Consider the following 57,671-nt stretch of genomic DNA (forward strand, 5'->3'; position numbering starts at 1 on the left):
GGTTGGTCTTATTCAAACACAGGATACGTATTACTGGGGATCCTTATTGAAAAAGTAACTGGCAACAGTTATGCCGAAGAGGTTGAAAATCGGATTATTAAACCGCTTGATTTGTCAAATACATTCCTACCTGGCAATTCAAGCGTGATTCCAGGGACTAAGCATGCCCGTGGCTATTTGCAACTAGACGGAGCGAGTGAGCTAAAAGACGTTACTTATATTAACCCAGGTAGCTCGGATGGAGATATGATTTCTACTGCTGACGACTTAAGCAAATTCTTCTCTTACTTACTAGGTGGCAAATTACTGAAGGAACAGCAGTTAAAACAAATGCTTACTACAGTTCCTACAAATAGAGAGGGAACCGGATATGGTCTTGGAATCCTTGAAATTAAGCTTCCGAACGGTGTCTCGGTATGGGGACACAGGGGGGCCGTTCCAGGCTTTTCCACTTTTGTTGGTGGAACACTTGGAGGTAAACATATACTCGCTATCAATTCGAACAGTTTAAACATTAATAACCCGGAATTTTTTAAAAACATTTTACTTGCTGAATTTAGCAAGTAGGAAAAACGGATAAATTTTGTCATTTGTAATTTCCATCGGAATGGATTACCGCTTGAAATGAGTATAGAGGGATTAAGTATCTAGAAACAATCAAGCCAATCATGAAGGATGGCTAAGTAAAAGGATTTGTTTATACATTGGCCAATTAAAAGAGCAACACATATAATGAGTGATTATGTATATAGTATTGCATTTGTGTTGGTATCGTCACGGATTGTAAATTTGTATAAGGTGCGAAGTCTAATTTAAGACTTCGCACTTTTGCTGTTTAACAGCTTTTATTACGAAGCTATTAACAATAGAAAAAGGAGAATGTAACTAGTTATGTGGATACTACTGTATGATTGGTGCAACAAATTGTGACTCTAACGTATTTGAAAGGTTTGATAAATTCACCGTTTATCGTCCTGACATTGATATTAAAAAGGCATTTAGTGGTACTGCAAGACATCTTGCTTTTGGATCAAGTATCTATAATTGTGTAGGAGCAGCATTTGCAAAATTAGAAATTGAAATAGATTCAACGATCAAAGATAATATTAGCGGAAAAAAATTGAGGGACATTAAAGATTTTGTGAAGAGGACTTCAAAAATGAAATAACATTGTAATAAGTTATATTTCTATTATTAATTGAAAGTTATTACCCTATAAATTCAGTCATTTATTATATAACTGAGTGCATAAAAAATGAACCGAACTCTATTAAATAACGTAAAAGCTAAAAGGTTTTCGCTTTGGGAACATCTCAAAATATTAAATTGATGGTAACTTTGTTGTAGCTCTTTAAACATACCTATATTAAAACCCAAATTTCTCAATTTAATGCTGAGAAATTTGGGTTTTTCTAAAGGAATCAATTTTTTAAAAAATTTTTAGAAATTTAAAGATAAAGTATTGTATACATGTAAGTATGATTAAAAATGAAAAGTTGTAAATGCTAAATTTAATTAAATATGCCTTACTCTCTTTAACATTGGCCTGAATGAATAGTTTATAGGAGATTACACTGGCTAAAGATGCGATAATTGTTCCAAGCCCTCCAATATTTACTCCTAGTAATAAAGCTTTCCAATCAGAAGTAAAGTTTGATAGAAGAATTGAAGTAGGAAAATTGCTAATCAATTGACTCAAAAATATGGAACTAAAGAAGACTGAAGTATCTCCTCTTAAATTAGCGCGAGCAAATGTCCCCAGTGCATCGGAATGGGAAATGTTTCCGATAAAAATAAAAAAACAGACAAAGGTTATTAGAAGAAAGTAATCGATCTTAAATAGTAAGTTTCTATCTAACGTAAATGCTGCTATCAGTGTGACTATTAGCGCGATGTAATAATTAATAACACCAAAAATAGATGCAATGATAGTAATAAGTATCAAAATCCAGACGGTAGCTTTTTTTCGATTTTTCACGGTAATAACAGGTAGTTCTATTTTCAAATCTGTTTTTTGAAGTTTTTGAGTAAATATAAATAATAAACTAATTCCAAGTACAGCTAAAAGCAGAATTGAACCTAAAAATGGGATGAGCTTAATTCCATAGTAAGAATATAGGTATAAATTTTGTGGGTTTCCCATAGGCATCAAGCTACTACCGATGTTTGCTGCAATTGTCTGCAGGATGATTGTCTCCATCATGTTCATTTGTGTTTTTTTACTAATGACAAGTGTTATTGGTACAAAAGTGAGGAGAGCAACATCATTTGTTACAAACATGGAGCAAATAAAGCATAACAAAATTAGAATAATAGATATTGACCTGCTGTTATTGCATTTATTTAAAATCGCAACGGCAAGTTTGTCTAATATCTTTAGCTGTTCCAAGGCCTTAATGGCTACCATCAGATTAAATAAGCTAATTAACACTTCAAAGTTAATATATTCGATCTTTGGCGAATGTATTAAGCAGCTTACAATTGCTAGTATCAGTGAAATGGTAAGCACTAAATCCTTTTTTAAAAATTCGAATTTCATAAGGAGTCTTTTTTTATTTTGAACGAATACTATTTCTTTCACAATACACCACCTGTAATCTATGTTAGTAAATATACGTTTTTTGGGATAACTCGATATTGCTAGAAAAGAGGATGTCATAAGGTCCTAAATAAGAGTTTTGTAATGTTTCATCCCTTCAACAAAATCTTTTTTTCTTAGTGTCTTTCCTGTTGTAAATATGTGCAATATAGACGAATCCAACTAGGGGGATTAATTGAGAAAACAAATGTTTTTTGTATGATAACATAAATAAATTAAATGTTTTATTTTTTTAATATTCTTATAATATTCCATTGATTCTTGATTTCAAATACTTTATATGAACTTCTAAAAGAGAAAAAATATGCATGTTTTTATGAAGAAAATAGAGGCTTGTCAGAGGTAAGGTAGAACAGCATCCGCGACGTTTGGATACTGTATAAAATTCACAAAATCTCACTGTTTTTTTAGATGAAAAATCTTAAAATATTTTTTTGTTTTTATAAAAATCTGTACTTTTTCGTAACATTCTGTACTTTTAATTATAAATTAAAGACAAGCTTCTCTTAGTTGAAGATTGAAAGCGCTTCATAGTTTTTCTATAAATTTTTTATCTAGCCTATTTTTGAGATTAGTAGTGAGAAAGGAGATATTTCCATGTTCTTGAGAAAATTAACAAATAACCAGTTAATCACTATTGATTTTATGATTTAAATCACCGGTAAACGAAACAAACATAATAGTACAACAATGTTAGTGGATAAAAATATTAGTTTGCAGAAAGGGGTAGAGCATCCGTTTGTATAAGCGTTAAGTACTTCAAAATTTCAGTTTTACGGTTACATGTTGTGCTGTTTGCTTAAACAGGCCAATCCGATTAATATAGAAAATTTTTATCCTTGTTGTATTTGAATATGAAAGAGGTATTTATACCAGGAAATATAGGTGATTTTATATAAATTATAATATATAAACTTTGGCATGGAGTGATGATATGGAAAGGTTTTTTGTAGAGTTAGTCGGATCAACAAATGATTTTTTATGGTCTAAATTGTTAATTATTATGCTTGTTATTTGCGGAATTTATTTTACATTTAAATTGAATTTTGTACAGTTTCGAATGTTAAAAGAGATGGTCCGTGTATTAATGGAGGGGAAAAGTGGTTCTAAAGATCAAATCTCTCCTTTTCAAGCGTTTTGTATTGGTATGGCAGCCCGCGTTGGGACAGGGAATATTACAGGAATTGCGATTGCAATTGCATTAGGTGGTCCTGGAGCTGTATTTTGGATGTGGATTATTTCTATTATTAGCTCGGCATCTAGTTTTGTCGAAAGCACATTAGCACAGATATATAAAGTAAAAGATAAAACTGGTTTCCGCGGTGGTCCATCCTATTATATGGAAAAAGGGTTGAATAAACGTTGGATGGGAGTATTATTCTCTATTTTAATCACAATTACTTTTGGACTTGTATTCAATTCAGTACAATCAAATACAGTTACAATTGCTTTTCAAAACTCATTTGGTACAGATCGTCTAACAGTTGGGATAATCATGGCCATTGCTTTCGCTGCGATTATTTTTGGTGGTGTACAACGTATTGCAAAAATGGCTGAATACAAGGTGGTATTTTTAGCGGTATTATACATTGGAGTTGCATTATTTGTTGTAGTTACCAACATATCAAAAATGCCGGAAGTTCTTTCTCTTATTGTTCAAAACGCATTTGGTTTTAAACAAATAGCAGGCGGTTCAATTGGTGCAGCACTTATGAATGGAGTTAAACGCGGTTTATTCTCAAATGAAGCTGGTATGGGAAGTGCACCAAACGTTGCTGCAACAGCAACAACAAGTCATCCGGTGAAACAAGGACTGATTCAAGCATTTGGTGTATTAACGGATACACTAATCATTTGTACTAGCACCGCCTTTATTATTTTGCTGTCTGATGCATATAAACAACCGGGGTTAAATGGTATTGCACTTACACAAGCAGCATTAAGTGAACACATAGGCCCTTGGGCATCGGGTTGTCTTGCTATCTTTGTTTTTTTATTTGGATTTGGTGCGTTAATTGGCAACTATTATTATGGTGAAACAAACATTCGCTTCTTACATACAAGTAAAGTGTGGTTAATGATATACAGAATAAGTGTGTTGGCTATGATTGTATTTGGTTCTGTTGCAAAGATTCAAATTGTATGGGATTTAGCGGACTTATTTATGGGCTTTATGGTTATTATTAATTTAATTGCTATTACCTTACTTTCAAAAGTAGCATTTGCGGCGTTACAAGATTATATAAACCAGAAAAAAGCTGGTAAAGATCCTATTTTTTATAAAGAAAACATTAAAGGACTTGAAAATATTGAATGTTGGGATAGTTATGAGAAAACTTCAAAAAAGAAAAGTGTGTAATAAGAAGGATATTCAGACTGCAATATGTCTGAATATTTTTCTTGGTTCTAGTGCAAATATTATTGATTATAGTAAAGAAAAAATCATTCTATATAAAGTTAATAGTACGGGGGAATATTATTAAATGATAAAGGATTCTAGCGTTCAAGTTGAGGGGCAAGAAAAAGTTTGCTTAGATCAATGGGTAGCTCATTATCGAGCGTATGCAGCTAAGGGACGAAGCGCCAGTTATATTCCCGCTCTGGGGGAAATAAATGTATCGCAGTTAGGTATTTGTATAGTAAAGCCAGATGGAACAATGATAAAATCAGGAGATTGGGAGATACCTTTCACATTACAAAGTATATCAAAAGTAATCGGTTTTATAGCCGCTTGTTTAAGTCGCGGTATTTCTTATGTATTAGAACGAGTTGACGTAGAGCCAACTGGAGATGCCTTTAATTCAATTATTCGTTTAGAGATACATAAACCAGGAAAACCTTTTAATCCTATGATCAATGCTGGAGCGATTACGATAGCTTCACTTTTGCCAGGGACATCGGTGCAAGAAAAATTAGAATCTCTATGCGTATTAATTGAAAAAATGATAGAGAAGCGTCCCGCTATTAATGAAATAGTATTTCAATCAGAATGGGAAACGGCTCATCGTAATAGAGCATTAGCATACTATTTAAAGGAGAATGGTTTTCTAGAATCAGATGTGGAGGAGACACTAGAGGTTTACTTAAAACAATGTTCGATTGAAATAAATACAGAAGATATTGCCTTAATAGGGCTTATACTAGCACATGATGGATATCATCCTATTCGCAAAGAACAAGTGCTCCCTAAAGAAGTAGCTAGGTTAACAAAAGCTTTAATGCTTACTTGTGGAATGTACAACGCTTCTGGAAAATTTGCTGCTTTCATTGGATTACCAGCTAAGAGTGGGGTATCCGGCGGAATTATGACACTTGTTCCCTCAAAATCTAGGAAGGATTTATCGTTTCAAGATGGATGTGGTATTGGTATTTACGGACCAGCCATTGATGAGTATGGGAATAGTTTACCAGGAATTATGTTGTTAGAACATATTGCAAAAGAATGGGATTTAAGTATATTTTAAAAAGGAGCACAGATATTTTGGTGTTAGAGCGAGTCCAAAAGTGTTCAGACCTTATATTGTGTCTGAACATTTTTGAGTTATAAAGTATCTTTCTTAAGTAGAAGAGTGTAATGAATACTCACAATCTATAATGCTTTCGTTTATAACTTATTTATCAGTTTTTGAAAAAAATAGAGTAAGTATTGTATTAATGCAAATAGGTTTGTATACTGACTGTTAGGCGAAAGTGAGAAGTGATTATTTTGAATCTTAGTAATTTAGTAAAAAAAGACATCTATATTCTCGTTTTAATGATACTTACAGTACCCTTAGTAGGTGAAATAAAGTCATTTCCTTTAAATGAAACATTTAGAATGAGCTTTGGTGCACCAACATTTTTCTTTTTTTTATTATTGTTTCGACGATTTCCAGCATTTTTACCGGGTTTTTTAACAGCGATAGTCGTGGTAGTATTTCGTATCTCAATGGATGTCATTATAAAGGAAAATATGGATTGGCTAGCCGCTTTTCATACTCACTATCCTAGTTTTTTCTTTTATTTTACTTATTCGTATCTCTTTCATTTAGCAAAAATCAAACGTTTTTATCATCAACCACTAATGATTGGTTTTATTGGTTGCATGATTGAAATACTGTCAGACTGTGTGGAATTAATGATTCAATATTTCGTATTAAAAACATCGATCACATCCGAGGCAATAAATGAGATCATTGTTATCGCATGTTCCCATAGTTTTATAGTTCTAAGCTTTTTCAATATGATGAAATTGTATGAAGCACAATCAAGGGAGCGACATATAAAGAAACAAAATGAACAGTAACTACTCAGCTTCCTCACGGAGGCTTTTTTCATTTACTAGTCTGATATGTACTTTTTGTGTGAATACTAGATATATCAGACAAGGAGGTGGTATTTATGTTGAAAAAACAAGAAATTCTAGCTGTCTATCAAAAGGGACCTCAAGCTATTTACGATTTTGTTCATCAATTAGAAAGTCAAATACAGAATTTAAAAGAGCGTATAGAAGAATTAGAAAATCGTTCAAAAAAAAACTCTACAAATAGTCATAAACCACCCTCTACAGATGGTTTTCGTAAGCCTATTACAAAAAGTTTGCGAAAATCATCCCAGCGTCAAACCGGTGGCCAGTTGGGCCACAAAGGACATACACTTCATTTGACAACGACTCCTGACAATATGATTACCTATTCTCCTACGCATTGTATTTGTTGTCACACGTCCTTAAAACATGAACCTGTAAAAGGATACCGCATTCGCCAAGTGTATGATTTACCACCTATCCTGATAGAAGTCACAGAACATAAAGTGGAACAAAAAGAGTGCCCACATTGCCATTCTATCCAAGAATCCCAGTTTCCCTCTACTGTCTCTCGTCCTGTTCAATATGGTCCAAATATAAAAACACTGATTCCTTATTTAACACATTATCAATGCCTTTCTTTGAAACGAACAAAAGAATTCTTTCAAGATTGTTTTGGACATTCGATAAGCGAAGGGACGTTAGTCAATCATACCCATGCTTTTTCTGCTCAATTGCGGCCGTTTCTCGAAGAAGTAAAAGAACAGATTCTGCAGTCTTCTGTTGTCCATTTTGATGAAACCGGTATGCGAGTAGAAAATAAAACACAATGGTTACATACTGCGAGTACACCGGAGGTGACATTTCAACATATTCATGAAAAACGCGGAAAAGAAGCGATGGATGCAGGTGAAATCTTGCCTTCTTTTTCTGGAATTGCTATGCATGATGGGTGGAAACCGTATGATGTGTATACAGATTGTCGTCATGTTTTATGTAATGCCCATCTCTTGCGAGATTTGCAAGGGATTATAGATAGTACCGGAGAAACATGGGCACAACAAATGAAAGAATTCCTTACACAAGCTTTGACAATAAAAAAGCAATACAAGGGAAATATTCCAGAAATAGAGAAAAAGAATCTGTTTGCCGCATACCAGGCCATATTGAAAGGCAAACAGGTGCCTTCTGCAGAACAAAAAAAGAAAAGAAAACAGACGCCTTCTCAAAATTTATGGAATCGCTTTGCTAAGTATGCGGACAGAATTCTAGCGTTCTTAGAAAGTCCAGATATTCCATTTGATAACAATCAAGCGGAGCGAGATATTCGGATGACGAAAGTCAAACAAAAAGTGTCTGGGACGTTTCGAAGTAAGGAAGGTGCAGAATCATTTTGCCACATACGTAGTTTTATGAGCACCATGAAAAAACAAAATCAATCAGTATTACAAGCGATAAGTCAGGTGTTAAAAACCGGAACGGTTCCTTGGAATACCACTCTTTCGTAAGAGAATGTTTCTATTTCATATAGATTCTTTCTCTTATCGGAGTGTGTTCTTTTTCATGTTTTCGAACAGGAAACATGTATTTGGCATGCTTTTTTGTTTAACTAAGCTGAGTAGTTACAATGAACATATGCTCATGCTCATCTCTAATTTATATGAAGATGCTGTTCATTTAAAAAAAACATTACAAGATGCTGAGAATATAACAAAAAAATCCTATGATTTATATAAAACTTTAGACTCTTTTGAGCATAAACAGATGGATTTTCAGTTTGAGGATTTAAGGCAACAGGCATTACAAATTGCTGGTGAGGTCCATGACGTTAAAAAGGATAACCAACGTATTTTTGCGGGACTTTCAAAACTAATTTCTGATGAAAGTTTTACAGATTATATGTCTGTACATGAACTAGTAAATATCATTATACGGGCAAATACGAAATATGCACAGTTGTTAGAGAAAGATATCCAATTTGTGTATAAAATTGATGGTGTGCATCCTCATTATCATATTTATACAATCTTATCTATTATAAATAATATCGTTACAAACGCTGTAGAAGCTATCCAAGGTATGGGAACCATCACAATTGACATTAATAAAGACCACCATTTTGTTGAATTTCAAATAGGCGATAATGGTCCTGGTATTTCTTCAAAATATAAAGATTCAATTTTTGAGCCTGGGTTTACTTCTAAATATGATGATTTAGGCAATCCATCGACAGGTATCGGATTATCGTATGTTAAAGAAATGGTCGCACAACTTGAAGGTGATGTTACGCTTGGGGACAGAACCGAAGGAAAAGGATCAATTTTTATAATTAGATTAGGGATTGATCATATAATTTCGAAAGGGTGATTCTATGTATTTTTATATAGTAGATGATGAAAAAGCGGTTCGCTCAATGTTGGCTCAAATTATCGAGGATGAAGATCTTGGGGAGGTTATAGGAGAAGCTGAGGATGGTTTATCTTTAGAGCAACAAATGGTAATCCTTAAAAATATAGACATTTTATTTATCGATTTGTTAATGCCGAATCAAGATGGAATAAAAACAATTCGTCAAATAAAGCCTTCGTTTAAAGGGAAAATCATCATGGTCTCTCAAGTAGAATCAAAAGAATTAATTGCTGAAGCTTATTCGCTTGGTGTTGAATACTATATTATTAAGCCAATTAACCGGATTGAAGTATTAACAGTTGTTCGGAAAGTCATTGAACGAATTCGTTTGGAAAAATCAATAAAAAACATTCAAGAATCGCTTAATATGGTACTAAAATTGGATAGTAATTCAAGTGTGCAAGAAAAATACCGTAATGAAAAACATTTAAATACTTTCAATCATTTTCAAAATTTCATTCATTTTCTTTTGTCTGAATTAGGAATAGCCAGTGAAAGTGGAAGTAAAGATTTAATGGATATGCTAGATTATTTATATAAATATGAACAAGATAACACGTTGGAACAAGGCTTTCCCTCACTAAAAGAGATTTTTATGAATTTGGCTCAAAAAAAACTTGGGGATTCAGCTGAAGATGCCGAATTAAAAAGGTTCATAGAAGCTTCCAAACAACGGATTCGGAGAGCTATTTATCAATCATTAAACCATTTAGCATCCCTTGGACTTACTGATTTTTTAAACCCGAAGTTCGAAAATTATGCTTCTAGATTTTTTGATTTTACTACCGTAAGGAGAAAGATGACAGAATTGAATAATGAACCAACATTACCTGCTCGTATTGATACGAAAAAATTTATTCAAGTTCTTTATTTTGAAGCAAAACGAATACACCTGGAGTTAAGATGATAAACTCTTGCTAATTATTATTTTCAATTGCTAGATTGATAATTGTTTTCATGTTATTTGTTTTATATAGTTTTTCTAAGAGAGTATTTTCCTTTATTTCATATTGATTTTAAAATCAGAAAATTCCGTATCGATTTGGTAGAAGTGTATGAACTTAGAACAAAAGAATATGTATTTTTTATTTTTTTAAACATTAATATTCATTAAAAAAAACGAGTATTTTCACAATAAAATATAAATACATAGTAAGTTGAATTTAAAAAAAGATGCTATCTTCTAGCATCTTTTTTTCTTTAAGAGGAAATATCATTGATCCTTATATTATTTGAAATTCAAATGCGGGCATATAAATAACGGAAAAGGAGATAATATTTAACAAATTATAATTGGAAATGGTATTTTAGGTCAGAAATGTTTTTATACTAATTAGGTTATTGGTACTAAATAAGCATAAAGTATCGCTTTTCTGCTCTTTAATCTTATCGTTATTTTTTATTAAGCACATATCGTTTTTTAGAAATCTCAATCCTAGCAGAGTATATAAATTGGGTGATAAAAATGTGGAACATAATTACTTCTTATCTTCCAGATTGGAAAGTCTTTGTACAAGCTTTTATCTTGTTTTTAATTCCGTATACTATCTCAAGAGTTTTTCATTGGGTTCGTATGTCAGAGAAAGAGTGGGAAGAATGAGTTGGTGGAAGTCAAGAGACAAACAAGTGAAAAAAAATAATATTCAAAGTAAAACGAAACAAGAGCATAAACCTTCTCAAAATGCAATCGTTCATTTCACAAATGATTTTGCCTCTAACTTAGAACTTATAAAGCAACAAATCGGACATAATTCTGATGTTCGCTTTCGGAAGTTTAATATTGGACGCACAGATATTCAGGCTGGGATCGTTTTTGTTGATGGCCTATCAGATAAAGAGATAATTGACAAACATATTATGAAATTACTAATGGATGATTTTTCTGATGAATATAAAAATGAAACTTCTTATGTGGAGGGGACTGTTTCAAAAGAATATATTAAAAATAAAGTTCTTACAATTAGTGAAGTAGCAGAAGTCCATTACATAAAAGATTTAATACCCAAAGTATTGATAGGTTCAACAGCTCTTTTAATTGATGGTTTAGCAGATGTGTTTATTCTTGGTACAACAAAAGCAAATAAACGAAACATTGAAGAACCAGTATCGGAGGCATTAGTCAGAGGGCCACGGGTCGGTTTTACTGAAGTATTAAGTGATAATACCTCACTTTTGCGACGACATTGTGCGGATGAGAGCTTATCATTAGTAAAGCTACCAGTAGGAGAACGTGCAAAGAAAGAGTTAGTTGTCGCATTTATTAGAGATCTTGCTAGTACAGAATTGGTGGATGAAGTAAAAAACAGAATTCAGAAAATTGACATAGACAGTGTACTCGAATCTGGTTATATAGAGCAACTCATTGAAGATAATTATCTAAGTCCTTTTCCACAGATTCAAAATACAGAACGACCTGATCGTGTTATTAGTGCTTTAATGGAAGGTCGAGTAGCTATTTTGTTAGATGGAACACCATTTGTTTTAATTGCTCCAGTTACATTTAGTATGCTGCTGCAATCACCAGAAGATTATTATGAAAGGTGGCTTCCTGGTACGCTTCTCCGCTTATTACGCTTCATGACAGCTTTTGTTTCATTATTTGCTCCAGCACTGTATATTTCTTTTATTTCATTTCATCCAGGATTAATTCCCACTAAGCTCGCTATTTCTATTATCGGATCGCGAGAAGGAGTTCCTTTTCCCGCTTTAATAGAAGCGTTAATTATGGAAGTAGCTATCGAAGTTTTGCGAGAAGCAGGTTTACGTCTGCCTAAACCGATTGGACCTGCAATGGGAATTGTGGGCGGTTTAATAATTGGTCAAGCTGCCGTAGAAGCAGGAATTGTTAGTCCAATAATGGTTATCGTTGTTGCGGTAACAGCTATTTCTTCTTTTACTATTCCACAATATAGTGTAGGAATTACGTTACGCATTCTTCGTTTTGTAGCTATGTTTTGTGCTGCGATATTTGGTTTGTATGGAGTTATTCTCTTCTTTCTTTTACTTTGCAGTCATTTAGTGAAACTGAAAAGTTTTGGCGTTCCTTATACCAGTCCTGCTGTTCCATATCGATTCAGTGACTGGAAAGATTTTATGGTTCGCATGCCATTAAAAATAATGAGACGTCGACCAAAAATAATGCATACCCAAAAAAATATCCGCAAAAGGTAGCTGATGACGAAAGGAAGTGGCCTTCAGTGATTACTAAACTTAAAGACCGAATAACAACTTCACAGGCAGTTGTTATTATTGTAAATTACATACTTGGGACAGGAATTCTCACTCTGCCTAGAGCATCTGTGGAAAAAGTGAAAACACCAGATGTATGGATAAGTGTGATATTAGGTGGAATACTGGCAATGGTTTCAGGAGTAATTATGGTCAAATTAAGTCAGCAGTTTCCAGAAAAAACATTTTACCAATACAGTCAAGATATTGTAGGGAAATGGATAGGCAGGTTGCTTAGTTTTCTTATTATAGGGTATTTTCTTACAACTTCAGCATTTCAAATTCGTTCAATGGCAGAAGTAATAAGCTTTTTTTTGCTCGAAGGAACCCCCACATGGGCTATTGTTATGCCTTTTATGTGGATAGGTCTCTATTTGATTATGAGTGGTATTAATTCAATTGCACGGATGTTTGAAATAATATTTCCTATTACTGTTTTTATTTTTTTAATCATTTCCTTTATGAGCATCGGAATATTCGAGATAGATAATCTCCGTCCCGTATTAGGTTTGGGAATTAAACCAGTATTAGATGGGATAAAAACAACGTCTCTCGCATATACAGGTCCTGAAATTATGTTAATTCTTTTGGTATTTATGGAACAACGAAATAAAGCAGTAAAAGCTATTTTAGTTGGAATTTCTATTCCGTTAATCTTTTATGTAATAACTGTTGTAATGGTCATTGGTGCATTATCAATTGATGGGGTTGTAACAAGAACATGGCCGACAATTGACCTTATGCGCAGTTTTGAAATTTCTGGATTGATATTTGAACGTTTTGAATCTTTACTGCTTGTAATATGGATTATGCAAATATTTGCTACCTATACGATTAGTTATTATGCAGCTGCATTAGGATTAGCGCAACTCTTTAAAAAGAGTATTCATCCGTTTATTTTTGCTTTGATTCCAATCATTTACATCATTGCTATGACTTCGAAAAATATAAATGACTTGCTTAAATTGGGGGATATGCTCGGTAATGCTGCTTTATTTTTATTTGGTTTACTGCCACTGCTTCTTCTTATTATTACGCGATTAAAAGGAGGAGTAGTGTGAAAAATAAATTTAATTATATGCGGTTCTATTTTGCTTTGTTATGGACGCTTTTGCTTCTATTTTTAACAGGATGTTGGAGCAGTAAAGAAGTAGAAGAGTTGAGTTTAACTGCAGGTATAGCACTAGATAAAGGGAAGAATTCAACAATTGAGAAAGAAGATGAGGAAGGAGGTTATCCTAAAAGAAATCTTATAACAGCTACTTATCAAATTGTTAGTTCGCAAGCACAAAGTAAAGGAAATGGACAACAAAAACGTTATATTAATGTTTCTGAGACAGGTGATTCCATTCATCAAATTGTTCGTGAGTTTTCATTGAAAAGAGAGAGCACAATGTTCAGCCCACATTTAAAAAACATTGTTATTAGTGATAGTCTTGTACGTACATACAGTTTAGAACAATTACTTGAACAGTATCTCCGTGACAATGAAGTTCGGCTTAGCTGTATGCTCTTAATTAGTAAGGGGCTAGCGAAGGAGGTACTGGAATCAAACAAAAAAGGAGAAATTCCAGCATTTCGTTTGTCTGGAATTGCAGATAATAGAAATAGAACAACAAGGATTTTACCTCCTGTATCGCTCGCTAAATTGGAAGGAAAGATGCGGTCAGGATCCAGTTTTCTTTTGCAAAATATAATCTCGATAAAAGGGGAAACAAAATTTGCAGGAGCTGCTGTAATTAAAGGGAGGACAAAAAAGTTGATGGGCTTTTTAAATGAACAGGAATTGGAAGGAGTAGTATGGATAAACGGAAAAAGGAATGGTGGTGTGGTAAAAACTTTTGATAAAGAATCAAAGAAACTCATTATATACGAAATAAAGTCAATAAAAAGCAAAATCATACCACATGTTAACGGAAATAATATTTCCTTTGATGTAAACATTGAATCAGAAGGGCGTTTGTCTGAAAATTGGATGCAATCAGGAAAAGATTTTGAAAATGAATTTTTAAAAAAGGAAGAAAAAGCTATTGAAAAAGAAGTAAAGCACTTAGTACATCATGTTACAAAAAAAATACAAAAAGAATATCAAGTCGATATTGCGGGTTTTGGCAACCAATTAAGAATTAAACACCCGAGAACATGGGAGAAAGTCAAAAAAGATTGGGATCAAAAATTTAGTAAAGTACCGATTAAATATCATATAAATGTAACTATACAAGATTATGGAGCGTCAAGTTTAAAACGATGAGATACCTTAATTGAAATTATATTTGAATCAAAACAAAAAGTTATAAAAGTTTTAATTTGAAAATTTTTGTAACTTTTTGTTTTTTTTATGTCCTTCTTATTATAGATTAAAGAAATGATTTTATCCCGCTATTTGCCGGGCAGTAAGACTCACACCTGAAAGCAAAGAAGTTATTAGAGGTATATGTAAGCTCTATATAGGAAGGAGAATTTTGAAATTCTATTGATAAACCAAGTAATTGTAATAGCCCTTATTTAGAATAATAATTTCAAAATCAATAAAATTTAGAGTAGAAGGAGCAAGAGCAAATTATTATGAATAAACAAATAGGTTTTATCGGATGTGGAAACATGGGTATTGCTATGATAGGTGGGATGATTAAAAAAATATAGTTTCTCCAGATCAAATAATTTGTTCAGATTTAAATGTCATTAATTTAAAAAATGCTAGTAATGAATATGGCATAACTATAACTACTAACAACAATGAAGTCGCTAACAGCGCTGACATTTTAATTTTATCAATCAAACCAGATTTATACTCATCGGTAATTAACCAAATAAAAGATCAAATAAAAAATGATGTAATCGTTGTAACTATTGCTGCAGGAAAAAGTATTAAGAGCACTGAGAATGAATTTGGTAGAAAGTTGAAAGTTGAAAGTTGTTAGAGTAATGCCTAATACACCGGCACTTGTTGGAGAAGGAATGTCTGCGTTATGTTTTAATGAAATGGTTACAGAAAAAGATATAAAAGAGGTACTGAACATATTTAATATTTTCGGCCAGACGGAGGTCATAAATGAAAAACTAATGGATGTTGTTACATCTATTAGTGGTTCTTCTCCAGCATATGTGTATATGTTTATAGAAGCCATGGCAGATGCTGCTGTACTTGGCGGTATGCCGAGAAAACAAGCTTATAAATTTGCGGCTCAGGCTGTATTAGGTTCTGCAAAAATGGTATTGGAAACAGGAATACATCCAGGTGAATTGAAGGATATGGTTTGTTCTCCAGGTGGAACGACGATAGAAGCTGTAGTAACGCTAGAAGAAAAAGGTTTAAGAACAGCTATCATTTCAGCTATGAAACGTTGTACGCAAAAATCTATGGAAATGTCTAGTTTAACTAGTAAGTGAGAAGCGAATTTATATAATATTTCAAATCTATTTAATGTAAAAGAAATATTATAAGACTATCTAATAACTAAGTAAATTTATATACAACAATAATGAGAAGAGCAAACCTTATTTTAAAGGGGATACAGAGAATATGAGTAAGTTATTAAAAAAGAAATCCGTTACACAATTGTTGGAGCATAATCAAAGTAAGACCTTAACGAAAACATTAGGAGCATTTGATTTAATTATGTTAGGGGTAGGCTCGATAATTGGAACGGGGGTTCTTGTGTTAACTGGATTAGTAGCAGCAAGAGATGCTGGTCCAGCAGTTATTTTTTCATTTGTACTTGCAGCAATTATATGCGGATTTATAGCATTATGTTACGCAGAAATTGCTTCCACACTCCCGGCGTCTGGTAGTGTATATACGTACTCATATGCAACAATTGGTGAGTTTGTTGCTCATCTAGTAGGTTGGTCTTTACTGTTAATATATATTGTGGCAACAGCGGCTGTCGCTGCTGGATGGACAGGCTATTTCCACAATTTAATAAAAGGGTTTGGATTAGAGATACCTAAAGCTCTAGTAACGATCCCTTCACATGGTGGTATTGTGGAATCTACCAGCAGTAATCATTACATTGATATTAGCATGGATGTTATCCCGTGGTACAAGGGAAAGTAAACGAATCAATAATATAATGGTATTGATTAAAATTGGTATGATTTTGTTGTTTATTACAGTTGGTATATTCTATGTAAAACCAATGAACTGGATACCAATTGCACCATACGGTTTAAGTGGGGTTTTTACGGGTGGAGCAGCTATTTTATTCGCTTTCACAGGTTTTGATATATTAGCAACTTCAGCAGAAGAAGTAAAAGATCCGAAGCGTAATCTTCCCATCGGTATTATTGCATCATTAATCATATGTACAATTATTTATGTTATCGTATGCCTTGTTATAACAGGAATGGTTTCCTATAAAGAATTAAATGTCCCTGAGGCAATGGCTTATGTAATGGAAGTGGTAGGACAAGGAAAAGTCGCTGGTGCAATTGCTGCAGGTGCTGTAATTGGCCTTATGGCTGTTATTTTTTCCAATATGTATGCAGCAACACGAGTATTCTTTGCAATGAGTCGTGATGGATTGTTACCGAAATCATTTGCGAAAGTTAATAAGAAAACTGGAGCACCCACTTTTATAACTGGATTGGCAGGAATAGGGAGCTCTATAATAGCTGGGTTTATTGATTTGAAAGAATTGGTTAATTTAGTTAATATCGGTAGTTTGGTGACGTTTGCGTTAGTTTGTCTATCAGTTATTATTCTACGTAAATCACACCCAAATTTAAAACGTGGATTTATGGTACCTTTTGTACCTGTATTACCAAGCGTTTCAATTGTATGTTGTTTGTTTTTAATGCTAAATTTACCGTTAAGGACATGGATGTACTTTAGTATTTGGATTACTATTGGGGCAGTCATATATTTCTTTTATTCGATAAAACACAGTAATTTAAATGAGGAAACGATCTCGAAATTACATAATAAAATTGCGAGATAATAACGATAGAAAATTTTATTAATAATCATATTGATAGTTGAGCAACATAGAAACAGTTTTTTGATATTTAGCAAGAAATAAAATGAAAAATCCTAGGACAGCTGAGTGCCTTTTTTAGAAACCTTGCCTGTTTTTCATGATTTAAAACTAATAAGGAGAGGAAAGTATGAGTGAATTGCATTTTATGAGTCTAGAAGAACTGGATAATGAATTAGAAAAAGATGACAGTGGTATTTATTTTATTAAAGATTATAATGACAATATTATTTATATAGGCAAGGCTTTTAGTATAAAAAGTAGAGTATTAGCTCATTTTAATAGTTATTCCAATATTAAGGAATATGTACATTTATTTAATAAAGTAGCGTATCTCATTGAAGATAGTTTGTTAAAACGCTCATTGTTACAAGTTACTTATATGATTAAATATAAACCAGTATTAAACAAAGAAGTCCAAAAAGAATTCCCAGAGTTATATACTCAATACATTAAGCAAACAAATAAAAAATCCATGTTGTTAGAAATTGAGGAAGCTAAAGAAAAAAGGGATGAGTTAAAGAATAGATTGATAAAATTAGTAGGCGGAAAAACTATGTTTTATGACATAATTTCTCTGTTAAACAATGGATATAACTATCATGTTCTCGCAAAAGTATTGAGCATAGAACTTCAAACTTTAATTATAATGAAAGAACACCGAAACAAATTCCCGATGCCACATAATTATAAGAGGACAATAAAGCATCAAGATATAATGTATGCTTTATCTGGAAAAAAGAATTTAAGTATTTCAAGGTTAAACACTTAACTTTAAAGTAGTAAATTCGTTGCTTTTGTAGCTTTTATTGTTATATTGAACTGCAATGTACATTTGTGTTTCAAATTTAATTGGTGGAATAAGGGGAGGGAAAGGGTTCCTATAAAAATGCTGGAAGAAATTAGGTTACTTATGCATAAATAGCATAAGTAGGCACATGTTATTTATAAATATATTGGAAGTGCAATTATAAATATTCAAAGATACGAAAGTAATACAAATGAAATTCTTATTTCTGCTACTACAAGTACTATTGAGCAAATAAAGTATGAAATTGCTTTTGAACTAGGAGTCACACTGGGACCTGATACATCACATCATCTGCAAATGGTTCGGATCGGTGGAGAGATTACAAAACGCTTAGTTCGAATGGCTGATAAACAGTTAACAGGTCAATACAGATTACACTAAGAAAATAATCCGTATATATATGGATTATTTTTCCTTTAATTTACAAAAAATAAATTTCGGAATTGAAAAAACCTCTCAGATTCCTTTGTGATAATCTTTTTTAGTTGTGTTAATGACATAGGTATCTAAAGGTGGTAAATTCGATACGAACGATGTATGAGCTCTTAAAATAGTTTTGGTGTTATTTGTAATTTTAATTCCATAATACTTAAGCTGATATAATATAATGTTTTATGTCTAAATCGATATAAAATAATAATTGTTAAGTGATATTTCTTTTTTTATAGAATAAGTAAAAACTGATACTGTAGTAATTACTGTTTTGAGATCAATTTACTGTGTACCTTAATTATTGAAGTTTTTTGTTGATTAACAACTATTGTGTTTGGAAATTAATAATAAGTTTATCCCGCTATTTGCCGGGCAGTAAGACCCCCACCTCAAAATTCAGCGGAAGCAAAGAAGTTAGGTGGGGGATCAACTGTCTGTAAAAGCCCGATTTGTGTGGGCTAATAATCAGTGGGGGATGAACAAAACCCCCACTGATTAAAGTTTCACTTTATGTGATGCGGTAATAAAACTAGCTATTTTGCTATTCTTAGTATTTGTAAAGTCTATATATTTTTCCCTCTTTTGTGGAAAGTAAAACTAATGTTACGACCAGTAATATAGTGTCATTTTTTGAATATTCCATTCGTTTTTTATTTTTATTTTTATTTTTAGTTGATGAAAAGACCTTTCTCTCAATTAAATGTTTAATTGAGCACTTGAATTTCCTCCACCTTGTACTTTTCAAAACATAGTGTTTCAAAAATAGCCGTATCGCTTTCCTCTTTTTCCGATTTCACGACTTCTTTATTATCTTTTTCTAAAATTTGGAGCAAAATAGTTTTTCAGTTTCATATTTAAATTAGCAGTATTTATTTTTTGAATTCAATTTGTATAAATGATTGAATTGGAACTTTGACTGTTATTTCTTGCGGTGGTACAGTATCTCCTGTTACTTTCGTTTTATTTGTAATATTTTTCTATCTCGGTCCTCGCATTGACTACCACTGTATTTTGTAGTGCTTCACTGTTTTCTCAAGTTCAATAATTATATCTTGTAGAATTAAGAAAAGAACTTAGCTTATTTCGTTTACTTATCTACTCTGATATTTAGATGCTAACTACAATTAAATAATATATGATTTTTATAAAAAAGATATAGTAATATTTTGTTGTGAATTGTACTAATTTGATATTTTATAGTATTATTTGTCGTGAATTATATCTAACAGAATATATTTTATGGATCTATAAAGGAGAATGTAATGAATACTTCTATCGATATACAACACTTGTGTGATCTTGCACATAAAGCATTTAATGCCCCTGTACATATTTTATCTGCAGACAGAAAAATTTTATATCATTCTACATCTGATAATGTTTGTAGTCCTTTTTATTCTTCAAAAGAAGAACATCTTAGTGATATTTATCAAGAAAACGATCCCTTTAACTTGCCACTTTTCCGAAGTAACAACTATCTTGAAAATTTTGTTCTAATTCATATAGAAAATCATGATGATATTAAAGGGACTATTATAATCGGTCCTACTATACATCCAAAAGATTCAGATGATATGATCATAAAATTTCAGAAAGAATTTAAATCAAATGATAACATTCAAGAAAGACTTGCCTATTATCAGTGTTTATCTGAGATTAAAAAAACTACATTAATTGATATGGGAATTCTATTACATTACATGATTTTCAATGAAAAGTTAGATGTAGATATTGTCTTGGAAAAAAATAAAGTACTAGAGGAAATTCCTAATAAAAATGTGAAACCTGATTTATATATTTTAAAACGTCGACAAAACAAACCTAAAACGCACAATATGTCATTAGTAAATGATTTCTTTTCGACTATTAAAGAAGGGAATAAAAAAAAGTTAATACAGTATATGTATGCGGTTTCGCAAGAAGATGTTGAACTTATGCTAATAGAGGATCCGCTCAGGAATCAAAAAAACCTTGGAATTATTGCGATTACCTTAGCCACTCGATATGCAATAGAAGGAAACCTGCCACCAGATATTGCTTTTGCTCATAGTATTTTATATATACAAACCCTGGAACAATTAGATAATGTAGAATCTGTAAAGCGATTGTCAGGGGATGCTTTACGTACTTTTGCAGATCGTGTGAAAGAATACAATGCAAAAAAGTATTCTTACGCGGTTACTACATGTATAAAATATATTAATAAAAATGTTTACGATGGAATATCTCTGAATGAACTTGCTAATCATTTAGAAATTACGCCTACTTATCTGTCTAAACTATTTAAAAAAGAAATGGGAATTACTTTAAGCGAATATATTCAAAGGGAACGAGTGGAAGAAGCAAAGAAATTATTAACACTCACTACTTATTCGTTATCAGATATCTGTGCTTGGCTTAACTTTAATGACCAAAGTTATTTTATAAGAGTTTTCAAAAAAATCACTAGCATGACCCCTAGGCAGTACCGTGAAAAATATACAATAATATAAGTTTGTTACCTACTGTCTCCAATGTAAAGACTTAAACATGGGTGTAAGTATCCCAAAAAATGAAAATTCACTAACCATTATTTTGCTAAAGGAAACAAAAAGATAGAAGGCTGCAAAGTGTTCCAAGGAAGCTTTGTAGCTTTTTTGTAATTTAAAACCTATGTTTATAACGATGATAAGTTTATAGACTAATATCTTCATATTAGATATTTATTAATAATGATATTGGGATATTTCGTGAAAAAATCAATAATATAACATATATTACTAAATATATCTACATTTTATGCAATTATACATAACTAAATAAAGGTAAAAAAGTATAAAAAAACCTATTATATTATTCTATAAGTATTTTTTCTAAAATAAAATTTCTTGGTTGAGCTAAAATAGTTATTTTTAACCGTATACACATTAATTTGTAATCATTACAATTACAGAAATGAAATTTACGAATAACTATATTTATATAATTTTTTTCGGTTCATATTTTTATTTAACAGTAAATTATCGAGCATAATCGACAAAATTTTTCTATTTACGCATTAAAAATTTAATGTTTTAATGAACAACATAACTGGTATGACCAGACAGAAAGGAGAAGGTTACGCTAATAGGAATTATAGTGAAGTTATAAGTAACATTATGTCTTTAATAATTTTCTGAATAGTCAATTTATTTACAAGAGGTCAAGAATCAAATTGGTAATAAACGTGTTCTAAGTTTCTGCATAACAAAAGTGAAGTTATTCCGCAATAAAAGTATAAGTAATGTACAGTATAATTTCACCTTTTGTTGTCTACTAAGGAGTTTGCTGACAAAACTAAGAGGGATATTATCAAATTGAAATTAAACAATGTTATGACAAGATTAACTGTAAGCATTGGTTTATTGATCCTCACGATTCTGTAAGTTAAACCGCAACTTTAGGAAAGAATTAATAATTTACTACTCATAAGGTGCCTGATTCAAATATAGTTAATAAATTTTTGTTATTTATATTTAAAAAAATAGAGTATCGAAATGAGAGATAAATAAAATCCTTACATCCTATTAGAAGTAAAAAACAACGATATTAACGTATCTGAAAGATTTCTCCTTCTTATCCAGTTTACAAAGAGAGCGGTCGTACAAGTTATATGAATTAAGTTATAAAAACAATGGTAAAGGAGTGTACGGAATGAAAACTAAAATAATGACAGGATTATTAGTCACATCCATTGTAACTGGAGCAACTATTCCTATCAATACTCTCGCAACACCAATCGTTCAAGCGGAAACTCAACAGGAAGGCATGGATATTTCCTCTTCATTACGAAAATTAGGTGCGCAATCTAAATTAATCCAAACGTATATTGATCAATCTTTAATGAGTCCTAATGTACAGCTAGAGGAAGTCCCAGCTTTAAATACCAATCAATTCCTAATCAAACAAGATATGAAGGAATGGTCATCGGAACTCTATCCACAGTTAATTCTATTAAATTCAAAAAGTAAAGGATTTGTAACAAAATTTAATAGTTATTACCCGACATTAAAATCGTTTGTAGACAATAAAGAAGATAGAGAAGGGTTTTCGGATAGACTTGAAGTACTTCAAGAAATGGCTATGACGAATCAAGAAAATGCGCAACGACAAATCAATGAATTAACAGATCTTAAATTACAGCTTGATAAAAAATTAAAAGATTTTGATACTAATGTGGCAACTGCGCAAGGCATACTAAGTACAGATGGAACAGGAAAAATAGATCAGTTAAAAAATGAAATATTAAATACCAAAAAAGCAATTCAAAATGATTTACAGCAAATTGCATTAATACCAGGAGCTTTAAATGAGCAGGGATTTGCTATATTCAAAGAAGTTTATAGTCTTTCAAAAGAAATTATTGAACCAGCTGCTCAAGCAGGGGTGGCAGCGTATAACAAAGGAAAAGAAATTAACAACTCTATTCTAGAAGCGGAGAAAAAAGCGGCGCAAGAAGCGACAGAACAAGGTAAAACTGCTCTAGAGATTGAATCAGCAAAAAAAGCAGCTCGTGAAGCAATTGAGAAAAGCAAACAAGGTGAAATAGCAGCCGCAGCCGCAGCAAAAACACAAGAGTATGACCTGATGAAGGTCATTGATACCGAAAAGATTAAGAAAACATTTGGCGTTTTTGCTGAAGTAAATAAATTAACAGCAGAACAGCGAGCATATTTAGATGATTTAGAGAAACAAAATCAAAAAATATATGATTTAACAACGAAACTATCAATAGCTGATTTACAAAAATCAATGCTTCTTCTTACACAAAATGATTTGCATACGTTTGCAAATCAAGTAGATGTAGAACTGGATCTACTAAAGCGCTATAAAGAAGATTTAAATCTAATAAAAAATAGCATTACAAAATTATCTACTAATGTTGATACAACTAACGAGCAGTCTCAAAAAGATACATTAAGACAATTAAAAAATGTAATAAGTTACCTTGAAGAACAAGTATATAAATTTTAATATTGCGTTTTTAGGGAATTCATACAGATTATAAGCATTTAGCGAAAGAAGGAGAATAGTCATGAAAAAATTTCCATTCAAAGTACTAACTTTAGCTACATTAGCAACTGTTATAACTGCTACTACCGGTAACACTATTCATGCATTTGCACAAGAAACGACCGCTCAAGAACAAAAAGTAGGCAATTATGCATTAGGCCCCGAAGGACTGAAGAAAGCATTAGCTGAAACAGGGTCTCATATTCTAGTAATGGATTTATACGCAAAAACAATGATTAAGCAACCAAATGTAAATTTATCTAATATCGATTTAGGCTCAGAGGGGGGAGAGTTGCTCAAAAATATTCACCTTAATCAAGAGCTGTCACGAATCAATGCGAATTACTGGTTAGATACAGCGAAGCCACAGATTCAAAAAACTGCTCGTAATATTGTAAATTACGATGAACAATTTCAAAATTATTACGACACATTAGTAGAAACTGTACAAAAGAAAGATAAGGCAGGTCTAAAAGAGGGTATAAATGATTTAATTACTACAATCAATACAAATTCAAAAGAAGTTACAGATGTGATTAAGATGCTACAAGACTTCAAAGGGAAACTATATCAAAATTCTACAGATTTTAAAAATAATGTTGGTGGTCCAGATGGGAAAGGTGGATTAACTGCAATATTAGCAGGTCAACAGGCAACGATTCCACAACTTCAAGCTGAAATTGAGCAACTTCGTTCTACACAGAAAAAACATTTTGATGATGTATTAGCATGGTCAATTGGTGGTGGATTGGGAGCAGCTATTTTAGTTATTGCAGCTATTGGAGGAGCGGTAGTTATTGTTGTAACTGGCGGTACAGCAACACCGGCTGTTGTTGGTGGACTCTCGGCTCTTGGTGCAGCTGGTATCGGTCTAGGAACTGCGGCTGGTGTCACAGCATCTAAGCATATGGACTCCTATAATGAAATTTCTAACAAAATCGGAGAATTAAGTATGAAAGCAGATCGTGCTAATCAAGCAGTTCTTTCGCTTACTAACGCGAAAGAAACATTGGCATATTTATATCAGACTGTAGATCAAGCGATATTGTCTCTAACAAATATTCAAAAGCAATGGAATACAATGGGCGCAAATTATACAGATTTACTGGATAATATCGATTCTATGCAAGACCACAAATTCTCTTTAATACCAGATGATTTAAAAGCCGCTAAAGAAAGTTGGAATGATATTCATAAAGATGCAGAATTCATTTCAAAAGATATTGCTTTTAAACAGGAGTAGAACTGAAATTTAAAACCTAAATTGGAGGAAAATGAAATGATAAAAAAAATCCCTTATAAATTACTCGCTGTATCGACGCTATTAACTATTACAACTGCTAATGTAGTTTCACCAGTAACAACTTTTGCAAGTGAAATTGAACAAACGAACAATGGAGATACGGCTCTTTCTGCAAATGAAGCGAGAATGAAAGAGACCTTGCAAAAGGCTGGATTATTTGCAAAATCTATGAATGCCTATTCTTATATGTTAATTAAGAATCCTGATGTGAATTTTGAGGGAATTACCATTAATGGATATGTAGATTTACCTGGTAGAATCGTACAAGATCAAAAGAATGCAAGGGCACATGCTGTTACTTGGGATACGAAAGTAAAAAAACAGCTTTTAGATACATTGAATGGTATTGTTGAATACGATACAACATTTGACAATTATTATGAAACAATGGTAGAAGCGATTAATACAGGGGATGGAGAAACTTTAAAAGAAGGGATTACAGATTTGCGAGGTGAAATTCAACAAAATCAAAAGTATGCACAACAACTAATAGAAGAATTAACTAAATTAAGAGACTCTATTGGATATGATGTTAGAGCTTTTGGAAGTAATAAAGAGCTCTTGCAGTCAATTTTAAAAAATCAAGGTGCAGATGTTGATGCCGATCAAAAGCGTCTAGAAGAAGTATTAGGATCAGTAAACTATTATAAACAATTAGAATCTGATGGGTTTAATGTAATGAAGGGTGCTATTTTGGGTCTACCAATAATTGGCGGTATTATAGTGGGAGTAGCAAGGGATAATTTAGGTAAGTTAGAGCCTTTATTAGCAGAATTACGTCAGACTGTGGATTATAAAGTAACCTTAAATCGTGTAGTTGGAGTTGCTTACAGTAATATTAATGAAATGCACAAGGCGCTTGATGATGCTATTAACGCTCTTACTTATATGTCCACGCAGTGGCATGATTTAGATTCTCAATATTCGGGCGTTCTAGGGCATATTGAGAATGCAGCTCAAAAAGCCGATCAAAATAAATTTAAATTCTTAAAACCTAATTTAAATGCAGCGAAAGACAGTTGGAAAACATTACGAACAGATGCTGTTACATTAAAAGAAGGAATAAAGGAATTAAAAGTGGAAACTGTTACTCCACAAAAATAGGGAAATATTAATTCTGCGTAAAGTGAACTAAAACATAGAAAGTCTATGATTACACTGTTAAACAGAAAAGTAATAATTAATAAATCCTTATATAACAGAAAGGCGGAGTCTCATTAAAGACTTCGCCTTTCAATTATATATAAGTATGATTCGAATAAAAAATAACCTTGTAGTTTAATTGCTTTTTTAAAATTTGCAACAGAATCGGTTAATTTGAAGCAGATTATATACATTTTCTTTAATACTTAATGATTTGAAGGCTGCTAAAGAAAGTTCAAACGATACTGATAAAAGATGTAGAACTCATTTTGAAAGACATCGCTTTTTAATAAGATTAGAACTTGAAACCATACCTTATATAGGAGGAATACGAAATGATGAAAAAAATCCCTAATAAACTACTCGCTGTATCAGCGTTTTTAACTATAACAACTACTTATGCAGTCATACCACTAGAAACTTTTGCGATTGAAATTGAACAAACGAACAATGAAAATATATCTCTTTCAGCAAATGAAGAACAGATGAAAAAAGCTTTGCAAGATGCTGGTTTATTTGCAAAAGCTATGAATGAATATTCTTATTTGCTAATTAATAATCCAGATGTGAGTTTTGAAGGAATAACTATTAATGGAAATGCAGATTTACCTAGTAAAATTGTACAAGATCAAAAGAATGCAAGAGCACATGCTGTTACATGGAATACACAAGTGAAAAAACAGCTTTTTGATACATTGACAGGCATTATAGAATACGATACAAAATTTGAAAATTATTATGAAACATTAGTAGAGGCGATCAATAATGGAAATGGAGATACTTTAAAAAAAGGGATTACAGATTTACAGGGAGGAATTCAACAAAATCAAAAGTCTGCAAAAGCATTAATAGAAGAATTAATTCAATTAAAAAATGCTATTGGAGAAGATGTTAGAACATTTGGAAGTCATAAAGAGACAGTGCAATCGATTTTAAAAAACCAAGGTGCTGATGTGGAGGCTGACCAAAAGCGTCTAGAGGACCTTTTAGGACAAGTAAAATATCAGAAAGACATAGAATCTAAGGGGTTAGACATGGTAAAAATCCCCTTTATTCCAACCTTGATTGCTGGTGGCATAATGATAGGTGATGCAAGAGGTAAGTTAGGTTGGCTAGAACCTGAATTAGCAAAATTGCGTCAGACTGTAGATTATAAAATAACATTGAATCGTGTAGTTGGAGTTGCATTTCATAATATTAGTGATATGCATAGTACGCTTGATAGTGCTATCACTGCTCTTACTTATATGTCTACGCAATGGGAGGATTTAGATTCTCAATATTCGGGTGTACTGGGACATATTGATAAAGCTGATCAAAAAGCTGATCAAAATAAATATAAATTCTTAACCCCTAGCTTGAATGCAGCGAAAAACAGTTGGAAAACATTAAAAACAGATGTTGTCACTTTGCAAGAAGGGATAAAAATTGCAGAGAAAAAAGAACAGGATTTTTTGAATCAGCTTCGTCCATCAAACGTTTTCTACTTTTATAAAAAAATTCATAACGCATACACTTTTGAAATAAAGACTGGAACAAATGCGCCAAATGCGTCTTATAAAGTTATGAATTTAACTAAAAACACTGTTCATAATATGTGGAGTGGAGGGGCTAATACTAACATGTGGGCTGATTGGCTTTCATTCAATCCAAATGATGAATTTGCGGTAGTAGCAGTAGTGGATGGTAAAGAATATGTTGTGTATAAAGACAAAGTACAAAATATAATGAACTGAATCTGAAAGTAACGAAGTAATTGGAGCTGGAGAATAAACTAGACACCAAGTTAATTGAAAAATCTCCTTATATCCTAGAATATTTTGCTCAAGAAAAAGAATTTGTTCAGCGAAAAAGTAAATATTGAACCAAGGAGTTAGTTGTATTATGTGTATGGTTTTACCGAAAGGTTTCAAGTACATTACTCATACAATTATGTAGTTATCCTGAAGCATCTACAGGTGTTCTTATCGACCTTGAAGAACTACTTAGCTTCCTAAGTGGAGTGACTTTATGCAAAATTAAGTGAACGTTTTTGTACATAGATTAGTTGACATTTATATAGATTTTTTCCATTTTCAAAGATAGTTTTGTTTTTTTATGTTATTTTTCAAAAATTACTGTTGAAGTTTCTATATTCATGACTCAGCATATAATCATTGTTTAATGAAATGACATACCACGTCCCTTAGAGTTTCATACGTATTACGATAACTTAAAGAAAAAAGATAATAGTAGTCAACGGTTACTATTATCTTTTTTGAACTATTTTTCATTAAAATATCTCATCTGCTGTGCTCCTTATTTACTTTTCCAGATTTTATCCTAGTTTAAAATTTATGCATTTGAACTGTTTATACAATTTGTAGGATTTTTAGCTTTTTTGTCGAATACACTTAATGCAAGGAGGGACATTACATGATTATTAAAGATTATTTCATCAACCTTTCTATTTTTTCTTTATTAGTTAGCGCAGCAATATTTATTCAAGTGTTTACAATTAATTCTAGTCGATATTTCGAAAAGCTCTATGGAGGGATTATTGCAGTTACGTTAATGTTCTTTTCTTTTCCATACATGGGATTTTCTTACGATCTTCGAGTTGTTTCTCTTATTCTATCTTTTATTTACTTTGGTCGTATTGCTGGTTGGATTACGTTAATTAGCATAATTGTAATGCGTATCTTTTACACAGGAGGGTACTGGGAACCTCCTGTGATTGCTTATTTAGGTATGGGGATTCTATTTTCTACCTTTAAAACTTATTTTAAAAAACTACATCCTTTTAAAAGTGCATCGTTATATTTTTCTGTTTTTATTGGAATAAAGTGGTTAGTTGGCGTATTATTTAATACTACATTACTTTACACAGGAGGCTTATTATATATAGCGTTAGGACTTTTAATTGGGCTATTTCTTATGGAAGCCTACCAGAGATTGTATTATTTAACACAGGACTTATCTAAAATGAATCGAGAATTAAAAAAATCGAAGCAAGAACTTGCAGATACCGTACATGAGCTTCAAGGAGGAATTTTTAAATTTAAAAAAGTGGATAAGCACTTTATACACACTTTATGTGATGGACAGTTTTATTATCAAAACGGATTTTATTCTGAACAGGTGGTAGGAAAAAGCTTACGTACTATTGATGCTTCTATTGTTCCTCCACATTTAGTTCCACAATTGATGAAGTACTATCTTCAGGCATGGGAAGGAAAAGAAATTATATTTGAATTACCTTGGCCAAATGATAAAACTATTATTCTTATTGCGCTTAGGCCGATTAAACGAAATGGACAAGTTATTGAAGTTGTTGGTTCTACAGTTGATATAACCGAAAGGAAAAAGGTAGAATCAGAATTAAGCGCTACCAAAGAATTATTGGAATCATTTATAAAGCACAATCTAGATGCTATTACCATTTCTGATCGAGAAGGGCATATTTTACAAGCAAATAAAGCTTATGAAAAGATATTTGGGTGGTCATCACAAGAAATCATAGGTAAGAGATTACCTTGTGTACCAGATTTTTTAATGGAAGAATCGCTTAAAAATATTCAGAAAATTCTAACAGGCGAATCTGTGGTTACTAGATTAGAAACTGTTAGACAAAGGAGCGATGGGAGTCTTCTTGATGTCAGTCTGACAGTTTCTCCTATACTAGATGTAAGAGGAAATGTGATAGCTTTATCAGCAATATGTAGAGACATCTCTGAAAGAAAACAAGCAGAAAGAGAACGACATCGATTACACCAGCAATTAAGAGATAGTGAAATGAAGTACCGTGCACTAATTGAACAAGCAACTGATGCGGTATATGTAGTAGAGCTGAATGAAGATAATGCTCCAAGTCGATTTATTGAGGTAAACCCTGTTGGGTGTAGAAGATTTGGATATAGTAGAGAAGAGTTGCTCTCATTATCATTTTCAAATATAGTACCACAAGATTCTCAAATGATCGTAAGGCTATTAGAAAAAATTAAAAAGGGACAAACTTCCTTCACTTTGCAAGATGAATATGTTTTTCCAACAGGAAAAGTAATAACAGCTGAGTTTAGTGTTCGTGTTTTTAACTTAAATGGTAAAAAGGTTTTCCTAAGTATTTCTCGTGATATCACTGAACGGCTAAAAACAGAAGAATTATTACGAAAATCTGAAAAACTTGCTGTTGTAGGACAATTAGCGACTGCAATGGCTCATGAGATTAATAATCCATTAACTGCAATGAAAGGGTTCATGCAATTACTAAAATCAACAGAAAATGAGAATAATCAGGGTTATATTAATATAGTATCATCAGAGATTGAGCGTATAGAGAGCATAACAACTGAATTTATGGCGGTAGCCAAACCACAGGTGGTAAAAATACAACCTAATGATATTAGTGTGCTAATGGATCAAGTTTTAATGCTACTACAACCTCAAGCAATGATGCATAATATAAAATTTAGAATCGATCTTAACCCTGGTATTCCATTGATTTCATGTGAAGGAAATCAATTAAAACAAGTATTTGTTAATATATTAAAAAATGCAATTGAATCTATGCCGATGGGAGGGGAAATTCTGATTCAAATAAATATACTTGATAATAATCAAGTAAGAATTCGTTTTATCGATCAAGGGTGTGGGATTCCAAAAGAACGTATACCATACCTTGGAGAACCTTTTTATAGTATTAAAGAAGAGGGGGTTGGCTTAGGGTTAATGATCTGTTATAAAATCATTGAAACACATCAGGGAAAGGTATTTATTGAGAGTGAAGTGAATAAGGGGACTACAGTTGAAGTCACTCTCCCTATTTGTACACTTCAAAATTAATATATTCTTTTACTGAAATTTTTAAAGAAACCATACAGAATGTAATGCTAATGTTACTTAATGAAATAATAAAGAGAAGAACACTGGTAAATTTACCCTATAGAATAGACAATTGAAAAAGCTTGTTATAAAAACATCCTTTCTTTAGAACTAAAAGAAAGGATGTTTTTAATATTGTAATTATGCTCGAAAACATTTCTTATTTTTACTTTTAATACATTTTTTAACTAATTTTGGTTAAGTTATTTTCAAAGGCGTTATTATTAATTCAATAAGTATATTTACATATCACCATCCCTAATTTTAAAAATAGCAATTTCCTGAAAACTATATATAGTTTCTTTCTGAAAGGAAGGGTATTATCAATTGAAACCACATGAAAGAATATCTGTTTACTCTATAGAATCTTTGCAGGATTTAATGAAATTACTAAAAAAATCTAAAGATTTTATAACGTTGGAAATTGCTTCTAATAATTCCTCTATAGTCATTTCATATTTTAGAACATTAATCGATGTAAATATATTTCATGAAGAGGTTTTGACTTATATAAAAGAGAAGAGCTTCGATTCGTTACAAGATATTCACTCTGTCTTACCTTTTGAGAATTCAAAAATAACAAATCAAATGGAAGATATTCAGGATAGTATTTTAAATGGCTATATACTGATTCAGTTCGATACAGATAAATTAAATTGTTTGTTAGTAAATGTGTCAAAGAAAGAAAAAAGGGATATTACAAAAGCCGAAATTGAATACAATATTGTGGGTCCGCAAATCGCATTTGTCGAAGATTTAGATGTAAATTTAAATTTAGTACGTAGAAAGCTTCCAACACCTTATTTACAAATGAAAGAATTGAAAGTAGGATCTCTCTCTAACACAACTGTTGCGATTGTATTTATTGAGGGAATTGTAAATGATCAAAATCTACAAGAAATTATAAAAAGGGTAAGTCAAATAAAAACAGACCATGTTTTGGATAGTACTTATTTGATGCAGTTAATTGCAGACAACCCGAATTCTATATTCCCTCAATTTTTGAATACAGAACGTCCGGACCGTGTGGCAGCTGTATTAGCAGAAGGGAAAATTGCACTTTTTGTAGATGGCTCGCCTTATGCTATCACTCTTCCAACAACATTAATTGACTTTTTTTCTACGACAGAAGATTACACCATGCCTTGGATTATTTCCTCCTTTTTTCGACTGCTAAGGCTTTTTGCTTTTATTTTTTCTGTCTTAACAACTCCATTATATGTTGCAATTTTAACATATCATTACGAGCTAATTCCGAGAGAACTTCTTGAAACGTTAATCATATCGAGAAGTAAAGTACCTTTTCCTCCAGTTATTGAAGCACTTTTTTTAGAAATAACGATTGAATTACTGAGAGAAGCGGGGGCACGTTTACCAACTAAAGTGGGTCTAACTGTCGGTATAGTAGGTGGTATTGTAATTGGACAGGCATCGGTAGAGGCAAGTCTTACAAGTAATGTACTTATTATCATTGTTGCACTTTCAGCCCTTAGCTCATTTACAGCACCAATATATCGAATTGGTAATACAATTCGAGTAATTCGTTTTCCTTTTATAATCGCCGCACACCTGTTGGGTTTATTAGGAATTGTTTTAACAAGCTCTTTGCTTTTAGCACGTTTATTACGTACAGAATCATTAAGACGTCCTTATTTGTTTCCTTTTTATCCTACACGCCTTACAGATTGGAAAGACAGTATTGTACGTATGCCGATTTCAGCGATGTTTCGACGTCCTATTTTTTCAAGGTCTAAACAGCGTTTTCGCTTTAATCCAGAAGAGGTAGAGAAAAATAAAATACTATCAAGAAATGATTTTGATGATTGAATTTAACAGGGAGGAGCATTATGAAACAGATCCCAATTGAGTATCAAGTCTCTCCATATATGGTATTTTTTTTAATTATTACTATACAGATGGGGGTTGGTATGCTTGGTTTTGAAAGGATTAGTGCAAAATTAGTTGGAAATGATGCGTGGATTAGCACGCTACTTTTTGGAATATCTGTTAATCTTATGATTTGGATCATATATCAGATTTTAAATCAGGGTAATGGAGACATCATTGCAATCAATCAAAACGTACTTGGAAAATGGATTGGTGGAATATTCAACTTCATTTTTTTATCCTATATTGTATTGTTAGGTGCAACAACACTACATACTTATATCGAAGTAGTACATGTTTGGATGTTTCCTTCTATTTCATCTTGGGTTATAGCTGGGGCTTTTTTGGGTTTATGCTATTACATTGTTACTGGAGGATTTCGTGTAGTTGCCGGAATCGGTTTCTTTGGAATCGTTATCCCAAGCATTCTAATCTTCACATTTTTTTATCCTTTGCAGTATGCAGATTTCCGAAATTTATTTCCAATTGCACAGCATTCATTCCTAGAAATTATGAAAGGAATGAAAGGAAATATGTTTAGTTTTTTTGGATTTGAAATGTTATTGCTGTACTACCCATTTATTAAAAAGGCAAAAACGTCTCAAAAATATGCGCACTATGCAAATTTAGTAACGACTATTGTCTACACATACCTTATGATTTTAACTCTTGCGTTTTTTAGTGAAAAACAACTAGCGAGTGCGATATGGGCATATTTAAGCATGATTAAAATTATACAATTTCCCTTTATAGAGCGGTTTGAATACATTATTGTTTCTGTTTGGGCTTTTTTTATATTACCCAATGTTTCCTTTACATTATGGGGAGTAAGTCGTGGTATAAAAGAGGCACTGGGAATAAAGCAAAAATATGTTTTGCCAGTTATCATCCTATTCATCTTTGTTTTATCATTTTTCTTGAATAACCGTAATAAAATTAACTTATTAAATACTTGGACAGGTCAAATGGGCTTTATATATATATATGTATACCTACCTGTACTATGGCTAATTCAAACCGCCAAAATAAAGTTAAGGAGATAAACATGAAGCGATGGATACTTTTCCTTATAGTAAGTGTCTTCTTAATAGGTTGTGCTAAAACGAAAATTGTGGATGACATTGACTTAGTTCAAGTTGCGGCATATGATACCGAAGCAAAAGGTAAGCTAAAAGGAACCTTTGCGATTTCAGCTTATAAAGGAGGCGGGGAAGGTGAAACGAAAATCTATTCAGCATCAGGCCAGACTGGTAGAGAAGTTCTTGCAAGAGCATCCGAAAAATCTTCTGGACCTCTAGAGTTGGGGCAATTGCGTGTTATTATATTTAATGAAAAAATAATTGAAAAGGGAATGCAGGAAATTTTAGAGACTTTGAATCGAAATCCTAGTGTAGGAAATGCAATTTATTTAGCAATTACAAATGTAAAAGACCTGCGGTAGTATGTCAACTGAAAAATAATATATTTTGAAGTTATCAAAGGACAAATTGCTTAAAAAAGACATCACGAAACTAGACCAGCACCGCATGTAAAATACTGGAATTGATTGAAAGGTAGCGATGACAAGTTTTATGTCACACTTTCACACACCTTTCAGGCGTAAAGAGTTGGTGATTACGTAGTAGCGCATCCACCAATCGCACAAATTTTCTTGCGGTTAGAACGAGTGCACGTTTGTGTTGATGTTTTGGTACTTCATTATACTTTTTTGCGTAATATTCTTGGTATTCCAATACATGCTTTCTTACAGAGTTGGCGGCTTCAACTAAGTAATACCGCAAGTAATGATTCCCATTACGAGATAATGAAGTATTTTCAGCGGTGAACCGGCCAGACTGGTATGTACGCCAATATAACCCGGCATATTTTGCGATTTTGGTTTCATCGTCAAATCTTTCGATTTGGCCAATTTCAGCGATAATACCAGCGGCATATATAGGCCCGATTCCAGGAATGGATTCTAATGTTTGCGTTAATCCAGCCATGATCCGCTTAATAGATTTTTCTAGTTCTTTAATTTGTCTTTGATAGGTACGAATGATTTCGATTGATGTTCCTAAAAGAATATCGATTGAGTCTTCTACCACCTTATCTAAACGGTACGACGTGCGAACAGCCTTTTGAATGGTTGATGCGACACATTTCGGGTCACCAAATCGATTTTTACTCTTTTCCTGTAGGAACTCAGCGAGTTCCTCTAAAGGCATGTCAGCTAGCTCTTCTAGACTGAATTTTTCAAGGAACAATTCCATCATGGCGTTACCAAATATAGAAGAATCGACTTCTTGTGAGAACGTATTACATTTATAACTTAGGTGTTGTAGAAAATGTTGTTTCTCCTTTGTCAACATTCTAACGAGTTGATAACGAGCTCTTGTTAATTGCTGTAATGCCACGTATTGACTTTCTTTCACGATGGACATTTGATTTCGCCCAAATCGTAAATAATCAGCGATGACAAAGGCATCAATTTCGTCAGTCTTATTCATGTCTGAATAACTTTTCTTGAAGTTTGCGACTTGTTTTGGATTTAGAAGAAATACCTTTGTGCCAAATCTTTTTAAGTCTTCGTCATGATGGAGAAACATGGATGGGTGAAAACTGTAAACAGATGTAGATTCTAAGCCGATTTTTAAAGTTTCAACCTCTTGATTGGTTGTGCACTGTAATAATCGTTCTTTAAGTACCTGTGCACCTGGTAAGTCATTACTGACTGAAAAAGAATCTAGCTTTTCTCCTTCACCATTTAAAAAGCAAACTTTCATATCAAACGAACTTACATCTAGACCAACAAATAATCTCACGTAAGAGACCTCCTTTCGATTTAGAATCATTGCTTGGACGTCTCGAGATATCTCTAGTGTGTACGCCGACCAACAACCTCGTGTATAAGAGCTAGTCCTGAATCGAAAGCCGCCCTAGAGCTACTAACATCTAGGTTCGAGGATCAGGCTGCTCAGCCTGCGAGTAGGGAGCCCCGCGCGTTCACTGAGAAACACTCTTTTCGTGTGGTAAATCCACAGGGGAATACAGAATTGTCCCAAATGATCCTAAGACCATTATCTAGAAATATCTTGAGACGTCCAAGTATTTTCTTTATTACTGGACTCTTATTAGAGAGAAAAACTAAGCCTGAGATAGGGCTTAAATATTAATATACGAGGGGAATCACTATTAAAGGGGAACTATTCTGAAGAAAAAGAAATTGCTTCCTATCTATCCTCTTTACTGGAGCAAAATATGGATAATGGAACGCAGCCAAAAACAAATTTTTTTATGTTTTTAAACCAACTTAATGATGATGCGAGAGATTCATATTTACCGATAATATCTAAAAAAGGTAATGTGTTGGAGTTAGATGGAATAGCACTTTTTAAAAGATGTAAAATGGTTGATAAAGTAAACCCTAAAGATTTATTTGTATTTAAATTGTTGACAGATAATTTTAAACAAGGTACATACCAATTCAAACTACCTGGTTCCCCAAATACTTACGCCACGATAGAGAATATAAAAGCTAGAACAAAATATAAGATGGAGGGGAATAGTAAGCATCCATTCGTAAATGCTCATATTCAAGTTAAAGCTGAAATTCAAGAATTTACAAAAACAAAAAATCTAGATAATCCTAAAGAAATAAAAAAATTAGAAAAAATTATGGAAAAAGAAATAGAGAAAAAAGCAACTACATTGATAAAGAGATTTATTAAAAAAGACACAGATCCTATAGGACTTAGAAAGCTTGGTAGAACTCACGTAAGAAAATGGAACAGTCAAGAATGGGAAGAATCCTATAAACATTTACGTTTTCGTGTAACAGCTGATGTAAAAGTAACCCAATCTGGTGTTACAGAATAAATCAAATAAGATATGGGGAATTTTAATGAAAAAATATAGTCTCGCAGGAGATTAGGGAGAAGAGAAACGATTAACAAAGAATTTCATAAACATTAAGATGCTTTGTTAATCGTTTTTATACCTGTAGCTTTATCACTTATAGTAATCATAATTATAATAAAAGAACACCGAAACAAATTCCCGATACCACATAATTATAAGAGGAAAATAAAGCATCAAGATATAATGTATGCTTTGTCTGGAAAAAAGAATTAAGTACTTCAAGGTTAAACACTTAACTTTAAAGTAGTTGTAGCACTTCAACTAGACTGTGCCCCCGAAAGTTAGAAAGGTCGGTTTATTAAGTAGTCTCTAGGGAATGAGCCTAGTACAATACTGGATTCATTTCCTTTTATTTTTCCTTGATTCTTTCATGATTATAGTACTTTATCTACTTTATCTACTTTGCTAATTCTTGTTAATTCTGTTATACTTTCAAATTCTTTCGATACAGAAATAGACATACAAAAACGCCATTCTTTCTTATAAATCTACAGAAAGAATGGCGTATTCTTCAAAAGTGAGTTCCTTTATTGAAAAGCTTTAGTTCTATATGACAGATAAAAGGGCAAGCAACGCTAAAATAGCGAGAAATCCTTGTTTCATGATAATTGATTTATTGGATGTGAAACCTCCGAAAATAGCTGCTACCACTACACAAATGATGAAAAATAATTGAATCATATAACCAATGGGATTATTTCCAAGTATAAGTCCCCGAATGAGGCCAGCTGCTAAGAATTCATTATATAAACCGTTTGCAAATTAATTGTCTAAGTATTTCTAAGTTTAAAGAGTACAGTGTCTTCGTTTTTTATTGAATCAACTTTTACATGTTGGTTCAATATTTTCTATTCTCTTGGAACTTAGTTCTCGTTTACTTCTCACAAAAGCAATAAAATCTATTATCTCTTCTGTTGACAGTGCTTCTCCATCTATTAAAAGTGTTGGATCTGGATCGTTTAGGAGTCTTGTAATATCAATTACATCTTTGTTTTGATGTGAATGTTCAATTCGACCTAATATATAATCTACAGATGTATCAAATAAATCGGCTATTTTTGATAAAGATTGTAATGAAGGTAATCTATAACCATTTTCATACCCGGCATAGGTGCTTTTCGCAATCCCAAGTCGATCTGCTGTCTCTTGTAAGGACCATTTTTGATTTTTTCTTAATTTAGATAAACGTTCCAGCATTCGTCTCATACCCCATCTAATTTTATTAAATTAATTATAACATAGAAAAAGAATCAAGAATAGAAAAAAGTACGCGTATTGAATACAAAATCTTGATTAATTCAAATTAAGTTCTATAATGATAAATATAAATACGCATTACGCGAACGATATATCGTTGTTTATTTTATGGAGGGGTTGTGTATGAAGAAAATTTTATTACTTGCAACTGGTGGGACAATTGCATCTGTGGAGGGGAATGAGGGGCTTGTTCCAGGATTGTCCGCTGAGGAATTATTGAATTATTTTTCGAAGTCTTCTCGAAACTTAGAAATAGATTGCAAAATCTTAATGAATATTGATAGTACCAATATGCAACCTGAGCACTGGAAAGAAATAGCTAATGCTGTTTTTAATCACTATGATGACTATGACGGGTTTGTGATTACACATGGAACGGATACGTTAGCTTATACATCTTCCGCGTTATCTTATATGCTTCAAGGTTTAAGAAAACCAGTTGTTTTAACAGGTTCACAAGTACCTATTAGTTTTAAAAAGACAGACGCAAAGAAAAATGTAGCTGATGCTCTTAGATTTGCCTGTGAGGATGTTGGGGGTGTGTTTATTGTTTTTGATAGTAGGGTGATTATTGGGACGAGAGCAGTTAAAATGCGAACAAAAAGTTATGATGCATTTGAAAGTGTGAATTATCCATATGTTGCTGAGGTAAATGAAGATGAACTGAAATATCATTGGAAGCCAAAGTCCTCCCATAATGAACTTTCAATAAATACTAATTTATGTACGGATGTTTTTCTTATGAAATTGTATCCAGGTACAAAACCAGAGATATTTGATTGTTTAAAAGATTTGTATAAAGGGGTTATTATTGAAAGTTTTGGTAACGGTGGATTACCTTTTGAAGGAAGGAACTTGCTTTCGAAAATTCAAGAGTTGACTGAAATGGGGATTGCTGTAGTGATTACTACTCAATGCCTGGAAGAAGGAGAAGACATACTTCTCTATGAAGTAGGACGGAAAGTGGCACAACATCAAGTAATATTATCTGGAGATATGAATACGGAAGCCATCATAGCAAAATTGATGTGGGCGCTTGGGAAAACTAATAAATTAGAAGAGATTAAAAAAATTATTGAAGAGCCTTTAGCCTACGATTTAACAATAAAATCTGATAAGGATTGGTAATGACTTCATATGATTTATTTAGGTTTTACATTTAATATGGGGGAGAAATTAAAATGGCAATGACAAACAAGAACGTGCGAGTGGAGAATGATTTTTTGGGAGGAAAGGAATTACCTATTGAGGCATATTACGGAATTCAAACTTTACGCGCTGTTGAAAATTTCCCGATTACAGGGTATAAAATTCATGAAAGTTTAATTAAAGCGTTCGCAGTTGTAAAAAAAGCTGCAGCGCTTGCCAATACAGATGTAGGAAGATTGGAATTAAACAAGGGCGGTGCCATCGCAGAAGCTGCTCAAGAAATTCTTGATGGAAAATGGCATGATCATTTCATCGTAGATCCAATCCAAGGCGGAGCGGGTACTTCAATGAACATGAATGCAAATGAAGTCATGGCCAATCGTGCTCTTGAATTATTAGGGATGGAAAAGGGAGACTATCATTATATTAGTCCAAATAGTCATGTAAACATGGCGCAATCAACAAATGATGCATTCCCAACGGCGATTCATATTGCAACATTAAACGCATTAGAAGGCTTATTACAAACGATGGGTTATATGCACGATATATTTGAATTAAAAGCAGAACAGTTCGACCATGTGATTAAAATGGGTCGTACACATTTACAAGACGCTGTGCCAATTCGTCTTGGACAAGAATTTAAAGCATATTCTCGCGTACTTGAACGTGATATGAAACGTATTCAACAATCGCGTCAACACTTATATGAAGTAAATATGGGGGCAACTGCAGTTGGTACAGGCTTAAATGCAGATCCAGAATATATTGAAGCAGTTGTAAAACATTTAGCTGCAATTAGTGAACTCCCGCTTGTCGGTGCAGAAGATTTAGTAGATGCGACGCAAAATACGGATGCGTATACTGAAGTATCTGCAGCACTGAAAGTATGTATGATGAATATGTCTAAAATTGCGAATGACCTTCGCTTAATGGCATCAGGTCCTCGTGTTGGTTTAGCTGAAATTATGTTACCAGCTCGCCAACCAGGTTCTTCTATTATGCCAGGGAAAGTAAACCCTGTTATGCCAGAAGTAATTAATCAAATTGCGTTCCAAGTAATTGGTAATGACCATACAATTTGCCTTGCTTCAGAAGCAGGACAATTAGAATTAAACGTTATGGAACCAGTACTTGTTTTCAACTTACTGCAATCGATTAGCATTATGAATAACGGTTTCCGTGCCTTTACAGATAATTGCTTAAAAGGAATTGAAGCGAATGAAGATCGCTTAAAAGAGTATGTTGAGAAAAGTGTAGGAATTATTACAGCCGTGAACCCTCATATCGGTTATGAAGCAGCAGCTCGCGTTGCGAAAGAAGCAATCGCGACAGGGCAATCCGTTCGAGAACTTTGTGTGAAAAATGGTGTACTGTCACAAGAAGACTTAGAATTAATTCTAGATCCATTCGAAATGACACACCCAGGGATTGCAGGAGCAACTCTTTTAAAGAAAAATTAAAAGAAGAGGGGGGAGAAGTCCCTCCTCTTTGTTTACAATATAAGGATGTTATACGTGAATAGAGGTAGAGAGATTATAAGTAAGTATACAGTGGCGTTTAATGGTTCATAGAAACAAAATTAAGAGGAGCAGCAATATAATCAACATCACTTTTAAATAAAGAGGATTTATTAAAACATCCTATCATGTTAACAACAAGTTTACATGAATCTTTATAAATAACTATGACCAACCATGAATCAATAGTTGGCCATAATGATCTTAAAGACCCATATCTTTTAATCCAGGACTATGCTCATTTGGCATTTCAGGAAGTTCTGGTACAGGAAAACCTTTTGGCGGGTCAGTTACTGCTAATGTTCCTTTGTTTCTACTTGGTGATTCACCTTGGAATATTTCTCCCATTCTTGTTGGATCTAAGCTAAAATTAAATTGTGCGTTATGGAATCCCATGTCTACATACTTTCTGCACTCTGGGTATTTATTAATATCATAGTTCGGCACAGGGAAGAGTTTTCCCCATTCAACACCCAATGTCTCTAAAGCTTTTGCGAAAGCATTTTGATGTGCATTATCACGTACAATTAAAAATGCAAGAGTTTCTCTAAATGTTTGATTAGAACTCATTTCATAAATTCTAGTCTTTTGAAGTACGCCTGTAGATTCAAGTACGACATTATCTAGTAAATCGCTAATTAAGTTTCCATGACTATATACCCAAGATCCATTCCACGGATTTCCAGCTGCATCAACAGGCAATGAACTTTGAGCACCTACAATAAAGTGGTGAGGGTTTGCATGTTTAACCGCTTCATCAAGCGGTGCTTTGTCAATACCAGCATTTCCTGGCGTAGGTTCACCAGATCCAGTTAGTAGCTGATTAATTGTATGTTGTACAAGTTCTACATGGCTTATTTCCTCTAAAAAAACACCTCGAAGTAAATCGCGATATTGCTTCTCTTTACCTCTAAAATTTGAGCTTTGGAAGAAATATTGCATCATTGTACGCATTTCCCCATAATGCCCGCCTAATATTTCTTGTAAAACTTTTGCAGCAGCTGGGTCTGGTTTATCCGGCTTAATCATATTAATTATTTCCTCTTTATAATAAAACATGAAGTACACCTCTTTTAAGTTAGTTAACATTGTTATCGTGTCCGCTATTTGGTTGCTTAATACTTTAATTCATGTTTTTACCAATTATTTATTAACTCAAAATGCAAAGTTTTTGAAAATAACTATTTTAGATGTGAGATGAAAATAGGGGATAGATACTTATCTTTTCATTAAGAATAATGAATTGTAGCTTCAAGGCTTCAGAATGACTTTTATACAATCATCTTCACGATTATTAAAAATTTGATAACCGTAGCTCGCTTCTTCAAGGGGGATTTTGTGTGTAATAATCTCTTTTGGATCAAATTCTTTATTTGTTATTTTTTTAAATAGTTCCGGCATAAAATGAATGACAGGTGCTTGTCCCATTTTAAGATTAATATTTCTAACCCAAAATGCCCCGAGTGGAAATGCATTATAATTGCCACCATAAACGCCAGTCATTTGAATCGTTCCATATTTCCTTACGGCTTTCGTAGCGATTTGAATAGGGCCGAGAGTTCCGCCTTGTAGTTTCAATTTTTGTTCCAGAAATTCTAGAGGCGATTTTTTTCCATCCATTCCCACGCAATCAATGACTACATCGGCACCGCCATGTGTAATTTCCTTTAAATGTTCTCCCATATCTGGAAATTTTGTAAACTCAAATACCTCAACATTGTTAATCTTTTTTGCGTAATTCATTCGATAATCTAAGTAATCCACTGCTATTACGCGCTTAGCACCTTGCATCCAGGCAAATTTTTGTGTCATTAATCCAACAGGTCCACAACCAAGGACGATAACGGTATCACCTGGTTTAACGCCTGCGTTTATTACACTCCAATAGGCTGTTGGTAAAACATCTGATAAAAATAGTAGGGATTCATCTTCAAGATCGCATGATTCCGGTATAACAAATGGAGTGAAATTTCCAAAAGGAACTTTTAAATATTCTGCTTGTCCGCCTGGATGATTACCAAATTTCTCCGTATAACCAAAGTATCCACCAGAATCGTAATGAGGGTTTGAGTTATCACATTGACTTTCCATTTCATGTTGGCAATAGAAACAATGTCCACAAGAAACGTTGAAGGGGATGACAACACGATCGCCTTTTTTCACTTTAGTGACATCTGGCCCGACTTCTTCAACGATTCCCATTGGTTCATGGCCGATAATGTATCCTTGAGGTAAGGGCATGTTACCTTGATATAAATGTAAATCAGAACCGCAAATAGCGGTTGAAGTAATTCTTACAATAATATCATCTTTTTTCTCTAACTTTGCATCATCAACTTGTTTAACTTGTACTTGATTTGGTCCTTGATAGGTTACAGCTTTCATCTCATATCTCCTTTTGGATTATGTCTCAAAACATAATTTTATTTAATCTCTTGGTGAAATAGAAATCTTTCTTTTATATACTGAAGGGAATTAGGAAGTATACATAGTGTTGTTATGAAAGTATGTTATATCAGTTATTCTTTCTTATATGTTTTGCCCTACTTTAAGAAAAAAATCAATTTTTATTCATAATCTAATTCCCACAAAAAGGATAATTATTATTTCATAATTTGTAGCATATTAAAAACATCGGAGGTGAAACAATATGGCAAACAATAATAGTGGAAGTCGTAATGAATTGTTAGTTGGAGGTGCTGAACAGGCCCTTGATCAAATGAAATATGAAATTGCACAAGAGTTTGGTGTACAACTTGGTGCAGATACAACAGCTCGTTCAAACGGATCTGTTGGTGGTGAAATTACAAAACGTTTAGTAGCAATGGCTGAACAACAACTTGGTGGTAGAGCTAACCGCTAAGTAAATTGGCATACAATATAGCAGATATGTAAATCAATTTCTTTTGTATATGTATAAAAATAAAAACCCTTATAGTAAATGGATTCTCACTCAAAGATTATTGATAATCTTCTTTCATAATCTTTGAGTATTTAATTTGTAAACTACTTTCCTAAACAATAAACACGCAGTGTTGGAAAGGTGTTTTCCATGCATAGTAGAAAATCTTTTGCAGGAAAAAGCATACTTAAAAATTTGATTTCAATATTGAAATCAATATTGATTATGATATTTTCGAAAGGGAGGAATTTAAAAATGGGTATTTTAAGTGGAAATCCTCAAAATGAACCGTTACATTACGGAGAAGTATTTGATATTTGGAGTTATCTTCTAGCTGCACAAGGTGGAATCGCAAGCCATCAAGTGTTTATGAATCACACAGGTGACGAAGATTTGAAGAAGTTTTTAGAAAGCTTAATTGAAAATGATATGAACTCGGAAATAGAAGAGTTAAAAACTCTTTTAAAGGTTAATGGCGTAGCTTTACCGCCTGCTCCTCCAGAACGACCAGTTGCATCTATCGAAGACATTCCCCCAGGGGCACGTATTAATGATGCTGAAATAGCAGCAGCTGTTTCTACAGGATTAGCAGCTGGACTTGTGACATGTAGTCAAGTGATGGGAAAATGTCTTCGAGAAGATGTAGGGATGTTATTCGGACAATTTCATATGAAAAAAGCGCAAGCAGGTGTAACTTTGCTGCGTTTAAGTAAGAAAAAAGGGTGGGTAGTTCCACCACCGTTACATGTAAGAAACTCTGATCAAGCTTAATAACCAAAAATAAAAAAGTGGCATTGGCCACTTTTTTATTTTTTAGATGTATCCCCAATTTTGGATTTATTTATTGTAGAAGAATCCATATATTCATCTGACATTTCCATAGCATATTTATCATGATGAATATGCTTGTGATTTCTTAATTCATCGTCGTTACGCAGCACTAGTCTCTTCATATAAATGTGGAAGAAAATTTCTGTTCCACCAATAATTAAAGCGGCTATAAATGAAGAAAGTCCAATATTACGAGTAGTGTCTAAATTAGTGAATAAGTATGTTAGTAACCAAATTCCGAAAAAAGTTAAGCCGAAATCTGCCATTGTAGCAATCATATTTCCGTATTTAGGTAAAATGAAGAGATCGCCGATTAAATAGGCAGCCCCTGTTAAGAAAAGAGAAATGAGTAATACTCTAGGAATTGAAATGCCTTGAAAGATACTGAGTACGATAAGTAATACTGCAGTTATCGCTGTGTATTTAATTAATAAAGCAACAATATGTTTCATCATTTTCCTCCATTATTTAAACGTATATGGAATAAAAGATTTCATTAAAAACGGGTTATGCTATATAGCGTAACCCATTTTAATCAACCTTTAATGGTAAGAAGTACAACCTGGGTAAGAAGCGGGCTTATACTACAGATAGTATTTGAGGAATATCGAGTTTTATTCACAAGGCGTAGTTCTATTCTAATAATAGAGATGTTGCCTAAGTACAGTGTTTTTTATTAAACTTAATAATTTTTTCCGTTTTGATTTTGTTTCTTAAATATAAGAATAAAAATTATTTTCATGCTTAATGTATCTTTTAGTCTACATATTTTCCATAATCGGGTAAAGCGATTTTATCAAATTCTTGAACGAGTGTTTTGAGGCTTGTTGATAGCAATTCACCCGACATCGGTATCCCATGTCCAGTAACAGCGGTTAGAGGCTTTAACTTCTCTAGCTTAATAACTGACTCTTTAGCGGCTTTCCAGTCTGTTGTTAAATAACGAGGCGGACCGCTTATTTCCTGTTCTTGAGTTATTACTTTATACAGATACTCCTGTTTCACTGTAACAAAAGCGTCCCCAGCAATTAAAGTTCGTTCTTTTTCTCGGAATAATGAAATATGCCCTGGAGTATGTCCTGGTGTATGAATCCATCTAAACTCTGGCATATGGGGAACAGTTCCATCGGTAGGTAGCGCTTTTACGTTATTTCCTAAGTCAATTGGTTCGTTTGGGAACAGAGGAGACATTTTTGCTACCATACCACCTTCAACTGTAGGGTCTGGTTCTGGATAGCTTTGTTGTCCGGTCAGGAACGGTATCTCCATCTGATGTGCATAGACGGGAACATCCCAATACTTGATGAGTTCAATTATTCCCCCAACATGATCAAAATGGCCGTGAGTTAAAATAATGGCTTTTGGGCGACTATTGGTACCAAATCGATCCTCAGCGATAGAGATAATTTTATTTGCACATTTAGGCATTCCAGCATCAACTAAAACAAAATCATTGGTCTCAGGATTTCCAGCAAAGCATATATTGACGATTTGAATCGTGTAACAAAATAAATCAGGCAATACTTCAATGCCATGACCACTTTCAATTGAAGTTGCTGGAATAAACTTGTAATCACTTCCATAATTCATTTCATTGTCCAATTTTTCTCCCCCTTAATATATTTTAATACGACATTATAGTTCCCTAATCTTGAAAATTCATTTTGGCGAATTTGAGAAAAGAATTAATGTGGGATTAAAAAACAATAATTTAGTCCTAGAATTAAGAGAGATTCATATCAATTTATATAAAGTGCAAACAGGAAATATTGATTTTACAATTGTAGTTTCTACTATTTTTTGAGGAGGGATTACGAGTTAATAAAAGATTCATCTGGATATTATAATGTAAGTTTATACAAAAATTACATAACAGTAGCTGATATAAATCCATTAAATAAGACGATTACTTGTATCGATGCTTTTCATAATCAAAGAATGTTTAAGTTTGGAGATATAATTGAAGTGAATTCGAGGGGATAAATAAAAAAGATTATCTCTTCCTAACTTAATTATATCATGTAAATTAAGTTCGAAATAGACTGTTTCTTCTCATTTACTACTGATACAATCAAGAACACAAGTAAAGTAAGGAGAGATGTTACATGAGTTCTTTCGTTCTCGATTTTCAGGAAATAGAAAACACGTACCTTTCACTTGTCGGTGGAAAAGGTTTGAATTTAGGGGAGTTATCCAACATTCAAGGGATACAAGTGCCAGAAGGATTTTGTGTTACAACGATAGGGTATGAAAAGGCCATCGAGCAAAATGAAGGGCTTCAAATTTTGTTGCAGCAGCTAACGATGCTAAAAATTGAGGAACGAGGTCAAATTTGTGAAATTAGTAAGAAGATTAGAGAAGTCATTATGGCGGTGGAAATTCCAGTTGATGTAGTGGAATCAGTAGCTCATCATCTCTCTCGCTTTGGCGATGAACATGCGTATGCAGTGCGTTCGAGTGCTACTGCTGAAGATTTACCGTATGCCTCGTTTGCTGGTCAACAAGATACGTATTTAAATATTATTGGAAAAGAAAGCATTTTGCAGCATATTAAAAAATGCTGGGCTTCTTTATTTACAGATCGAGCGGTTATATACCGAATGCAAAACGGTTTTGATCATAATCAAGTTTCTATATGTGTTGTCGTTCAAAAAATGGTTTTCCCTGTGGCTTCAGGGATTTTATTTACTGCCGATCCGATTACTTCGAATAGGAAGGTGTTGTCAATCGATGCCAGCTTTGGACTTGGCGAGGCGCTAGTATCTGGATTGGTTTCTGCCGATAATTATAAGGTAAAAGAAGATGAAATCGTCGGAAAGGTCATCGCAACGAAAAAATTAGCCATCTATGGACGAAAAGAAGGCGGAACAGAGACAAAGAAAATTGCTCCTAATCAGCAAAAAGTTCAAACACTTACTGAACAACAAATTTTACAACTAGCACGCATCGGAAGACAAATCGAAGTTTATTTTGGTTGTCCGCAAGATATTGAATGGTGTTTAGTTGATGATACATTTCATATAGTCCAAAGCAGGCCGATTACGACTTTATATCCAATTCCAGGAGTAAATGATGGGGAAAATCATGTGTATATATCGGTTGGTCACCAACAAATGATGACCGATGCGATGAAACCACTTGGGTTATCTTTTTTCTTGTTAACGACTAGTGCTCCTATGCGTAAAGCGGGAGGCAGGTTATTTGTTGATGCTACGCAACAATTAGCTTTACCTGCTAGCAGAGATTACTTAATAAACACTTTAGGAAAATCGGATCCACTCGTAAGAGATGCATTAACGACTATAATCGAGCGAGATGATTTTATTCAATTGTTACCGGATGATGAAAAAGGAAAGAGTGCTAGTAAAAGTAAGCAACCTGCAAGTTCGCAAACAGAAATCGAAAATAATACGGCAATCGTTACGAATTTAATACAGAATAGTCAAGAATCGATCGAAGAGTTAAAACGAAACATGCAAACGAAATCAGGTGTGGATGTATTTGATTTTATTTTGCAAGACATCCAGCAATTAAAGAAAGTATTATTTAACCCGCAAAGTATAGCTGTTATTATGGCTGGTATGAATGCTTCAACATGGATGAATGAAAAGATGGAGCAATGGCTAGGTGAAAAAAATGCAGCAGATACACTTTCTCAATCCGTACAAAATAATATTACTTCAGAAATGGGTTTAGCATTATTAGATGTTGCAGATGTGATTCGGCCGTATCCAGAAGTCATTGCGTATTTACAGCATGTAGAAGATGACAGCTTTTTAGATGAATTAGTTCAGTTTAAAGGCGGGGAAAAAGTTCGGGATGCAATCGAGGCGTTTCTAAGCAAATATGGAATGAGATGCAGCGGAGAAATCGACATTACGAAAACGCGCTGGAGTGAAAAGCCAACAATCATTATCCCGATGATTTTAAATAATATAAGAGACTTTGAAGCTGGCGCTAGTAAGCGAAAGTTTGAAGAAGGACTACAGGAAGCTTTGAAAAAAGAAGAAGAGTTAGTAGATCGATTACAAGACTTGCCGGATGGAAAACAAAAAGTAGAAGAAACGAAGCGAATGATTCGCAACATCCGTAATTGTATCGGTTATCGTGAATATCCAAAATACGGCATGATTAATCGTTATTTTATATATAAGCAGGCGTTATTGAAAGAAGCTAAGCAACTTGTGCAGAGCGGGGTCATTCATGAAGTCGATGATATATACTACTTAACTTTTGAAGAACTTCACGAAGTCGTCCGCACAAATAAACTAGATTACGAGCTTATTCATAAGCAAAAAAATGAGTACAAATTATATGAAAAACTAACGCCGCCGCGAGTTATGACGTCTGATGGAGAAATCATTACAGGTAAATATAAACGAGAAAATCTCCCAGCTGAAGCAATAGTAGGTTTGCCTGTTTCTTCTGGAGTGATTGAGGGGAGAGCACGCGTTATTTTAAATATGGAAGACGCGAATTTGGAAGAGGGAGATATATTAGTTACGGCATTTACCGATCCTGGCTGGACACCTTTGTTTGTTTCTATAAAAGGGTTAGTAACAGAAGTCGGTGGGCTTATGACGCACGGAGCAGTAATTGCACGTGAGTATGGATTACCAGCAGTCGTCGGAGTAGAGAATGCTACGAAACGAATAAAAGACGGTCAACGAATTCGGATACATGGAACAGAAGGGTATATTGAAGTGTTGTAAGTAAAAGAGCATCCACTATTATAGTGGATGCTCTTTTATTATATAGCTGACTTATTTCTTTAAACCAGCCGCATAAAAAGGTCCATGAACTGCAATAGTTGATAAAAAGCGAGCAATCTCCTCAGGTGTTTCTTTTTGTCCATTATTTAACCATTGCTGTATGACACCTATATGTGCAGATGCCATATAAGAAGTTAAGTATTCGCTTGGAACAAGTAAATTTTCCTTATTAATGAGAGGACCATTCGTATCTTCAAATAATGTTTTCCACATAAAATCTTTCAGTTTTGTTTGGAAAGATAAATCTCCATTTGGGCTAAGCACAGCTCTCATAAAACCACTATTTTCATTTAGAAATTCAAGAATAGAAGTGATAAGTATAAATGGCATTGTTGGAGAAGGATTTGTTCCAAGATCAGCAATAACTTCCGGGAATTTCTGTTTGGCAATTTTAGAAAACTCGTACATAATGTCTTCTTGGCATTTTGTCATTAAATCAAATTTATCTTGATAGTGCGCATAGAAAGTACCGCGATTAATGTTTGCTTTCGTAGTAATATCTTTCACTGTAATGGCGTCAAAACCTTTTTCTTCAATTAGCTCCACCAATGCATTTCGTATGGCGGTTTTCGTACGAACAACACGCAAATCTAAATTGCTATCGCGCAACGCATGTCCCTCCTTAATTTTACTCAACACATTTAGAAAATGTGTCTTATAACCGACACATTCCCGATTTTTGATTATTGTATATGGTTCAACTCGAACATATAATTCAAAATATAAATAAACAACACGTTGTTGATTATTATAAATCAAATTAAAGGAGGAAAAAAGAAAATGTTTAAAAATAAACTTTTATTTTTATCACCAGTTATTGCACTGCTTGTTGTTTTTATTTTTTCATTAACGTTATTTCCAACTGTTCAACCGCAGCCGAAAAACTTGCCAATTGCAATTGTAAATGAGGATCAAGGTGTAGAAATTCCAAATCAACCGAAAATGAATATGGGGCAAACAATTGTTGATACGGTGAAAAAATCATCGAAATCAGATGAAGAACCTGCGGTAAAGTGGGTAGAAGTGAAGAATAAGGAAGCAGTTCAAAAAGGGCTAAATAATAAAGAGTATTATGCAGCGTTAGTCATTCCGAAAGAATTTAGTGCAAAACAAGCATCGTTACGAACACCACAGCCATCTTCACCTGAGATAGAAATATATATTAATCAAGGAATGAATACGGCTGCATCAACTATGGCAGGACAAATATTACAGGCGATCGTTGATAATATGAACAATAATGTCCGTACACAAATATTAGAAGGGTTGAAAACAAAAGGAGCTACTGTAACAACAGACCAAGCTGAGAAATTAGTAACACCTATTGTAAAGAACGTGAAAAATGTGAATGAGGTCGGCAAAAATAGTGCGAACGGTAACTCACCAATATCATTGTTCCAACCGTTATGGATTGCAAGTTTAGCTAGTGCAGCGATTATTTTTATTGCGATTAGTAAAATGCCAGTAAGCTCAAGAAAAGAAAACTTTCTGTTAAAAGTAAAACAAATCGTAACAGGGGCTATTGCGACACTTGTAATTGGGTTTGGTCTTACATGGATTGCAGATGGGATGGTAGGGTTAAATATTTCGAACTTCACGGATACAGCTCTATTCTTATCTATTACTTCTTTTAGTTTCTTCTTAATGATATCTGCGGTACTTTCATTAGTTGGGCTAAAAGGAATCGGTTTATTCGCTTTATTACTATTCTTCGGGGCGCCGTTATTATCGTTAGCACCTGAGATGTTGTCTCCGTTTTATCAAGACTGGGTTTACTCATGGTTACCAATGAAATTTATGATTGAAGGCCTAAGAGAAATCTTCTTCTTCGGAAAAGGATTAAGCTGGAATACACCTGTTACTGTACTCGTTTGGATTGGTATAGTAAGTATGGTTACTATATTAGCAACTACATTCAAACGTAGTGTAGTAAAAGGGCATAAAACAGAATTGAACGCTTAAAAAAAGCCGTTTCACTAAATTAGTGAAACGGCTTTTTTGTGATGAAATCTAAAAGCTGAAGAATGAGTATCTGCTGTTGTCGCCTTAGAATTAAGTCGGAATCTCTAAAAATCGCGTACGTTCCAAACAATCTCACCACGTTCATCATCCCACGTACTGTGATGACGCTTAAATCCTATCTTTTCTAGTACCCGGAGTGAAGCGATATTCCAAGCGCCTACAGTCGACCAAAGTCTATGGCGCCCAGTAGCAATCGCAGCGTCCAGTACAACGGATGCCGCCTCAGTTGCATAACCTTTACCATGGGCGCTGCGGAACAACTCGTATGCAATCTCCGGCTCTTCAAGTGTGGAACGACCGATAATTAAGCCGCAGTATCCGATGAAATCGCCTTCATTGCGCCTTCGAATAGTGAGAAGGGAAATGCCATTTTCCTCTGCCTTCTTGCGCATCTCAATGAGCCGGTTACGAACGGAATCAACGGCTGGAATGTCCACACCACGTTCGCCAATTAATTTGCTCAGCCAAACGGAATCGGATTCCTCCCACATACTAAGCTCAAGTCTTTCGGTTTTCAGCTGGAAGGCCATAGGTTTAAATAAAGATGGCATAGTGGTACCTCCTAGTTATATGACTGGATTCATAATAGCTTCGCATCTCAACACCACATCTGGTTGGAAACCTGATTCATTCGCGAATTTATAGCAACAGCGTACAAAAAAATAGTGATATTTTATCCGCTATTTGCCGTGTAGTAAAATCCCCATTGATTATAGTTTCACTTTATGAATAAGCAATTCCTTTGCAAAATAGACCCTTTTCTCAAACTTTACTTTCAATCTAAAGTCGTCCCGTTATATACACAGGCTCCTACTATTTCTAAATGCATAAAATGTTAAGCGAAAGTATGGAGGGATACGATGTATAATTCGAATTATTATGATTGGTATAGACAAAATGATAAGTTGATTAGTGATATTGAAAAAGCTATAAACGGAGAGTATAGCGCTATAAGCTGCTATGCAAAATTAGCGAATATGGCTCCAAATCAAGTAGAACAAAAACAAATTCTTGAAATTCGTAATGATGAAATAAAGCATTTCCACAACTTTGTACAAATTTATACGAGTTTAACTGGTAGGCAGCCAAAACCACAAATTACTGAAGACTGCCCAAATACGTATTTACAAGGATTAGAGTTCGCTATACAAGATGAACAAAAAACAGTAGATTTTTATTTGGAAATTTCAGATGAGACATCGGATGCACATCTGAAAGAGTTGTTGCGGAGAATAGCTGCGGATGAACAAAATCATGCAGTATGGTTTTTATATTACTTCGTGAAGTCGAAGTGAGCATTAAGAATGAACGACTGATGTGGTGCATATATTAAAAAATATTTTAAAACGTAGTGCAACAATTGAATGAAATATTTAAATGTAAGCAGAAGGAAACCGTTTCGCTAGTAGTGGAGCGGTTTTTTTATGATGTACATATGTATCGACAAAATATAGTAATTACATTTGATATATAATGTATGAAATGAAAATGAATAAGTTAGGAGCAAGCATATGAAAAGAGGGATTACAGTAGATATTCTAGATGGATATGATAATTTACTTTGGAAAGTATTAAAGCCAATTGATATTACTGTATTTGATTGGCAAGTCATGGGAAGGGAGGAAGCTTATATAATAATAGGGAATGAATTAGGTTCAGAGTTATTTTCAGAAGATAACGAGATTATGGAAGGATCAGAATTAAAAAAGCTAATAAAAGATAACATATATTATCTTTTATTTTTAGATTTAAAAGCATGTCCAAAAGGAGAGGTACTAGGAGAAATTGCAACATTTGAAGAATTTAAGGAGAGTAAGTGTGAAGTAGTCGTATTAGTAGCGGATGGTGAGTATATACAAATTTATGCGAAAAACCAAGAAGAGATTGAAATGATGTATGAAAACGCAGTGAATCAAGGATTTTATGTAGAATATATTACAGATGAAAATGATGGAAGGATGCATTTGTCAGTATGGTAGCAATTTGAAAGGGGAACGGCAATATGGAGAGAAATATAAGTAAAGAACATGAAATTCGAATTGCTACTGAAATTGAAAGTGATAGTATTCTCCTTTTATTAAAAGAAGTAGCGCAATGGCTACAATATAAAGAAGTGGATCAGTGGCAGTATCTTTTAGGAGAGGAAGCTACGGCTGAAATACTAGAATGTATAGGAGAAAAATATACATATGTTGTTCTGAAAGAAGATGAAATAGTTGGTACGGTTACAGTTTCTCCTAAACAAAATGAATGGGATGAACATATTTTTGGTAAAGAGGAAGTTTCTAATTCATTATATATTCATAGATTTGCGGTGAAACGGAAGTATAAGGGAAATGGAATAGGCGAATGGATTTTACAGTGGGTAGAAGAGAATGTGCAATGTGATAAAGAGTATTTGAAGTTAGATTGTGTGGGGCATAATCGTACGTTGAATGATTTTTATAAGAAAAATGGTTTTGAATATGTTGGAAGTACGGATGGGCTTAGTAAGTTTCAAAAGAAAAGGAGAGTGTGAATGCATCTAATTAATGTAAGTTTAGTTGAAAAGTTAATACAGGAACAGTTTCCCGAATGGGCCCATTTAGAAGTGAAACCTGTAAAGTTTAGTGGGCATGATAATAGGACGTTTCACTTAGGGGATGAGATGAGTGTAAGATTGCCAAGTGATGTGGCATATGCACCGCAAGTAGAGAAAGAAAATAAGTGGTTACCACTATTAAGTAAGAGGCTTTCTTTACCGATTTCTACACCACTTGCGAAAGGAAATCCGTCTGAAGCGTATCCATTGCCTTGGTCTATTAATAAGTGGATAGAGGGGGAAACAGTTACGAAACAAAACGTTCGTGATTTAAATGAATTTGCAGCGGATTTAGGATCTTTTTTAGTAGAATTGCAATCTATTGATGCGAGTAACGGACCTTTAGCTGGAACACATAATTTTTACCGGGGCGGACTTATATCGGTATATGATGAAGAGGCGAGAGTTGCTATTGAAAATAATAAGGATGTTTTTGACGAGGCATTATTAAAGCACCTTTGGAATGTAGCACTTAGTTCAACATGGGACCGTAAGCCAGTTTGGGTTCATGGAGATGTAGCGCCAGGGAATTTACTCGTTAAAGATGGAAAGCTTTGTGCTGTAATTGATTTTGGTATTTTAGGAGTAGGAGATCCTGCATGTGATGCGGCGATGGCTGGGACATTTTTTGATGAAAATAGTAGAAACGTATTTAAAGAAGTGTTACGTATGGACGAAGAAACATGGAATAGAGCGAGAGGATGGGCACTTTGGAAGGCGTTAATTACATATGACGCAAATAAGGATAGTAATGAGAGGGTGGCAGAAGAATCTTATCGTATCATTCAAGTGATTGTGGATGATTATAAAGGGGAATAGAAAAGCCTATTTCAAAATAGGTTTTTTCATATGATTAAATAGTAGAAACGGAAAGAAGGAATATAACATAATTATACAGAATATTTAGATAATAGGAGGTGTCGAATTTTGAGTGAAATTGAATTAAAGAGCAATATAATTAAGGCAGGGCGAGAGAAGGGGATTATTCTCCGGTTTATACTTGCTAGTCTCGTTGGAGTGTTTATGTTTTTCGTTCCTGTTACGATAAACGGTGCATCGTCTATTATGATTGATCATATCGTATCGTGGATTAGGGCTTCGGTTCCTGACGTAGTACCTTATTATGCATTATTTGTTATGGCAATTGGTGCGATTTATCCATTTTATACGAAGAAATGGAATGCATCTATCGTAGACATTTGTTTTTCTATTTTAAAAGTAGTTGGCGTTGTTTTTGGCATATTATATTGTTTAAAAGTAGGACCAGCTTGGTTCTTTGCGCCAGATGTTGGACCGTTTTTGTATGAGAAGCTAGTCATATCAGTAAGTTTGCTCGTTCCAATTGGCTCGGCGTTTTTAGCGTTATTAGTCGGATATGGATTGCTTGAATTTATCGGTACATTTTGTCGTCCGATTATGAGGCCATTATGGAATACGCCGGGGAGATCGGCAATCGATGCAGTTGCGTCCTTCGTTGGAAGTTATTCGCTTGCTCTCCTTATTACGAATCGCGTGTATAAAGAAGGAAAGTATACCACAAAAGAAGCGGCGATTATCGCTACAGGATTTTCTACAGTATCCGCTACATTTATGATCATCATCGCAAAAACATTAGATATTATGCATTTATGGAATGTTTATTTTTGGACTACGCTTGTTGTAACATTCATCGTGACTGCTATCACCGTAAGAATCCCGCCCCTCAGTAGAAAACCAGATACATATGTAACAGAAGAAGGGTTCCCAGAGCCTGTTTATAAAGAGAAAATGTTAGAATGTGCTTGGGAAGATGCGTTAGAAGTATCAAAGTCTGCACCGAGCATTATGAAAAATATTGCAGTGAATTTAAAAGACGGATTTATTATGACGATGGGAATTTTACCATCCATTATGTCAGTAGGATTAATTGGTATCGTCTTAGCGAAGTTTACGCCAATATTTGATTGGATCAGTTATATTTTCTATCCGTTTACATGGCTATTACAATTACCAGAAGCAGACTTAGCCGCTAAAGCCGCATCAGTTGGTATTGCAGAAATGTTTTTACCGTCATTATTAGTTGTAAGTGCGCCACTTGTGACAAAGTTTGTCATTGCAGTTGTTTCCGTATCATCTATACTGTTTTTCTCCGCTTCCATTCCTTGTATATTATCAACAGATATTCCGTTAAAAGTATCTGAACTTATTATTCTGTATGTGCAGAGAACGATTTTAACGTTGCTTATCATTACGCCGATTGCTTATTTGTTGCTTTGAACTAGAATGTAAGTTCTAAATATATGACGTTTACTAACTTGTGTAAATGAATATTTATCGTAAAATCGTAGGTAGTGCGAAATTATAAGTGCGATGCTTGAATAAAGGCATCGCATTTTTTATTTTTAGATGTACTACACGTTTACGAAAAAATATTTTTATATATTAATAAAACGATATTGATGGTATGTTATAGTAACAACAAAGGGGGCTTACAAATGGAAATTATTCACGAAAGAGCAAAGTTGCGGTTAATGGATAATACTGATGTCGAAACTTTGTTTTCGATTGTAGAAGGAAATCGGGATATTTGGGCGTATTTAATCTCTAAAATGGATAGTGTGCAAGATATGCAACAATACGTTCAAAAAGCGATAAAGGGTTACGGAAGAGGTACTCAAATACCTTTGGTAGTCGTAGATCAACAGACGAATAAGATTGTAGGAAGTACACGTTTATATAATATTTCAGTAGAAGATAAGACAGTTGAGTTAGGGCAAACGTGGTATCATCCGAGTGTGCAACGTACGAGTATAAATACAGAGTGTAAGTATATGCTTCTCCAGTATGCTTTTGAAAAACTGCATATGCTTAGGGTACAAATTAAGACGGATGCAAGAAATGAAAAAGCACAACGAGCAATTGAAAGGTTAGGCGCAGTAAAAGAGGGTGTGCTTAGAAATGAAAGAAAATTACCGAATGGTTATGTGAGAGATGCGGTGGTGTACAGTATTATCTCGAGTGAATGGCCAGGCGTAAAAGAACAATTGTTAGAAAAATTACAGTTATATAAAGAAAAGGTATAATTCGTGTTTTGAAAGGTATATTGTTCGTGAGATATGAAAAATATACCTTTTTTCTTACAAAATGCTACTTTATTTTAATTCCTTTTGTTTCATCGTTCCCTTCTGAGAAAAAATTCGTTACAATGTAGTTGTATGGTAATAAACTTATGAATTTAAAAAAATGTAATGAATACCGCAAATGAAAATGAATTGATAATCCTCAATTTTAAATGAAAACCCTTTTATATATAAATAACAAGTAAAGTTCCTTCTTTTAAATAAACTCAAACAAAACGATTTGATATAAATGTTTTTTATAGAAGTATGGATGATGTACGGAGGCAATTACAAATGAAAGAAAATAAGAAGAGTAAGAAAAGACGAATCTTTCAAGTATTTTTACTAATGATTTGTTCTGCTATTTTATATGTAAGTTATGCAGCTTACGATATTTGGAGTTATCGTTTTAAAGCAAATGATGACGTGAAAACGGATGCTGGTATCGTACTAGGCGCAGCTTCATGGAACGGAAAACCATCTCCTGTATTTAAAGAAAGAATTAATCATGCGATTTCTTTATATAGGAACGGAAATATTAAAAAGATTATTTTTACAGGTGGTACAAAGTTCGAGGCAGAACTTGAGGAAGCACGTACTGCAAGAGTATATGCAATGAAACAAGGTGTAAAAGAGGAAGATATTTTAATTGAAACAAAATCCCTTTTCACTGAA

At 33.5% G+C, this 57,671-nt stretch carries 42 protein-coding genes and 8 pseudogenes (2 of these 50 only partly in view); 39 read left to right on the plus strand and 11 right to left on the minus strand.

The genetic code is table 11. From position 1 onward, the window contains the following. Both MHI28_RS01145 and MHI28_RS01150 read left to right on the plus strand, forming a co-directional pair. Nucleotides 1-567, plus strand: the end of a protein-coding gene (locus tag MHI28_RS01145) for a serine hydrolase domain-containing protein (protein WP_340827563.1). The gene continues 591 nt to the left of window position 1, outside the view; 567 of the gene's 1,158 nt are visible here — the last part of the coding sequence; the start codon falls outside the window, past its left edge; the stop codon is at nt 565-567. A gap of 340 nt (nt 568-907) precedes the next feature. Further along, complete coding sequence (locus tag MHI28_RS01150; protein WP_000578627.1) at nt 908-1,168, plus strand: hypothetical protein; 261 nt, start codon at nt 908-910, stop codon at nt 1,166-1,168. Nucleotides 1,169-1,429: 261 nt separating this feature from the next. On the opposite strand, the gene MHI28_RS01155 is transcribed toward MHI28_RS01150, so the two are convergent. Further along, entirely contained in the window at nt 1,430-2,581 is a 1,152-nt protein-coding gene (locus MHI28_RS01155) for an anion transporter (protein WP_000659290.1), read from the minus strand. Nucleotides 2,582-3,533: 952 nt separating this feature from the next. Between MHI28_RS01155 and MHI28_RS01160 the strand changes: the two genes are divergently transcribed. From MHI28_RS01160 to MHI28_RS01220, 13 genes and pseudogenes are all read left to right on the plus strand, one after another. Further along, nucleotides 3,534-4,958: an alanine/glycine:cation symporter family protein gene (locus MHI28_RS01160; RefSeq protein WP_000439283.1), complete on the plus strand. Its 1,425-nt coding sequence runs from the start codon at nt 3,534-3,536 to the stop codon at nt 4,956-4,958. Nucleotides 4,959-5,082: 124 nt separating this feature from the next. After that, nucleotides 5,083-6,063, plus strand: coding sequence for a glutaminase GlsA (gene glsA / locus MHI28_RS01165; RefSeq protein ID WP_000588646.1), 981 nt, complete (start codon nt 5,083-5,085; stop codon nt 6,061-6,063). Between the two features lie 233 nt (nt 6,064-6,296). Then, nucleotides 6,297-6,878, plus strand: a pseudogene (locus MHI28_RS01170) (ATP-binding protein); the annotation flags it as partial. Nucleotides 6,879-6,979: 101 nt separating this feature from the next. After that, on the plus strand, nt 6,980-8,392 hold the full coding sequence (tnpC, locus tag MHI28_RS01175) for an IS66 family transposase (protein WP_197233369.1): 1,413 nt from the start codon (nt 6,980-6,982) through the stop codon (nt 8,390-8,392). 106 nt (nt 8,393-8,498) lie between these two features. Further along, nucleotides 8,499-9,251: pseudogene (locus tag MHI28_RS01180) on the plus strand (sensor histidine kinase); the annotation flags it as partial. 4 nt (nt 9,252-9,255) lie between these two features. Further along, nucleotides 9,256-10,200: a response regulator gene (locus tag MHI28_RS01185; RefSeq protein ID WP_340827565.1), complete on the plus strand. Its 945-nt coding sequence runs from the start codon at nt 9,256-9,258 to the stop codon at nt 10,198-10,200. 689 nt (nt 10,201-10,889) lie between these two features. Then, nucleotides 10,890-12,464, plus strand: a complete 1,575-nt coding sequence (locus MHI28_RS01190) for a spore germination protein (RefSeq protein WP_000119224.1) — start codon at nt 10,890-10,892, stop codon at nt 12,462-12,464. 26 nt (nt 12,465-12,490) lie between these two features. Continuing rightward, nucleotides 12,491-13,582: a spore germination protein gene (locus MHI28_RS01195; protein ID WP_000628928.1), complete on the plus strand. Its 1,092-nt coding sequence runs from the start codon at nt 12,491-12,493 to the stop codon at nt 13,580-13,582. Then, the gene (locus tag MHI28_RS01200) at nt 13,579-14,772 is read left to right on the plus strand and encodes a Ger(x)C family spore germination protein (protein ID WP_000790794.1); all 1,194 of its coding nucleotides are present in this window, start codon (nt 13,579-13,581) and stop codon (nt 14,770-14,772) included. Before MHI28_RS01195 ends, MHI28_RS01200 begins: the two co-directional genes overlap by 4 nt. A gap of 314 nt (nt 14,773-15,086) precedes the next feature. Continuing rightward, nucleotides 15,087-15,911 (plus strand): annotated as a pseudogene (gene proC / locus MHI28_RS01205) (pyrroline-5-carboxylate reductase). A 133-nt stretch (nt 15,912-16,044) separates the two neighbouring features. Continuing rightward, nucleotides 16,045-17,461: pseudogene (locus tag MHI28_RS01210) on the plus strand (amino acid permease). 166 nt (nt 17,462-17,627) lie between these two features. Beyond that, the gene (locus MHI28_RS01215; RefSeq protein ID WP_001292175.1) at nt 17,628-18,269 is read left to right on the plus strand and encodes a nucleotide excision repair endonuclease; all 642 of its coding nucleotides are present in this window, start codon (nt 17,628-17,630) and stop codon (nt 18,267-18,269) included. Nucleotides 18,270-18,467: 198 nt separating this feature from the next. Further along, nucleotides 18,468-18,689 (plus strand): alpha/beta-type small acid-soluble spore protein, encoded by a 222-nt coding sequence (locus MHI28_RS01220; protein ID WP_044783651.1) that lies wholly within the window; start codon nt 18,468-18,470, stop codon nt 18,687-18,689. A 755-nt stretch (nt 18,690-19,444) separates the two neighbouring features. On the opposite strand, the gene MHI28_RS01225 is transcribed toward MHI28_RS01220, so the two are convergent. Beyond that, nucleotides 19,445-19,573, minus strand: a complete 129-nt coding sequence (locus MHI28_RS01225) for a hypothetical protein (RefSeq protein WP_003281887.1) — start codon at nt 19,571-19,573, stop codon at nt 19,445-19,447. Between the two features lie 429 nt (nt 19,574-20,002). Here MHI28_RS01225 and MHI28_RS01230 point away from each other — a divergent pair, with 429 nt between their 5' ends. The 10 genes and pseudogenes from MHI28_RS01230 to MHI28_RS01275 all read left to right on the plus strand — a co-directional run. Further along, nucleotides 20,003-21,232 (plus strand): helix-turn-helix domain-containing protein, encoded by a 1,230-nt coding sequence (locus MHI28_RS01230; protein WP_340827566.1) that lies wholly within the window; start codon nt 20,003-20,005, stop codon nt 21,230-21,232. A 1,180-nt stretch (nt 21,233-22,412) separates the two neighbouring features. Further along, nucleotides 22,413-23,732, plus strand: coding sequence for a hemolytic enterotoxin HBL lytic component L2 (gene hblC, locus MHI28_RS01235; RefSeq protein WP_000850235.1), 1,320 nt, complete (start codon nt 22,413-22,415; stop codon nt 23,730-23,732). Nucleotides 23,733-23,793: 61 nt separating this feature from the next. After that, a complete protein-coding gene (hblD, locus tag MHI28_RS01240; RefSeq protein WP_000714435.1) occupies nt 23,794-25,014 on the plus strand; it encodes a hemolytic enterotoxin HBL lytic component L1 in 1,221 nt (406 codons plus the stop codon). A gap of 36 nt (nt 25,015-25,050) precedes the next feature. Beyond that, nucleotides 25,051-26,178, plus strand: a complete 1,128-nt coding sequence (gene hblA, locus MHI28_RS01245) for a hemolysin BL binding component B (protein WP_000591973.1) — start codon at nt 25,051-25,053, stop codon at nt 26,176-26,178. A gap of 374 nt (nt 26,179-26,552) precedes the next feature. After that, on the plus strand, nt 26,553-27,953 hold the full coding sequence (gene hblB, locus MHI28_RS01250) for a hemolysin BL regulatory component HblB (RefSeq protein ID WP_340827567.1): 1,401 nt from the start codon (nt 26,553-26,555) through the stop codon (nt 27,951-27,953). A gap of 20 nt (nt 27,954-27,973) precedes the next feature. Further along, a pseudogene (locus tag MHI28_RS01255) lies at nt 27,974-28,201 on the plus strand (hypothetical protein); the annotation flags it as partial. A 431-nt stretch (nt 28,202-28,632) separates the two neighbouring features. After that, on the plus strand, nt 28,633-31,038 hold the full coding sequence (locus tag MHI28_RS01260; protein ID WP_340827568.1) for a PAS domain S-box protein: 2,406 nt from the start codon (nt 28,633-28,635) through the stop codon (nt 31,036-31,038). 366 nt (nt 31,039-31,404) lie between these two features. Beyond that, the gene (locus tag MHI28_RS01265; protein WP_000802307.1) at nt 31,405-32,904 is read left to right on the plus strand and encodes a spore germination protein; all 1,500 of its coding nucleotides are present in this window, start codon (nt 31,405-31,407) and stop codon (nt 32,902-32,904) included. 20 nt (nt 32,905-32,924) lie between these two features. Continuing rightward, nucleotides 32,925-34,007 (plus strand): GerAB/ArcD/ProY family transporter, encoded by a 1,083-nt coding sequence (locus MHI28_RS01270; RefSeq protein ID WP_000809703.1) that lies wholly within the window; start codon nt 32,925-32,927, stop codon nt 34,005-34,007. 2 nt (nt 34,008-34,009) lie between these two features. After that, nucleotides 34,010-34,393 (plus strand): annotated as a pseudogene (locus MHI28_RS01275) (Ger(x)C family spore germination protein); the annotation flags it as partial. Nucleotides 34,394-34,538: 145 nt separating this feature from the next. Here MHI28_RS01275 and MHI28_RS01280 read toward each other — a convergent pair. Next, nucleotides 34,539-35,768 carry an IS110 family transposase gene (locus MHI28_RS01280; protein ID WP_100909797.1) on the minus strand — a complete coding sequence of 410 codons (1,230 nt, stop codon included), beginning with the start codon at nt 35,766-35,768 and terminating at the stop codon, nt 34,539-34,541. Between the two features lie 349 nt (nt 35,769-36,117). Here MHI28_RS01280 and MHI28_RS01285 point away from each other — a divergent pair. After that, nucleotides 36,118-36,822, plus strand: a pseudogene (locus tag MHI28_RS01285) (Ger(x)C family spore germination protein); the annotation flags it as partial. A gap of 588 nt (nt 36,823-37,410) precedes the next feature. Here MHI28_RS01285 and MHI28_RS01290 read toward each other — a convergent pair. Further along, a pseudogene (locus MHI28_RS01290) lies at nt 37,411-37,626 on the minus strand (DUF1304 domain-containing protein); the annotation flags it as partial. Between the two features lie 57 nt (nt 37,627-37,683). After that, entirely contained in the window at nt 37,684-38,061 is a 378-nt protein-coding gene (ansR, locus tag MHI28_RS01295; RefSeq protein ID WP_000893569.1) for an HTH-type transcriptional regulator AnsR, read from the minus strand. 183 nt (nt 38,062-38,244) lie between these two features. Between ansR and ansA the strand changes: the two genes are divergently transcribed. Then, entirely contained in the window at nt 38,245-39,249 is a 1,005-nt protein-coding gene (ansA, locus tag MHI28_RS01300; protein ID WP_000722294.1) for an asparaginase, read from the plus strand. 53 nt (nt 39,250-39,302) lie between these two features. Beyond that, nucleotides 39,303-40,733 (plus strand): aspartate ammonia-lyase, encoded by a 1,431-nt coding sequence (gene aspA / locus MHI28_RS01305; RefSeq protein ID WP_001251916.1) that lies wholly within the window; start codon nt 39,303-39,305, stop codon nt 40,731-40,733. Nucleotides 40,734-40,994: 261 nt separating this feature from the next. Here aspA and MHI28_RS01310 read toward each other — a convergent pair whose 3' ends face one another. Together MHI28_RS01310 and MHI28_RS01315 are read right to left on the minus strand one after the other, a co-directional pair. Then, nucleotides 40,995-41,849 (minus strand): manganese catalase family protein, encoded by an 855-nt coding sequence (locus MHI28_RS01310; RefSeq protein WP_000500336.1) that lies wholly within the window; start codon nt 41,847-41,849, stop codon nt 40,995-40,997. 192 nt (nt 41,850-42,041) lie between these two features. After that, nucleotides 42,042-43,175, minus strand: coding sequence for a zinc-dependent alcohol dehydrogenase (locus MHI28_RS01315; RefSeq protein WP_340827570.1), 1,134 nt, complete (start codon nt 43,173-43,175; stop codon nt 42,042-42,044). A 265-nt stretch (nt 43,176-43,440) separates the two neighbouring features. Here MHI28_RS01315 and sasP point away from each other — a divergent pair, with 265 nt between their 5' ends. Both sasP and MHI28_RS01325 read left to right on the plus strand, forming a co-directional pair. Next, nucleotides 43,441-43,653, plus strand: a complete 213-nt coding sequence (gene sasP / locus MHI28_RS01320; RefSeq protein ID WP_000002835.1) for a small acid-soluble spore protein, SasP family — start codon at nt 43,441-43,443, stop codon at nt 43,651-43,653. A gap of 294 nt (nt 43,654-43,947) precedes the next feature. Then, entirely contained in the window at nt 43,948-44,463 is a 516-nt protein-coding gene (locus tag MHI28_RS01325) for a DUF3231 family protein (RefSeq protein WP_000512140.1), read from the plus strand. Nucleotides 44,464-44,498: 35 nt separating this feature from the next. Here MHI28_RS01325 and MHI28_RS01330 read toward each other — a convergent pair whose 3' ends face one another. Both MHI28_RS01330 and MHI28_RS01335 read right to left on the minus strand, forming a co-directional pair. Further along, nucleotides 44,499-44,975: a YndM family protein gene (locus MHI28_RS01330; protein WP_000680681.1), complete on the minus strand. Its 477-nt coding sequence runs from the start codon at nt 44,973-44,975 to the stop codon at nt 44,499-44,501. A gap of 304 nt (nt 44,976-45,279) precedes the next feature. Next, complete coding sequence (locus MHI28_RS01335; RefSeq protein WP_000368266.1) at nt 45,280-46,125, minus strand: MBL fold metallo-hydrolase; 846 nt, start codon at nt 46,123-46,125, stop codon at nt 45,280-45,282. A 503-nt stretch (nt 46,126-46,628) separates the two neighbouring features. Between MHI28_RS01335 and ppsA the strand changes: the two genes are divergently transcribed. After that, nucleotides 46,629-49,235 (plus strand): phosphoenolpyruvate synthase, encoded by a 2,607-nt coding sequence (ppsA, locus tag MHI28_RS01340; protein WP_000094221.1) that lies wholly within the window; start codon nt 46,629-46,631, stop codon nt 49,233-49,235. A 51-nt stretch (nt 49,236-49,286) separates the two neighbouring features. Here ppsA and MHI28_RS01345 read toward each other — a convergent pair whose 3' ends face one another. After that, nucleotides 49,287-49,904 (minus strand): TetR/AcrR family transcriptional regulator, encoded by a 618-nt coding sequence (locus tag MHI28_RS01345; RefSeq protein ID WP_001205691.1) that lies wholly within the window; start codon nt 49,902-49,904, stop codon nt 49,287-49,289. Between the two features lie 171 nt (nt 49,905-50,075). Between MHI28_RS01345 and MHI28_RS01350 the strand changes: the two genes are divergently transcribed. Further along, nucleotides 50,076-51,257 carry a YhgE/Pip domain-containing protein gene (locus tag MHI28_RS01350; protein ID WP_000475846.1) on the plus strand — a complete coding sequence of 394 codons (1,182 nt, stop codon included), beginning with the start codon at nt 50,076-50,078 and terminating at the stop codon, nt 51,255-51,257. 104 nt (nt 51,258-51,361) lie between these two features. Here the strand turns inward: MHI28_RS01350 and MHI28_RS01355 are convergent, their stop codons facing one another. Continuing rightward, nucleotides 51,362-51,868, minus strand: a complete 507-nt coding sequence (locus MHI28_RS01355; RefSeq protein ID WP_001139518.1) for a GNAT family N-acetyltransferase — start codon at nt 51,866-51,868, stop codon at nt 51,362-51,364. A 309-nt stretch (nt 51,869-52,177) separates the two neighbouring features. Here MHI28_RS01355 and MHI28_RS01360 point away from each other — a divergent pair, with 309 nt between their 5' ends. The 7 genes from MHI28_RS01360 to MHI28_RS01390 form a co-directional block, all read left to right on the plus strand. After that, nucleotides 52,178-52,612, plus strand: a complete 435-nt coding sequence (locus MHI28_RS01360; protein WP_000282834.1) for a ferritin-like domain-containing protein — start codon at nt 52,178-52,180, stop codon at nt 52,610-52,612. Nucleotides 52,613-52,828: 216 nt separating this feature from the next. Continuing rightward, complete coding sequence (locus MHI28_RS01365) at nt 52,829-53,296, plus strand: DUF2691 family protein (protein WP_000820198.1); 468 nt, start codon at nt 52,829-52,831, stop codon at nt 53,294-53,296. Nucleotides 53,297-53,319: 23 nt separating this feature from the next. After that, nucleotides 53,320-53,835 (plus strand): GNAT family N-acetyltransferase, encoded by a 516-nt coding sequence (locus tag MHI28_RS01370; RefSeq protein WP_000440745.1) that lies wholly within the window; start codon nt 53,320-53,322, stop codon nt 53,833-53,835. After that, nucleotides 53,836-54,717, plus strand: coding sequence for an aminoglycoside phosphotransferase family protein (locus tag MHI28_RS01375; RefSeq protein WP_000550179.1), 882 nt, complete (start codon nt 53,836-53,838; stop codon nt 54,715-54,717). 108 nt (nt 54,718-54,825) lie between these two features. Then, nucleotides 54,826-56,154, plus strand: a complete 1,329-nt coding sequence (locus MHI28_RS01380) for a YjiH family protein (protein WP_001289409.1) — start codon at nt 54,826-54,828, stop codon at nt 56,152-56,154. 218 nt (nt 56,155-56,372) lie between these two features. After that, nucleotides 56,373-56,960: a GNAT family N-acetyltransferase gene (locus tag MHI28_RS01385; protein WP_000402591.1), complete on the plus strand. Its 588-nt coding sequence runs from the start codon at nt 56,373-56,375 to the stop codon at nt 56,958-56,960. A gap of 330 nt (nt 56,961-57,290) precedes the next feature. Further along, nucleotides 57,291-57,671: the 5' portion of a YdcF family protein gene (locus MHI28_RS01390; RefSeq protein WP_000662217.1), read on the plus strand. Its footprint extends 252 nt past the window's final position; 381 of the gene's 633 nt are visible here — the first part of the coding sequence; its start codon is at nt 57,291-57,293; the stop codon falls past the right edge of the window.

It is taken from the genome of Bacillus sp. FSL K6-0268, from assembly GCF_038005425.1.
Classification (GTDB): domain Bacteria; phylum Bacillota; class Bacilli; order Bacillales; family Bacillaceae_G; genus Bacillus_A; species Bacillus_A thuringiensis_S.

What these genes read in the sequence shown, in the direction of transcription:
- hblB (WP_340827567.1), top strand. Translation starts at nt 26,553, where the DNA reads ATGATGAAAAAAATCCCTAATAAACTACTCGCTGTATCAGCGTTTTTA.
- MHI28_RS01350 (WP_000475846.1), top strand. Translation starts at nt 50,076, where the DNA reads ATGTTTAAAAATAAACTTTTATTTTTATCACCAGTTATTGCACTGCTT.
- MHI28_RS01160 (WP_000439283.1), top strand. Translation starts at nt 3,534, where the DNA reads ATGGAAAGGTTTTTTGTAGAGTTAGTCGGATCAACAAATGATTTTTTA.
- ppsA (WP_000094221.1), top strand. Translation starts at nt 46,629, where the DNA reads ATGAGTTCTTTCGTTCTCGATTTTCAGGAAATAGAAAACACGTACCTT.
- MHI28_RS01310 (WP_000500336.1), bottom strand. Translation starts at nt 41,849, where the DNA reads ATGTTTTATTATAAAGAGGAAATAATTAATATGATTAAGCCGGATAAA.
- ansR (WP_000893569.1), bottom strand. Translation starts at nt 38,061, where the DNA reads ATGCTGGAACGTTTATCTAAATTAAGAAAAAATCAAAAATGGTCCTTA.
- MHI28_RS01230 (WP_340827566.1), top strand. Translation starts at nt 20,003, where the DNA reads ATGAATACTTCTATCGATATACAACACTTGTGTGATCTTGCACATAAA.
- MHI28_RS01270 (WP_000809703.1), top strand. Translation starts at nt 32,925, where the DNA reads ATGAAACAGATCCCAATTGAGTATCAAGTCTCTCCATATATGGTATTT.
- MHI28_RS01385 (WP_000402591.1), top strand. Translation starts at nt 56,373, where the DNA reads ATGGAAATTATTCACGAAAGAGCAAAGTTGCGGTTAATGGATAATACT.
- ansA (WP_000722294.1), top strand. Translation starts at nt 38,245, where the DNA reads ATGAAGAAAATTTTATTACTTGCAACTGGTGGGACAATTGCATCTGTG.
- MHI28_RS01325 (WP_000512140.1), top strand. Translation starts at nt 43,948, where the DNA reads ATGGGTATTTTAAGTGGAAATCCTCAAAATGAACCGTTACATTACGGA.
- MHI28_RS01260 (WP_340827568.1), top strand. Translation starts at nt 28,633, where the DNA reads ATGATTATTAAAGATTATTTCATCAACCTTTCTATTTTTTCTTTATTA.
- hblD (WP_000714435.1), top strand. Translation starts at nt 23,794, where the DNA reads ATGAAAAAATTTCCATTCAAAGTACTAACTTTAGCTACATTAGCAACT.
- tnpC (WP_197233369.1), top strand. Translation starts at nt 6,980, where the DNA reads ATGTTGAAAAAACAAGAAATTCTAGCTGTCTATCAAAAGGGACCTCAA.
- MHI28_RS01190 (WP_000119224.1), top strand. Translation starts at nt 10,890, where the DNA reads ATGAGTTGGTGGAAGTCAAGAGACAAACAAGTGAAAAAAAATAATATT.
- aspA (WP_001251916.1), top strand. Translation starts at nt 39,303, where the DNA reads ATGGCAATGACAAACAAGAACGTGCGAGTGGAGAATGATTTTTTGGGA.
- MHI28_RS01370 (WP_000440745.1), top strand. Translation starts at nt 53,320, where the DNA reads ATGGAGAGAAATATAAGTAAAGAACATGAAATTCGAATTGCTACTGAA.
- MHI28_RS01375 (WP_000550179.1), top strand. Translation starts at nt 53,836, where the DNA reads ATGCATCTAATTAATGTAAGTTTAGTTGAAAAGTTAATACAGGAACAG.
- glsA (WP_000588646.1), top strand. Translation starts at nt 5,083, where the DNA reads ATGATAAAGGATTCTAGCGTTCAAGTTGAGGGGCAAGAAAAAGTTTGC.
- MHI28_RS01315 (WP_340827570.1), bottom strand. Translation starts at nt 43,175, where the DNA reads ATGAAAGCTGTAACCTATCAAGGACCAAATCAAGTACAAGTTAAACAA.
- MHI28_RS01330 (WP_000680681.1), bottom strand. Translation starts at nt 44,975, where the DNA reads ATGAAACATATTGTTGCTTTATTAATTAAATACACAGCGATAACTGCA.
- hblC (WP_000850235.1), top strand. Translation starts at nt 22,413, where the DNA reads ATGAAAACTAAAATAATGACAGGATTATTAGTCACATCCATTGTAACT.
- MHI28_RS01365 (WP_000820198.1), top strand. Translation starts at nt 52,829, where the DNA reads ATGAAAAGAGGGATTACAGTAGATATTCTAGATGGATATGATAATTTA.
- MHI28_RS01215 (WP_001292175.1), top strand. Translation starts at nt 17,628, where the DNA reads ATGAGTGAATTGCATTTTATGAGTCTAGAAGAACTGGATAATGAATTA.
- sasP (WP_000002835.1), top strand. Translation starts at nt 43,441, where the DNA reads ATGGCAAACAATAATAGTGGAAGTCGTAATGAATTGTTAGTTGGAGGT.
- MHI28_RS01185 (WP_340827565.1), top strand. Translation starts at nt 9,256, where the DNA reads ATGTATTTTTATATAGTAGATGATGAAAAAGCGGTTCGCTCAATGTTG.
- MHI28_RS01150 (WP_000578627.1), top strand. Translation starts at nt 908, where the DNA reads ATGATTGGTGCAACAAATTGTGACTCTAACGTATTTGAAAGGTTTGAT.
- hblA (WP_000591973.1), top strand. Translation starts at nt 25,051, where the DNA reads ATGATAAAAAAAATCCCTTATAAATTACTCGCTGTATCGACGCTATTA.
- MHI28_RS01355 (WP_001139518.1), bottom strand. Translation starts at nt 51,868, where the DNA reads ATGCCATCTTTATTTAAACCTATGGCCTTCCAGCTGAAAACCGAAAGA.
- MHI28_RS01360 (WP_000282834.1), top strand. Translation starts at nt 52,178, where the DNA reads ATGTATAATTCGAATTATTATGATTGGTATAGACAAAATGATAAGTTG.